The organism is Micromonospora pattaloongensis (genome assembly GCF_900107255.1).
GTDB lineage: Bacteria > Actinomycetota > Actinomycetes > Mycobacteriales > Micromonosporaceae > Micromonospora_I > Micromonospora_I pattaloongensis.
On the sequence record NZ_FNPH01000014.1, the window covers coordinates 1 to 56874 of the forward strand.

At 72.2% G+C, this 56874-nt stretch carries 52 protein-coding genes, 1 tRNA gene and 1 pseudogene; 36 read left to right on the forward strand and 18 right to left on the reverse strand.

The features are described 5' to 3' along the window. Positions 1–96: 96 nt before the first annotated feature. On the reverse strand, positions 97–363 hold the full coding sequence (locus tag BLW47_RS22800) for a helix-turn-helix domain-containing protein (RefSeq protein WP_091562056.1): 267 nt from the start codon (positions 361–363) through the stop codon (positions 97–99). Positions 364–439: 76 nt separating this feature from the next. On the opposite strand from BLW47_RS22800, the gene map reads away from it, so the two are divergent. Both map and BLW47_RS22810 read left to right on the forward strand, forming a co-directional pair. Continuing rightward, a complete protein-coding gene (gene map, locus BLW47_RS22805) occupies positions 440–1258 on the forward strand; it encodes a type I methionyl aminopeptidase (RefSeq protein WP_091562059.1) in 819 nt (272 codons plus the stop codon). A 172-nt stretch (positions 1259–1430) separates the two neighbouring features. Then, a complete protein-coding gene (locus BLW47_RS22810) occupies positions 1431–2081 on the forward strand; it encodes a DUF6518 family protein (RefSeq protein WP_281247300.1) in 651 nt (216 codons plus the stop codon). A gap of 165 nt (positions 2082–2246) precedes the next feature. On the opposite strand, the gene rox is transcribed toward BLW47_RS22810, so the two are convergent. Beyond that, a complete protein-coding gene (gene rox / locus BLW47_RS22815) occupies positions 2247–3674 on the reverse strand; it encodes a rifampin monooxygenase (protein WP_091562065.1) in 1428 nt (475 codons plus the stop codon). Between the two features lie 622 nt (positions 3675–4296). Between rox and BLW47_RS22820 the strand changes: the two genes are divergently transcribed. Continuing rightward, entirely contained in the window at positions 4297–5025 is a 729-nt protein-coding gene (locus BLW47_RS22820) for an LPXTG cell wall anchor domain-containing protein (RefSeq protein ID WP_091562069.1), read from the forward strand. Between the two features lie 68 nt (positions 5026–5093). On the opposite strand, the gene BLW47_RS22825 is transcribed toward BLW47_RS22820, so the two are convergent. After that, a complete protein-coding gene (locus BLW47_RS22825; RefSeq protein WP_091562072.1) occupies positions 5094–5390 on the reverse strand; it encodes a hypothetical protein in 297 nt (98 codons plus the stop codon). Between the two features lie 13 nt (positions 5391–5403). On the opposite strand from BLW47_RS22825, the pseudogene BLW47_RS22830 reads away from it, so the two are divergent. From BLW47_RS22830 to BLW47_RS22865, 8 genes and pseudogenes are all read left to right on the forward strand, one after another. Then, positions 5404–6199: pseudogene (locus BLW47_RS22830) on the forward strand (inositol monophosphatase family protein). Between the two features lie 5 nt (positions 6200–6204). Then, the gene (locus BLW47_RS22835) at positions 6205–6840 is read left to right on the forward strand and encodes a GyrI-like domain-containing protein (RefSeq protein ID WP_091562282.1); all 636 of its coding nucleotides are present in this window, start codon (positions 6205–6207) and stop codon (positions 6838–6840) included. 324 nt (positions 6841–7164) lie between these two features. After that, positions 7165–7806: an ABC transporter ATP-binding protein gene (locus tag BLW47_RS22840; protein WP_245736972.1), complete on the forward strand. Its 642-nt coding sequence runs from the start codon at positions 7165–7167 to the stop codon at positions 7804–7806. A gap of 89 nt (positions 7807–7895) precedes the next feature. Then, complete coding sequence (locus BLW47_RS22845; protein WP_175543768.1) at positions 7896–10100, forward strand: FtsX-like permease family protein; 2205 nt, start codon at positions 7896–7898, stop codon at positions 10098–10100. A 49-nt stretch (positions 10101–10149) separates the two neighbouring features. Then, on the forward strand, positions 10150–10839 hold the full coding sequence (gene lepB, locus BLW47_RS22850) for a signal peptidase I (protein ID WP_175543769.1): 690 nt from the start codon (positions 10150–10152) through the stop codon (positions 10837–10839). Positions 10840–11042: 203 nt separating this feature from the next. Next, the gene (locus BLW47_RS22855) at positions 11043–11567 is read left to right on the forward strand and encodes a PadR family transcriptional regulator (protein WP_091562286.1); all 525 of its coding nucleotides are present in this window, start codon (positions 11043–11045) and stop codon (positions 11565–11567) included. Beyond that, positions 11564–12244 (forward strand): ABC transporter ATP-binding protein, encoded by a 681-nt coding sequence (locus BLW47_RS22860; RefSeq protein ID WP_091562083.1) that lies wholly within the window; start codon positions 11564–11566, stop codon positions 12242–12244. Before BLW47_RS22855 ends, BLW47_RS22860 begins: the two co-directional genes overlap by 4 nt. Continuing rightward, a complete protein-coding gene (locus BLW47_RS22865) occupies positions 12241–14394 on the forward strand; it encodes an FtsX-like permease family protein (RefSeq protein ID WP_091562087.1) in 2154 nt (717 codons plus the stop codon). Before BLW47_RS22860 ends, BLW47_RS22865 begins: the two co-directional genes overlap by 4 nt. A gap of 20 nt (positions 14395–14414) precedes the next feature. Here the strand turns inward: BLW47_RS22865 and BLW47_RS22870 are convergent. Together BLW47_RS22870 and BLW47_RS22875 are read right to left on the reverse strand one after the other, a co-directional pair. Next, a tRNA-Arg gene (locus tag BLW47_RS22870) sits at positions 14415–14487 on the reverse strand. An 84-nt stretch (positions 14488–14571) separates the two neighbouring features. Then, positions 14572–15615 carry an alpha/beta hydrolase gene (locus BLW47_RS22875; RefSeq protein WP_175543770.1) on the reverse strand — a complete coding sequence of 348 codons (1044 nt, stop codon included), beginning with the start codon at positions 15613–15615 and terminating at the stop codon, positions 14572–14574. 96 nt (positions 15616–15711) lie between these two features. On the opposite strand from BLW47_RS22875, the gene BLW47_RS22880 reads away from it, so the two are divergent. From BLW47_RS22880 to BLW47_RS22920, 9 genes are all read left to right on the forward strand, one after another. Continuing rightward, positions 15712–16122, forward strand: a complete 411-nt coding sequence (locus tag BLW47_RS22880) for a PPOX class F420-dependent oxidoreductase (protein WP_091562092.1) — start codon at positions 15712–15714, stop codon at positions 16120–16122. Between the two features lie 155 nt (positions 16123–16277). Beyond that, positions 16278–17099: a single-stranded DNA-binding protein gene (locus tag BLW47_RS22885; protein ID WP_091562095.1), complete on the forward strand. Its 822-nt coding sequence runs from the start codon at positions 16278–16280 to the stop codon at positions 17097–17099. A 127-nt stretch (positions 17100–17226) separates the two neighbouring features. Beyond that, on the forward strand, positions 17227–18207 hold the full coding sequence (locus BLW47_RS22890; RefSeq protein WP_091562293.1) for a cobalamin biosynthesis protein: 981 nt from the start codon (positions 17227–17229) through the stop codon (positions 18205–18207). Next, on the forward strand, positions 18204–19736 hold the full coding sequence (locus tag BLW47_RS22895) for a cobyric acid synthase (RefSeq protein ID WP_091562099.1): 1533 nt from the start codon (positions 18204–18206) through the stop codon (positions 19734–19736). Before BLW47_RS22890 ends, BLW47_RS22895 begins: the two co-directional genes overlap by 4 nt. After that, positions 19733–20371 carry a uridine kinase family protein gene (locus BLW47_RS22900; RefSeq protein ID WP_091562102.1) on the forward strand — a complete coding sequence of 213 codons (639 nt, stop codon included), beginning with the start codon at positions 19733–19735 and terminating at the stop codon, positions 20369–20371. Before BLW47_RS22895 ends, BLW47_RS22900 begins: the two co-directional genes overlap by 4 nt. Positions 20372–20398: 27 nt before the next feature. After that, positions 20399–21550, forward strand: coding sequence for a M48 family metallopeptidase (locus BLW47_RS22905; RefSeq protein WP_091562106.1), 1152 nt, complete (start codon positions 20399–20401; stop codon positions 21548–21550). Between the two features lie 21 nt (positions 21551–21571). Then, complete coding sequence (locus tag BLW47_RS22910) at positions 21572–22939, forward strand: dipeptidase (protein ID WP_091562109.1); 1368 nt, start codon at positions 21572–21574, stop codon at positions 22937–22939. Positions 22940–23063: 124 nt separating this feature from the next. Beyond that, on the forward strand, positions 23064–23270 hold the full coding sequence (locus tag BLW47_RS22915) for a hypothetical protein (protein WP_091562112.1): 207 nt from the start codon (positions 23064–23066) through the stop codon (positions 23268–23270). A 36-nt stretch (positions 23271–23306) separates the two neighbouring features. Continuing rightward, positions 23307–24902 (forward strand): ATP-dependent DNA ligase, encoded by a 1596-nt coding sequence (locus BLW47_RS22920; RefSeq protein ID WP_091562114.1) that lies wholly within the window; start codon positions 23307–23309, stop codon positions 24900–24902. Here the strand turns inward: BLW47_RS22920 and BLW47_RS22925 are convergent. Continuing rightward, a complete protein-coding gene (locus tag BLW47_RS22925) occupies positions 24875–25291 on the reverse strand; it encodes a hypothetical protein (protein WP_245736974.1) in 417 nt (138 codons plus the stop codon). The two genes, BLW47_RS22920 and BLW47_RS22925, sit on opposite strands and share 28 nt — an antisense overlap. A 66-nt stretch (positions 25292–25357) precedes the next feature. Beyond that, positions 25358–26176 (reverse strand): SURF1 family cytochrome oxidase biogenesis protein, encoded by an 819-nt coding sequence (locus BLW47_RS22930; protein ID WP_245736976.1) that lies wholly within the window; start codon positions 26174–26176, stop codon positions 25358–25360. 205 nt (positions 26177–26381) lie between these two features. Here BLW47_RS22930 and BLW47_RS22935 point away from each other — a divergent pair, with 205 nt between their 5' ends. Together BLW47_RS22935 and BLW47_RS22940 are read left to right on the forward strand one after the other, a co-directional pair. Further along, positions 26382–27944, forward strand: coding sequence for a cobyrinic acid a,c-diamide synthase CobB (locus BLW47_RS22935; RefSeq protein ID WP_245736977.1), 1563 nt, complete (start codon positions 26382–26384; stop codon positions 27942–27944). Beyond that, positions 27941–28510, forward strand: a complete 570-nt coding sequence (locus BLW47_RS22940) for a GNAT family N-acetyltransferase (protein ID WP_091562120.1) — start codon at positions 27941–27943, stop codon at positions 28508–28510. Before BLW47_RS22935 ends, BLW47_RS22940 begins: the two co-directional genes overlap by 4 nt. Positions 28511–28522: 12 nt before the next feature. Here the strand turns inward: BLW47_RS22940 and BLW47_RS22945 are convergent, their stop codons facing one another. Then, positions 28523–30691 (reverse strand): transglycosylase domain-containing protein, encoded by a 2169-nt coding sequence (locus BLW47_RS22945; protein ID WP_425435438.1) that lies wholly within the window; start codon positions 30689–30691, stop codon positions 28523–28525. A gap of 120 nt (positions 30692–30811) precedes the next feature. On the opposite strand from BLW47_RS22945, the gene cobC reads away from it, so the two are divergent. From cobC to cobA, 3 genes are read left to right on the forward strand one after another with little or no spacing between them, the layout of a single operon-like run. Next, positions 30812–31888, forward strand: coding sequence for an Rv2231c family histidinol phosphate aminotransferase CobC (gene cobC, locus BLW47_RS22950; RefSeq protein WP_091562124.1), 1077 nt, complete (start codon positions 30812–30814; stop codon positions 31886–31888). A 13-nt stretch (positions 31889–31901) separates the two neighbouring features. Next, complete coding sequence (cobT, locus tag BLW47_RS22955; RefSeq protein WP_091562307.1) at positions 31902–32951, forward strand: nicotinate-nucleotide--dimethylbenzimidazole phosphoribosyltransferase; 1050 nt, start codon at positions 31902–31904, stop codon at positions 32949–32951. Further along, positions 32948–34174, forward strand: coding sequence for a uroporphyrinogen-III C-methyltransferase (gene cobA / locus BLW47_RS22960; protein WP_091562128.1), 1227 nt, complete (start codon positions 32948–32950; stop codon positions 34172–34174). The genes cobT and cobA overlap by 4 nt, the downstream gene beginning before the upstream one ends. 98 nt (positions 34175–34272) lie before the next feature. Here cobA and otsB read toward each other — a convergent pair whose 3' ends face one another. Together otsB and BLW47_RS22970 are read right to left on the reverse strand one after the other, a co-directional pair. Beyond that, positions 34273–36876: a trehalose-phosphatase gene (otsB, locus tag BLW47_RS22965; RefSeq protein WP_091562130.1), complete on the reverse strand. Its 2604-nt coding sequence runs from the start codon at positions 36874–36876 to the stop codon at positions 34273–34275. Next, positions 36873–38273, reverse strand: a complete 1401-nt coding sequence (locus BLW47_RS22970) for an alpha,alpha-trehalose-phosphate synthase (UDP-forming) (protein WP_091562311.1) — start codon at positions 38271–38273, stop codon at positions 36873–36875. Before BLW47_RS22970 ends, otsB begins: the two co-directional genes overlap by 4 nt. A gap of 450 nt (positions 38274–38723) precedes the next feature. Here BLW47_RS22970 and ettA point away from each other — a divergent pair, with 450 nt between their 5' ends. The 4 genes from ettA to BLW47_RS22990 all read left to right on the forward strand — a co-directional run bounded on the left by ettA (position 38724) and on the right by BLW47_RS22990 (position 42321). After that, entirely contained in the window at positions 38724–40400 is a 1677-nt protein-coding gene (ettA, locus tag BLW47_RS22975) for an energy-dependent translational throttle protein EttA (RefSeq protein ID WP_091562133.1), read from the forward strand. A 43-nt stretch (positions 40401–40443) separates the two neighbouring features. Further along, complete coding sequence (locus BLW47_RS22980) at positions 40444–40941, forward strand: acyl-CoA thioesterase (protein ID WP_091562138.1); 498 nt, start codon at positions 40444–40446, stop codon at positions 40939–40941. Beyond that, positions 40938–41606, forward strand: coding sequence for a DUF8185 domain-containing protein (locus BLW47_RS22985; protein ID WP_091562142.1), 669 nt, complete (start codon positions 40938–40940; stop codon positions 41604–41606). Before BLW47_RS22980 ends, BLW47_RS22985 begins: the two co-directional genes overlap by 4 nt. A 130-nt stretch (positions 41607–41736) precedes the next feature. Further along, positions 41737–42321: a type III secretion system chaperone family protein gene (locus BLW47_RS22990; RefSeq protein WP_091562145.1), complete on the forward strand. Its 585-nt coding sequence runs from the start codon at positions 41737–41739 to the stop codon at positions 42319–42321. Positions 42322–42337: 16 nt separating this feature from the next. Here the strand turns inward: BLW47_RS22990 and BLW47_RS22995 are convergent, their stop codons facing one another. The 3 genes from BLW47_RS22995 to BLW47_RS23005 all read right to left on the reverse strand — a co-directional run bounded on the left by BLW47_RS22995 (position 42338) and on the right by BLW47_RS23005 (position 45578). After that, on the reverse strand, positions 42338–42763 hold the full coding sequence (locus BLW47_RS22995) for a globin (RefSeq protein ID WP_091562150.1): 426 nt from the start codon (positions 42761–42763) through the stop codon (positions 42338–42340). 52 nt (positions 42764–42815) lie between these two features. Further along, positions 42816–44279 (reverse strand): MFS transporter, encoded by a 1464-nt coding sequence (locus BLW47_RS23000; protein ID WP_139307421.1) that lies wholly within the window; start codon positions 44277–44279, stop codon positions 42816–42818. 249 nt (positions 44280–44528) lie between these two features. Beyond that, positions 44529–45578, reverse strand: a complete 1050-nt coding sequence (locus BLW47_RS23005) for a mechanosensitive ion channel family protein (protein WP_245736978.1) — start codon at positions 45576–45578, stop codon at positions 44529–44531. A gap of 289 nt (positions 45579–45867) precedes the next feature. Here BLW47_RS23005 and BLW47_RS23010 point away from each other — a divergent pair, with 289 nt between their 5' ends. After that, entirely contained in the window at positions 45868–46401 is a 534-nt protein-coding gene (locus BLW47_RS23010; RefSeq protein WP_091562157.1) for an HNH endonuclease, read from the forward strand. A 35-nt stretch (positions 46402–46436) separates the two neighbouring features. On the opposite strand, the gene BLW47_RS23015 is transcribed toward BLW47_RS23010, so the two are convergent. From BLW47_RS23015 to kynU, 3 genes are all read right to left on the reverse strand, one after another. Beyond that, complete coding sequence (locus tag BLW47_RS23015; protein WP_091562161.1) at positions 46437–47513, reverse strand: class F sortase; 1077 nt, start codon at positions 47511–47513, stop codon at positions 46437–46439. Positions 47514–47570: 57 nt separating this feature from the next. Further along, positions 47571–48149 carry a hypothetical protein gene (locus BLW47_RS23020; RefSeq protein WP_091562165.1) on the reverse strand — a complete coding sequence of 193 codons (579 nt, stop codon included), beginning with the start codon at positions 48147–48149 and terminating at the stop codon, positions 47571–47573. Positions 48150–48253: 104 nt separating this feature from the next. Continuing rightward, on the reverse strand, positions 48254–49510 hold the full coding sequence (gene kynU / locus BLW47_RS23025; RefSeq protein ID WP_245736980.1) for a kynureninase: 1257 nt from the start codon (positions 49508–49510) through the stop codon (positions 48254–48256). Between the two features lie 329 nt (positions 49511–49839). On the opposite strand from kynU, the gene ctaJ reads away from it, so the two are divergent. Together ctaJ and BLW47_RS23035 are read left to right on the forward strand one after the other, a co-directional pair. Beyond that, on the forward strand, positions 49840–50154 hold the full coding sequence (gene ctaJ / locus BLW47_RS23030; protein WP_091562171.1) for an aa3-type cytochrome oxidase subunit CtaJ: 315 nt from the start codon (positions 49840–49842) through the stop codon (positions 50152–50154). Continuing rightward, positions 50141–50557: a DUF5130 family protein gene (locus BLW47_RS23035; protein ID WP_091562174.1), complete on the forward strand. Its 417-nt coding sequence runs from the start codon at positions 50141–50143 to the stop codon at positions 50555–50557. Before ctaJ ends, BLW47_RS23035 begins: the two co-directional genes overlap by 14 nt. A 158-nt stretch (positions 50558–50715) precedes the next feature. Here BLW47_RS23035 and pepN read toward each other — a convergent pair whose 3' ends face one another. After that, positions 50716–53265, reverse strand: coding sequence for an aminopeptidase N (gene pepN, locus BLW47_RS23040; RefSeq protein WP_091562315.1), 2550 nt, complete (start codon positions 53263–53265; stop codon positions 50716–50718). A gap of 198 nt (positions 53266–53463) precedes the next feature. Here pepN and BLW47_RS23045 point away from each other — a divergent pair, with 198 nt between their 5' ends. From BLW47_RS23045 to BLW47_RS23060, 4 genes are all read left to right on the forward strand, one after another. Next, a complete protein-coding gene (locus BLW47_RS23045) occupies positions 53464–54090 on the forward strand; it encodes a mycothiol-dependent nitroreductase Rv2466c family protein (RefSeq protein ID WP_091562179.1) in 627 nt (208 codons plus the stop codon). Between the two features lie 135 nt (positions 54091–54225). After that, positions 54226–54591, forward strand: a complete 366-nt coding sequence (locus BLW47_RS23050) for a hypothetical protein (RefSeq protein ID WP_139307422.1) — start codon at positions 54226–54228, stop codon at positions 54589–54591. Positions 54592–54672: 81 nt separating this feature from the next. Then, on the forward strand, positions 54673–55872 hold the full coding sequence (locus BLW47_RS23055) for a DUF1015 family protein (protein ID WP_091562187.1): 1200 nt from the start codon (positions 54673–54675) through the stop codon (positions 55870–55872). 70 nt (positions 55873–55942) lie between these two features. Further along, a complete protein-coding gene (locus BLW47_RS23060) occupies positions 55943–56410 on the forward strand; it encodes a ribose-5-phosphate isomerase (protein ID WP_091562191.1) in 468 nt (155 codons plus the stop codon). Positions 56411–56414: 4 nt separating this feature from the next. On the opposite strand, the gene BLW47_RS23065 is transcribed toward BLW47_RS23060, so the two are convergent. Next, a complete protein-coding gene (locus BLW47_RS23065) occupies positions 56415–56768 on the reverse strand; it encodes a hypothetical protein (protein WP_091562194.1) in 354 nt (117 codons plus the stop codon). Between the last annotated feature and the right edge of the window lie 106 nt (positions 56769–56874).

Here is a 56874-nt window from a genome sequence, read left to right on the forward strand (position 1 = left end):
CTAGACAGCTCCACTCCACAACCGGAGGCCTTCGTCATCACGTCTATCTACGTCGTGTCGTCACACAACCTCAACCAACCTCCCTGGGCAGTACAGCTAGGACGCCTGGCGGATGGGCATATCGGACAGCCAGACGTCGGCCAGGTCGCTGAGGGGAACGTCGAGGGCCTGGCTGAGGCAGACCACGGTGCCGAAGGCCGGTGCGGGAAGGCGGCCCGCCTCGATCTTGCGCAGCGTCTCGGGGGAGATGCCGGCTGCCAGAGCCACCTCGACGAGGCTGCGGCCGGCCCGCGCGGCCCGGAGGGCGGCTCCGAGGCGCTGGCCCGCTGCGATCTGTTCGGCGGTGAGTGGTTGGCGAACCATTGCCGCAGGATATCCCTCCGGAGCATCCCCAACCTGGCGTGGTATAGAAATACCGCATCCGGAGAGGGAGGCTGTCGTGATCGAGCTGAAGTCCGCCGAGGAGATCGGCCGGATGGCGGTGACCGGGCAGTTCGTCGGCGAGCTGCTCGCCGAGCTGAGCGGTGTCGCCGCGGTCGGCGTCAACCTGATGGACCTCGAACACCACGCCCGCCGCCGCATCGCCGAACGCGGCGCCGAATCCTGCTACTGGGACTACGCCCCTTCGTTCGGCCGCGGCCCGTTCCGCAACGTGCTGTGCCTGTCGGTCAACGACGCGGTGCTGCACGGCCTGCCGCACGACTATGTTCTGCGGGACGGTGACCTGCTCAGCATCGACATGGCGGTCGGCATCGACGGCTGGGTCGCCGACTCCGCGCTCTCCGTCATCGTCGGCACCCCCGACCCGGCCGACCTGAAGCTGATCGAGGCCACCGAGGTCGCACTGGAGGCCGGCATCACCGCCGCCCAGCCCGGCGGCCGCCTCGGCGACATCTCCGCCGCGATCGGCGAGGTCGCCCACTCCTACGGCTACGGCGTCAACGCCGAGTTCGGCGGCCACGGCATCGGCCGCACCATGCACGAGGCCCCGCACGTCTCCAACAACGGCCGCGCCGGCCGCGGCATGAAACTCGACCCCGGCCTCACCATCGCCATCGAGCCCTGGTTCTGCCGCTCCACCGACAAAATCACGTTCGACAAAGACGGCTGGACGATTCGCTCCGCCGACGGCTCCCGCACCGCCCACTCCGAACACACAGTCGCCATCACGGCCTCCGGCCCCCAGGTCCTGACCCGCCGCCCCACTCGCGACGCCACCTCGGCCCATCCCACCAAAAAGTCCGCCACCGCCTCCTGACCCACTGCCCGGTCCCGGCAGGTCAGCACCGGCCCGCGGCGTCCGCGACTCATCGGATGGGCAGGGAGTCCGCGATTTTGCCGGGGCCCTGAATGGACGGCCGGCGCCGCCAAGATATGAAGCCCGTCTTTCGGCGGATGTTCCGGGCAGTGCGGTTTGGCAGTATTGCCGCATGACGACAATCGGCCGCGACGTCCGGCGACGGTATTCAACCCTGACCGTACCGGCCTGCGGGATTGTCCTTGGAGTGGTGGACCTGCTGCTACAGCGCAGTCTGCCGTACCCGTGGGCGAACCTCGCCAACTCCAGCGCCGTCTGGGCACTCGGCGCGTTCGGCATCGGGTGGTGGCTTCGTGCCGGCTGGCGGCGGTCGGCCCTCGCCGGGATCGTGCTGCTCGTCGTCGCCGTGCAGGCCTACTATCTTGCAGCGGTCGTCGTGATGAACGACAACATGCAGACCCTGTGGTCCTCGACGGCGATGATCTGGTCGTTCTTCGGCGTCCTCGCCGGCGCACTCTTCGGAGCGGCCGGCGGACTCAGTCACGACCGGCAACCGTGGCTACGGGTGATCGCCGTGGCCATGCCCGGCGCGGTACTGCTGGCCGAGGCGGCCACGCTCGTCAACCGCAGCGACAACCCTGGCGGCGGACCGCACTACCGGACCGACAGCCTGCAGACCGCCGCGATCGAAGCGACCCTGGGCGTCGTCCTGATCCTGTTCATCGCGCAGACCCACCGGGTACGTCTTCAGACGCTCGCCGCGGCGACGGTGCTCGCGGCCGTGGGCTTCGCCGGATTCACCATCGCAGGCTTCGGCAGTTGAGCCACCGTACAGACGCGACCGCCCGTGGGGCTCGCCGTACGTTGGATCAGAATCCAGGGCCCAGGCAGAGTCGCGGCTCGTCCGCTGCGTCGGGTGGGTCGAGCCGTCCCGCGTCGGCCCTCCGACAGTTCATGGCCGCCCTGCGCAACGCCGCCATCGGCGCGCTCAGTTGACGGCGGCGCCGAACCACCGTGGCAGCTGGCTGAGCAGATCCTGCTGATCGTCACCGACCCACGCGACGTGGCCGTCCGGCCGCAGCAGCACGGCGGGCACGTCCAGTTCGTCGCTGACGTCGACGACGTGGTCGACCCGATCTGCCCAGCCCGCCACCGAGAGCCGGCCGGTCTGGTCGAGCAGCAGTCCGCGCCCGTGGTGCATCAGTTCGTAGAGGCGCCCCCGCTTCAGCCTCACGTCCCGCATCCGCCGGCCGAGCAGTTCGTGGCCCTCACCGAAGTCGTAGCGGACCCCGATCGCGGTGATCTTCTCGACCAGGTACCGCCTCACGTCCTCGAAGTCCATCAGTTCCGCGACCAGCCGACGCACTGCCTGGGCCCCCGGCTCGGTGGACATCAGCTCCATCTGCGCACGGGTGTTGTCCAGCACGTCGGCGGCGACCGGGCGCCGTTCGATGTGGTAGCTGTCCAGCAGCCCCTCCGGCGCCCAGCCGTTGACCTCGGCGGCCAGTTTCCAACCGAGGTTGAACGCGTCCTGGATGCCGAGGTTGAGGCCCTGCCCGCCGGTCGGCGGGTGGATGTGCGCCGCGTCGCCGGCCAGCAGCACGCGGCCGACCCGGTAGTGCTCGGCGAGCCGGGTGGCGTTGCCGAAGCGGGACAGCCAGCGCGGCGAGTGCACGCCGAAGTCGGTGCCGGCGAACACCCGCAGCTGCTGCTTGAACTCCTCGAGGGTCGGCGGGACCGAACGGTCCCCGGCCACCCCCTCGGCGGGCACGACGACGCGGTACACCCCGTCCCCGAGTGGCCCGAGCCCGAACCGCTTCTGGGTCTTGCGGACTTCGGCCACCACGGTGGCCACCGTCTCCGGCGGCACGGCCACCTCCATCTCACCCAGCAGCGTGTCGACGCTGGACGGCTCACCGGGAAAGCCGACGCCGAGCAGGTTGCGCACCGTGCTGCGACCACCGTCGCAGCCGACCAGGTAGCGCGAGCGCAACTGCGTGCCGTCGGCCAGCTCCGCGGTCACCCCCAGGTCGTCCTGGCTCAGCCCCGCCAGCTCGCAGCCGCGCCGGATCTCGGCACCGACCTCGGTCGCGTGCTCGGCCAGCAGACGATCGATGGTGGTCTGCGGGATGCCGAGGACGTAGCCATGTGCGGTGTCCAGCCGGTCGGGCGAAGGCTTTTCGATGCCGGCGAAGAAACCGCCGACCGGGTACTGCCGGCCGAGCGCGAGGAACCGGTCCAGCAGACCGCGCTGGTCCATCACCTCGATGCTGCGCACGTGCAGGCCGAGCGCGCGGACATACGCGGCCGGTTCCGCCTCCTTCTCCAGCACGACCACGGGCACGCCGTGCAGCCGCAACTCGCTGGCCAGCATCAAGCCGGTCGGCCCGCCGCCGGCAACGATGACGTCAATCATGGAATCCCCATTCAACAACGGTGCATTTTCGGTCGGCTGCGAAGAACACGTACTCGCGAAATCCCTGGCATCCGCAGCTTCTGGCTTCGCGGAGATTCTGCGGCGCGACCCGGGTCTTGCCGCAAGGCCCCCAGTGCGCTATATGTTGAGAGTGGCAAGGAGTGAATAACCCTCCTTGCCTTTACTTTTGAAATGCCGGGCCGCTCACGGTCGGACTTCGCCGCGGTGATCTGCTCGGGCCGGACTGGCCCGACATCGACTTCGACGCCGGCAGCTGACCGTTCGGCAAAGCGGTGCAGCGCGCGGACGGGCGGCTCCCACTCGCCGAGCCGAAGACGGCCGGGTCGCGCCGTACTGTCCCGGTCCCGTCGGCCCAGCCTGCTACGAGTACCAAAATGGTCTAGGTGGTGCGTTTTTCATCCCTTATGGAGGCACTTGAGCGCCGACCGCTCGTCGCACAGGCGCTCATTGCGCAGGCCAGGCGGTCAGCCATCCTCGGGCGTCAAGGCCTGCTCTGGTCGGATGCCCTGGGCGCTCTCGACCACACAAACTCCTTCTTGCTTTCCCGCCCACTGTCGGTAACATCTTCATGTTTTGGCCTGCAGCGGGGAGGAAGATCCACATGCGATGGAAGACGCCGGCCGGCGTGCTAATGGCGCTGGCCTTTCTGATTCCGGCGGCACCGGCGGTGGCTCAAACCGAATCGCCCGGGCTGAACGAGGCCTGCCAAACGGTCGAGCGCAAGGTGTACAAGGATATCCGCGAGCTTGTCACCATCGACCTGGATACCGCCACCGATGTAGAGGTGCGGGTGTTGGCCAACCAGATTTTGGCCGCAGCAAAAGCCGACTCGTTGCCCGTTTTGCCCGACGCAATACAGGAGCGGCTGGACGGCACCGCGGATGATCTGCGCGCATTCCTCAAGGCGGGCGTGCAGAACGCCTGGTCACTGGCTCTGCGGGTCACGGTGGTCCGGACGTTGACGGGCGCTGGTGCCAACGTGAAGGCGGCCGCGCAAAAGGTGCTCGACGACCCAGGCATTGATGTCTACCTGGATTACCTGAACAACGGACTGTACGCCGCACGTGCGCTTGACTGCGCGTCTCAGCCCACACCGACACCGAGCGCCACGCCCAGTGCGACGCCCAGTGCCACGCCCAGCGCCACGACGACCGTTGCACCGACCCCTGCTCCCTCCTCCAGCCTTGGGTCCCCCGGCGGCGAGGGCGGTGGGCTGCCCGTGACCGGTGCCGACACCGCGACCGTGGCCGGCATCGGCGGTGCGCTTCTGCTCCTCGGCGGCGCTGGCTACCTGATCGGACGCCGACGCCGTTCCCCCTTCGTGGCATAGCTCGCTCGACGCGCCCGGCTCGATGCTTCGTCGGGCTGGACGCGTTTCAGCGCTGTGCTTGGCGAGGTTCAGCGCCGCCCAGAGGCGCGCTGCCAGTTCCGGAAGCAAGTTGCAGAGGCGGATCCGCCGACGGTGCCGTTGACGGCGACCACCGTGCCGGCCATCGGCGCCTTCAAGGTGGTACCGGCGACGGCGTCCTCGGCCTCGTCGACGTCGAGTTCGGCCCGGTCCACCTGCGCCTCGGCCTCGGAGGTGTCGCCGTCGGCGTCCTGCGCCCGGTCGAGCGCGGCCGACCGACTGCGAACGCCCGGACAGCGGCAGATCCGGATACGCGATCGAGGCCCGCAATGTAGCCAGGACGGCATCTATCGTGCGTGCATGTCGATTGCCGACCGAGATCTGGCCATCCAAGCCGCGGAAGCCGGCGCAGCGATCGTGCGCTCGCACTACGGGTCATCGCTGACACGCTTCGAGAAGTCTGCCGGAGACTTCGCCACGACGGCCGACATTGAAGCAGAGCGGGCCATCCTCGACGTCTTGCACGCTGTCCGGCCGGACGACCTCGTGGTGGGAGAGGAAAGCGGACGTACGGGGACCGGCGGGAACGGGCGCATGTGGCTAGTCGACCCGTTGTGCGGGACGCTGAACTACGCCGTACACAACATGCTGGTCTCGGTCAACGTAGCTCTGCGAATTGGAACGCAGGTCGGCGTGGCGGCCTCGGCGGACCCGTTCACCGATGAGGTGTTCTGGACCGACGGTGCTGGGGCACACGTGCGTCACGGCGGCGCGGACGAGCGACTTGCCCCGTCGGCCGCGTCGAGGCTGGTGGACGTCAATCTCGATCCACCGTTCCCCAATGAGCGCGTCTTCCGGGCCGCGCGGTTACTTGCCGATCAAGGGTTCATCCAGCAGTTCCGCCCACGCGTCGTCTCCACCACCCTGGCGGTGGGCTTGGGTCGCTGCCGGCCGACGAGCCGCTTACGTAACCGATGGCCACCTGAGCGACAGTGTGCACTTCGCGGCCGGCATCGCCCTCTGCCAGGCAGCCGGCTGTGTGGTGACCGGGATCGACGGCCAACCTCTTCACACCGGCGCGGGCGGTCTCGTCGTGGCGGCCGACGAGCAAACACACGCAGCCCTGTTGACCCTGGTAGGAAACCAGCGTGCATGAGCCCGATGACGAACAAAACTGACTTCAAGACAACCGTCGACGCCTACCAGGCACAACGGGGCCGGTTCCGGGTTGTGGACGTGCCCGACATGCAATATCTCATGATCGACGGCCACGGCGACCCCAACACCTCGCCCGCCTTCACCGAGGCGGTCGAAGCGCTCTATCCGGTGGCGTACAAACTGAAGTTCGCGAGCAAGCGAGACCTCGGGCGCGACTATGTCGTCCCGCCTCTGGAAGGCCTGTGGTGGGCCGAGGACATGGCCTCCTTCACAGCGGCACGGGACAAATCGCGGTGGAACTGGACGCTGATGCTCATGGTCCCGGACTGGATCAACCAGGCCATGTTCATCACCGCTGTCGAGCAAGCCCGGGCGAAGAACCAGCCGGCGCGTCTGGATGACATCCGTCTGGAGAAGCTGTCCGAGGGGCGGTGCGTGCAGACGCTGCACGTCGGTCCCTTCGACGACGAAGCAGACGTGCTGTCGCAACTGCATCACGAGGTCATCCCCGACCAAGGGTTTCGCATGGTCGGCACTCACCACGAGATCTATCTCAGCGACTTCCGCAGGGTCGCACCCGAGAAGCAGCGCACCATCCTCCGACAGCCGGTCACCACCGAGGCCGCACCCGGTGCGTAGGAGCACCCATGCATGGCCGACCGGGAATCTCGTTCCGACCCCCGCCACGTCTTCGGGACAGACCACGTCGGCGCAGAGCTCGGCGATATCGGGTGCGCGATCATCCGCAGATCCCGACGCCGCCGGCGGTCCCGCTCAGTGGCGGTAGCGCGGGTCTGCAGAGGCCATGTCCCGCGCACTGTTCGGGCAGTGAGGGCACCGTGGCTGCCAGCGTGGCGTGGATGACGTGGGGTCGGACACCTGCGGCGTCTCTCAGTGGTACTGCCGGTAGTCTTATCGGTCATCGTCGATCGAAAGTGGTATGTTGTGCTTAGTGCCCGCGACGTGGGGCTGGCTTACGGCAAGACGGTCGCACTGGCGGGAGCCAGTGTCACCGTCGCCGAAGGATCGGTTGTCGCCCTCATCGGGGCCAGTGGCTCCGGGAAGTCCTCGCTGCTGTACTGCCTGGCCGGCTTGCTGACCCCGGACACCGGCGAGATCCGTTTCGACGGGGTCCTCCTCAACGGTCTGTCGGAGGACGATCGGTCCGACCTCCGACGTAAGGATTTCGGCTTCGTCTTCCAGTTCGCCGAGCTGGTACCCGAACTGACGCTGCGGCAGAACATCGCGCTTCCGCTGGAACTCAACCGCTGGCGCCGTTCCGCTCGCAAGCAGCGTGTCGACGAACTGTTGGAGCAACTGGACATCCACCAGCAGGCCGATCGGCGACCCGTGCAGGTGTCCGGTGGGCAGGCGCAGCGAGCTGCCGTGGCCCGCGCCATCGCGCACCGGCCGCGGATGCTCTTCGCTGATGAGCCGACCGGCGCGTTGGACTCGGTCAACGGTGCGATCGTGCTGGAGTCGCTGCTCCAGTTGGCCAAGGTGAACCGAACGTCAGTCGTACTCGTCACGCACGACAGGGCGATCGCCCGTCGAGCGGACGAGGTCGTCGAGATGCGGGACGGACGCATGGTCGGTTCCGAATGACGTTGAGACTCGCCTTTCGCCTCGTCCGCGGCGGCGGTGTCGCGGGCTTCCTGCGCCTGGCTCTCGTCGTCTTCGGCATCGCGATCGGAATGACGGCCGGCACCCTCGTGGCCGTCATGCCCGGCGTCCTCCACGGTCGGGCGGAGGTCATGAACGCCCGCATGCCGAGCCCTCCCGTTGAGAACGGACACGCCAACTTCGCGTTCTCCACCTCCACGGACGTCTGGGACGGTCAACGGTTAGGGCGTACCTTCCTCGCCGATGTGCGGTCGTCCACCGTGACTGCGCCGGGCGTCACCCGCCTTCCGAACGCTGGCGAGGTCGTCGTCTCTCCGGCGCTGGCGGCGCGACTGCCGCACGAGCCGGACCTCGCCGTCCTCGTGCCCGGTCGCGTCGTCGGCACGGTTCAGCCGGCCGGCCTGCTCAGCCCAGACGAACTGTTCGCCTACGTCGGCGTGGAGCGCGACCGGATGGCGGACGCGCACAACGGTGCCTCCTTCGGCAGTCGCGACAGCCTCGCGCTGGAGAAACAACAGGCCGGGCTGACCCAGAGCCTCGCGTTGCTGGTGTTGCCGCCTGTGGTCATCTACCTGGTCGTCTGTGGCCGGCTGGCGGCGGCGACCCGGCTTCGCCGCTACGCCGCCCTCCGGCTGCTCGGCATGCGGCGCGGGCTGGTTTTACGCACCGCATTCCTGGAGTCGTCCGTCGCCGGTCTGATCGGCGGTTTTATCGGCATCGTGCTGTTTCGGCTGGCCCATCCGGCGCTGGCGTCCAGTGGCCTGCTCGGCTTCTCGTGGTATCCGGACAAGTCCGGCTTCACTCCGGTCTCCATCGGCTTCCTGACCGTCTTCGTGGGTATCGCCTCGGGCTTCGTCGGCGCGGCGGGTCTCCGGCGTAGCCTGGACCGGCCCATTGACGCGCGCAAGGACACCTCCGAGGTCCGCCCGCGCCCGTGGCTCCTGCTGCCACTCGTCTTCGGCCTCGGCAGCACGACGTACCTGCTCCTCGCCGTGCGGCGGCCGGCCGGCGCCGGCGTCCACTACGCGATGCCGGGCACGATGACGTGGGTGGCGATCGGCTCCGTCGTCATCACTGTCCTCGGCGTGCTCGTCAGCCTCAAGCCGATCCTCGCCGCCGTGGCCCAGATGATGGCTCGTCCGTCGTTCCCGCTGCCGGTACGGATGGCGGGTGCGCGACTGGCGCTGCAGACCGGTGTGACGCTTCGCCTGCTCGTGGGGTTGGCGCTGCTGGTCCTCGTGGCCGGGGTCAGCGCCGGCGTACTGCGTGACCTCGAGCTGAGATCCAGCCCGAGTGGCACGAACTACAGCGTCGACATCGAGGGCTCCAGTGCGCCGAATCCGGTCGTACGGCAGGAGGTCTTTGAGCTACCGGCCCGGTTCCGGTGGACCGTGCAGAGCAGCGTGCTGCCCGAGCCCGGCGCGGTTCAGACAACCGACGTGGTAGAGCAGGCCAAGGTATCGGGCTACCGGTTGGTGAGTATGAGTTGTTCCGGGCTGCGTAAGCTGTTCCGGCAGGCGTACCCGGACTGCCGGGACGGCCGCTGGTACCGCATGGCGTCGCGGTCGATCGCGAACACCGCGTACGAGGTCCCGGCCGGCGCCGCATTCAACTACGACCGTGGCGACGGAACGCAGCAGTCGGTCACCGTTCCGGCCGAGCGCCTCGTCGTACCCGACGATTCGCCGTTCCCGGTGCAGGCGTACGGCGGGCTGTTCTACGCGCACGAGGGACCGGCGTGGGCATGGACCACGGACTCGTACTCGAGTTTTCTGATCGATCCCGACCCGGCGGAGCTCTCGCGGTTCAAGGTGCGGGTCGCTGCCTTGTCCCCGGCCACCCAGGTTCGTGTGTGGGGGGAAGATCTCGACCTTCTCGAGTTGGCGCGGAACCAACGCGGCGTCATCGGGTTCGGTGTCCTCATCGGATTTCTGGTGGCGATCCTGGCATTCGGCATCGCGACGGTCGACAACGCCGTCGAGCGACGGCGCGACGTCGCCGTCCTGCTCGTGGTCGGGATGCGCAAGAGGCTGATCCGGCTCACGCAGATCATGCAGCTTCTCGCCGCACTCGTCGTCGTTCTGCTGGTCGCCGCGGCCGCGGGTTATCTGGCCGGAAACGTCGCCCTTCGCCTGAACGACGTCAACCGTCCCTGGTATGCCGGGACGCTCGACGCCATGATGCCGCTCGCCGGTGCCTCCGTGATCGTGGCTGTCTGTGCCGGAAGCTTCGTTGCGGTGCGCAGGTTGCGCTCCGAGGACCTGAAGAGAGAGTGATCCGATGGCACCAATCAACACGGTCGACAAATCTGCCACGCGTCGCTACGTGACCATCGCCGTGGTGAGCCTGGTTCTGTTGCTCGCCGGCTCAGTGCTGCTTGCCCTGCGTTATGACCTCTATCCGGTCCAGACCACGGTCATGGACCCCGCCGTCGGACGCGGTCAACAGGTCCTGGTGGCGTCACAGACGAACGGCGCGCAGCTTCGTACGGGCGACGTGGTTGTGGTGGCGAGCGACGGTTGGGCCGACGAACCCGCAGGCATGGACTACATCCTGCGCGTCGGGGCTGTCGCCGGGGACACCATCCTGTGCTGTACGGACGCGGGCAAGGTGACGGTCGACGGTGCCGTGAAGGAGCCGCCCACCATCACCGGTGACGCACCCGGCGCGCCGGCGTTCAACGTCAAGGTTCCGGATGGGCGGGTGTTCCTGCTCGGTGACAGGCGGGACATCGCGCGGGACTCGCGGGCGCACCTTGGGCTGGACGGGGGGACCGTACCCCTGTCGGCAGTCAAGGGACGGGTTGTCGCCAAGCTCGCGCCGCCCGGCTCGGTGTCAGGGCTCGACTCCGGCACCGGCGTCTCGGTCAACCCGCTCGACCCCGACGGCACCTACCTGTACGCGGCCGTACTGGTCCTGCTGGGTCTGATCGGCCTGGTCTATGCACTCGTCCGGGCGCTCAAGGCGCGTCCGCGGCGACCCGGCGAGTCGGCCGTACCCGTGGCCACGGGCTGACCCGCTGCCGCTCCTCGACCCGGTGCACGGCCTCGGCAGTCAAAGCAGATGGCTCCTTCCCTGCGTTTCTGCAGGTAAGGGGCCATCTGCGGGTGGAGCCGCCTGTCGGAGATCGTTCGCTGCGCGCGCAACTCGACGGCACGGGTTGCCGTATACGCCGGAGGCATATACTCGGTGTATACACCGGGTGTATGGTGCTCGGCATGAGCGTTTCTTTGACCCTCCTCGGGCTGCTTGACCGTGAACCCAGCCACGGCTACGACCTCAAGCGGGCGTATGACACCTACTTCGGGCGGGGCAAGCCGCTGCCCTTCGGGCAGGTGTATTCGACGCTGAGCCGGCTCACTCGCGACGGCAAGGTGGTGATGAGCGAGGTGGGCCGCGGTGTTGGGCCCGACCGCAAGCAGTACGTCATCACCGAGCTCGGTGCGACCGAGGTCGACCAGTGGCTGACCCAGCCGGTCGAGCCGGAGCCGCATCTGCAGAGCCTGCTGTTCACTAAGGTCGCGCTCGCGCTGATGCTCGAGCGGCCCGCCGAGGACTACCTCGACACCCAGCGTCGCGCCCACTTGCAGCGGATGCGTGAACTGACGGAGATCAAGCGGACCGGCGGGCTCGTCGACGTCATGCTCGCCGACCACGGCATCTATCACCTGGAGGCCGATCTGCGCTGGATCGATGCGACCAGCGCCCGGCTCGACGCTCTGCGCAGGGTGGTGCGGCCGTGACGACCGCGCTGGAGGCACGGGACGTGGTGTTCTCGTTCAAGACGACGCCCGCGCTTCGGCAGGCGAGCATCGCCGTTGAGGCGGGCGAGATTCTCGCCATCATGGGGCCCAGCGGCTCGGGCAAGTCGACGTTGTTGCACTGTCTGGCCGGGATTCTCGTCCCCGACTCGGGTGAGGTCTGGTTCGACGGCACCAGGGTGGACACCCTGACCGAGGAGAAGCGCAGCGCCCTGCGGCGGGAGAAGTTCGGTTTCGTGTTCCAGTTCGGGCAGTTGGTGCCGGAGCTCACCGTGGTCGAGAATGTCGCGTTGCCGCTGCTGCTCGGCGGTGTGAGGCGGGCCGAAGCGCTTCGGCGGGCGGGCGGCTGGTTCCCGCGGCTCGGCCTGGAGGGCATGGAACAGCGCCGGTCCGGTGAGCTGTCCGGCGGGCAGGCGCAGCGGGTCGCGCTGGCGCGTGGGCTGGTGGCCGGGCCGCGCGTGCTGTTCGCCGACGAGCCGACCGGTGCGCTCGACTCGCTGACCGGCGAGCAGGTGATGGACCTTCTCGTGAGCAGCGCCCGCGAGCAGGGCACCTCGGTCGTCCTGGTCACCCACGAGCCCCGGGTGGCCGCGTACGCCGATCGCGAGGTCATGGTGCGCGACGGCAAGGTCATCGCGGCCGACCGGATCGCGTCGTGATCCGCTTCGGGTTCCGGCTCGCCTTCTCCGGCGGACGGGAGGCGATCACCCGGCTGATCGTCATCGCGCTCGCCGTCGCCGTGGGCGCAGGCCTGTTGCTGGTCACGCTGGCCGGCGTCAACGCGGTCAACGCGCAGCTCACCCGGTACGCCTCGCTTTACCCGACACAATCGACGACCGATGTCGCAGAACCCCTGCTGTGGTCAACGCGCGAGGACTTCTTCGACGGCCGGCAGATCACGCGGGTGGACGTCGCGGCCACCGGCCCGGGGTCACCGACACCGGTCGGCATCCCGACGACGCCGGGGCCCGGTCAGTTCTACACCTCACCCGCATTCGCCAAGGTGCTGGCCGCGGCACCGCCCGAGCAACTCGGCGACCGTTATCCCGGAAAGAACCTCGGCGCTATCGGCGCCGAGGCGTTGCCGTCACCGGATTCGCTGCTCGTCATCGTCGGCGGCGTCCCCGATGAGGTGGCCGAACTGCCGCAGGCGCGGCGGCTGGCGACCACCGGCGACGAAGCCCCTGCACTGCCCGAGGCTGTTGTGCACCTGATCCTCGGTGTCATCGCCGCCGGCCTGCTGTTCCCCGTACTCATCTTCATCGGCACCGCCACCCGGCTCGGCGCCGCACGTCGGGAGCAGCGCTTCGCCGCGCTGCGCATGGTCGGCGCCACCCCGAGGCAGATCTCGGTGATCGCCGCGACCGAGGCGGCCGTGGCCGCGGTCGCCGGAGCGGCACTGGGCTTGGCGCTGTTCTACGCGTTCCGCGGTCAGCTCGCGAGCATCCCGTTCACCGGCATGCCGTTCTTCCCCGGCGACATGTTCCTGCGCGTGCCCGACATTCTGGTCGTCGCGATCGGCGTTCCAGCCGGAGCTGCGCTCGCGGCCTGGATCTCGCTGTCCCGGGTACGCATCTCGCCGCTCGGCGTCACGCGGCGGGTCACACCGGGCCCGCCCCGGGCGTACCGTCTGATCCCGCTTGTTCTCGGGGTCGGCGTGCTGACCTTCGCGATCGGCCATCGCCCGGAGACGTCGGGTGGTCAGACCGCGATCTTCCTGCCGGGGATCCTGCTCATCATGGCGGGCCTGGTGCTGGCCGGGCCTTGGCTCACCATGGCCGGCGCCCGTCTGATGGCACGTCGCGCACGGCACCCGGCCACGCTGATCGCCGCGCGCCGCCTGGCCGACAACCCGAAGGCCGGCTTCCGCGCGATCAGCGGCATCATGCTGGCCCTCTTCGTGACGAGCGTGGCGGTCGGCGTCATCACCACGATCGTCGCTCAACGTGGCCCGGCCAAGCTCGGCACGATCGACGCGGCCACCCTGTCCACAGCTCTGTCCGAGGATGCGCCCTCGGTGCCCGACAGCCTGCTGGGCGAGCTCCGTGCGATCCCCGGCGTGCGAACCGTCACGGCTATCCACGCGAACCCGGTCGACGGCGGCGAGGCCGGTGTCATCGGGTGCGGCGACATCCCTGCGGTGTATGGCCGTTGCGCCGCCGGGGCCGACGCGGCGATCGTGGCGAGGAACTTCATACCCTGGCGCGAATCGGTGTCCCCGACACGCGTCTGGCCCGTCGCGCCGCTGACCAGGGCGGAGGTGGCCAGGCTGCCGATCGCGTCCATTGTGGTCGGCACGGACGGCTCGACCGCGGCGCGTGAGCGGACACGCACGGTGCTTGCGATCGCCTATCCGAACTTCTGGGTCGCCGCGAACGCGCCCGGAGAGTTGGAGTCGACCTTCACCGATCAGCTGCGCGGCTGGGAGCAACTGGCCAACCTCATCATCATCGCCAGCCTCGCCCTCGCTGGATGCAGTCTCGCGGTGAGTGTGGCCGGCGGCCTGACCGAGCGGAAACGCCCGTTCAGCCTGCTCCGCCTCAGCGGCGCACCGGTTCGCCTCCTCCGCCGGGTGGTGGCGCTGGAGAGCGTGGTCCCCATGCTGACGATCGCGGTGGTGGCGATCGGAATGGGCTTGCTGGCGGCTCAGCTCTTCCTGCAGGCACAGATGGAGTACACGCTGACCCCGCCCGGGCCGTTGTACTACCTCATCGTGGTGGTCGGTCTGGCCGTCTGCCTGGGCATCACCGCTTCCACTCTGCCTCTGTTGGAACGCATTACCGGTCCGGAAACCGCCCGCAGCGAATAGAGGCGGATGGTGATCAGGTGCGCGCCCGGCAGGATTCGAACCTGCGGCCTTGGGATTAGAAGTCCCCTGCTCTATCCGCTGAGCTACGGGCGCGTGTGCGACAAGAGGGTACCGCCGACTCCCGCCGGTTCACCGCAACGGGGGACGACGGCTTTGCCGCGGCCGGTCGTCCGGCCGTCAGCTCGCCTCCGCCGCGCCCACCGCGGTCGCCGATCCGGCGGGCGGCGGGGAGACCGGCGCGGACTCCGTGGCCGGCCCGGGCCCGGCGGATGCGGTGACGTCGAGGTAGCCGCCGATCCAGCGGTCCAGCTCCGTGAAGACCCGTTCGCGTACGGCGGGGCCGGAAAGCGTCAGGTCGTGCTTGCCGCCGTCGAACCGGGCAACGGTGACGTGCTGCCCGAGCCGGGGCGCCCAGCGGACGATGTGCTCGACGTCGAGGACGGCGTCGGCGACGGTGGCGTCGTCGTGCCACTTGGCGCTCCGGTAGGTGCGGGTCGAGCACGCGACCAGCACCGGGGCGGGGATCTGGAGGCCGGAGCGGAGCTGTCGCTGGGCGCGCGCGATCGCCGCGAGCCACCCGGACCGCACCCCGAACCCGCCGAGCGGCTTCCAGGTCAGGTCGTACGTCCACTCGCCGCGGTGCTCGGCGTGGATGCTCTGGCCGTACACCGAATTGAGGCCCAGCGGCAGGACCCGGTAGGGCTTCCGGCGGTGCAGCCGGGTGACGGCGGCGACGAGCGGCCGGCGTACGAACCAGGGCGCGTTGAGGTCGAAAAACGGGCTGTTCATGAACAGCCCGTCGACGATGCCGGCGTCGCGGCGGGCGTGCGCCCAGAGCGCGGTGATCAGGCCACCGGTCGAGTGGGCGTTGACCAGCATCGTCGTGTTGCCGTCGCGCTCCCGGATGATCTGCGCGGCCGCGTCGAGCTCCGGGAAGTACTCGCTGAGGTCGAGGCAGAAGTTCGGCGTCTGGTGTGGGAGCAGGCTGCGGCCGTATTTGCGCAGGTCAAGCGCGTAAAAGTCCCAGCCGCGTTCGACGAAGTGGTCGGCCAGGTGGGTCTGGAAGAAATAGTCGCAGTAGCCGTGCACGTAGAGCACGGCCCGGCCGGTGGGCCGCTCGGCCCGGCGGCGGACCAGGGTGGCGACGACAGGGCCCTCGTCGTCGCGGCCCAGGTCGATCGTCTCGCGCTCGTAGGGCGCTCCGAGGATGTCCGGTTCCACGTCCTCGACGGTACGCCGAACTGGTTACCCGTGGGTAGATGCCGCGCGGTTGCGCCGGGGGGCGCGCGGCGGACGGCGGCGGCGCAGAATCGGCGCATGGATATCGAGCGCGCCCGCGAATTCGTACGCCACCACCACCGCGCCGTGCTGGCCACCCGGCACGGGGACGGCCGCCTGCAGATGTCGCCGGTGACCGTCGGCCTGGACGACGAGGGGCGGGTGATCGTGAGTACGCGGGAGACCGCCGCGAAGACGCGCAACGTGCTGCGGGACCCGCGCGTGACGATCTGTGTCACGACCGACCGGTTCTTCGGCGACTGGGTGCAGATCGAGGGGGAGGCGGAGATCGTGCACCTGCCGGAGGCGATGGAGCTGCTCGTCGACTACTACCGGCGGATCTCCGGGGAGCACCCGGACTGGGACGACTACCGCGCGGCGATGGAGCGCGACCGTCGCGTGGTCATGCGCATCGCGATCACGCGCGCCGGCCCCGACGTGCACGGCTGACGCCGTAGCACGTTTTCGCTTGATCAGGTGTTTTTCCACAGGGCGCCCCGCCGTCCACAGCGTGCGTGGTCGGCGGTCGCGCGGGGCGGGTCGCCCGGCCAGGCTGGGTCGCGAGTCGACTCGGACCGATGCCCCTGACGCTGTGGAGACAGACGATGTTCGACACCAACGTAACAATTGTCGGGAACGTGCTCACCGCCCCGGAATGGCGGCGCACCAGCCAGACCAACACCCTGGTCGCCAACTTCAAGGTCGCGTCCACGTCGCGCCGCCTGGACCGGGAGAACGGGCGGTGGGTGGACGGCAACAGCCTGCGCGTGCGCGTGAACTGTTGGCGGAAGCTCGCCGAGGGCGTGGCGTCGTCGGTGATGGTCGGCGACCCGGTCGTGGTGGTTGGCCGCCTCTACACGCGGGACTGGATCGACGGCGAGGGTAACCAGCGCACGCTGTACGAGCTGGAGGCCGTCGCCGTCGGCCATGACCTGTCGCGCGGGCGGGGCAGGTTCGTCCGCAACCGCCCCGCGATGGCCACCAGTGCGGTCGAGGACGCCGAGGCCGAGACGCGGGTGCACGGCGAGGTCACCGCGGCGGTGCCGGACGAGGAGGCGCCGGCGCGCGCCGACGAGCACCTCTTCGACGACGACGGCGACCCGGACTTCGCCGTGCCGTCCGCCGGCCCGTCCGTCGCTCCGTTGGTCGGGTACGACCCGCTGGCGGAGCTGCGCGGCGGTGGCGGCTTCGACGACGGTGGCGCCGAGGTGTTGGCGCAGGCCGAACCGGTGCCGGATCAGCCGGCCGAGAAGCTGCCGGAACAGCCGGCCGAGGAGACGGAGACCGCCGGGGACCCGCCCGCGCTGCCGGGCGGGCCCGAGACGCCCGCGGATCCGGGCGAACTCGACCCGCCCGCGGAGGAGCCCGACGGCGCTGCCGGCGGGCGCGGGCGGCGGGGACGGGCGCGGACGCCCGTGCCGGCCTGAACGGTCTAGGCCCGCCGGCAGGGCAGACCCGGGACCCGCACGTGCCGACCGTCGGAGGCGGGGCGGTGGTGGCTAGGCTGCGGCACGGAGGTGATCAGCTGTGCGGGCGGACGGGCAGCGACGCGGCGTGCGACTGAGCTCCGGGGTGGCCACGGCCGCCGGGCTGGTCGCCGGGTACGCGCTCGACGCGGCGCTCGGTGACCCCCGGCGGTTCCACCCGGTCGCCGGCTTCGGGCGGGCCGCCGGCGCGCTGGAACGACGCCTGTACCACCCTGGTCACGGCGCGGGCGCCGCGTTCACGGCGATCGCCGTCGGGACGCCGGTGCTCGCCGCCGCGGCCGCGACCGCGGCCACCCGGCGCCGTCCGCTGGCCCGCGCGGCGCTCGTCGCCGCCGGGACCTGGACGGTGCTCGGTGGGCGCACGCTGCGCACCGAGGCGAAGGTGATGGCCAAAGCGCTGAAGCGCGGCGACGTGCCGGCGGCGCGGGCCCGGCTCAACCACCTCTGTGGCCGCGACCCGTCGACGCTCGACGAGCCCGAGCTGGCGCGCGCCACGGTCGAGTCGGTCGCCGAGAACACCTCCGACGCGGTCGTCGCGCCGCTGTTCTGGGGCGCCGTCGCCGGGCTGCCCGGGCTGGTCGGCTACCGGGCCGCCAACACCCTCGACGCGATGGTCGGGCACCGGTCGCGGCGGTACGCCCGGTTCGGCACGCCCGCGGCCCGGCTGGACGACCTGCTCAACCTGGTGCCGTCCCGGCTGACCGGGCTGCTCGCCGTCGCCGCCGCGCCGGTCGTGCACGGCGAGCGCGCGGAGACCTGGCGGGTGTGGCGGCGCGACCGGAACGACCACCCGAGCCCGAACGCGGGGCAGTGCGAGTCGGCGTTCGCCGGCGCGCTGCGGGTCCGGCTCGGCGGTCGCAACATCTACTTCGGACGGTCCGAGACCCGCCCCTTCCTCGGCGACGGCCCGCGCCCCACCGCCCGCCACATCACGCGCGCCGCCAGGCTCTCCGCCACCGTCGGTCTCGCCGCCCTCGCCATCTCCGCCCTCATCGCCGCCACCCCCCGCCCGACACCCGTGCGGCTCTTCCGAAGGGGCGCGCGGTGAGTGGGGGGTTGTTGGTCGCCGGGACGACCTCGGATGCGGGCAAGAGCGTGCTCACCGCGGGGATCTGCCGGTGGCTGCACCGGCGCGGGGTGAAGGTGGCGCCGTTCAAGGCGCAGAACATGTCCAACAACTCGGCGGTGGTGCTCGACGCGGGCGGCCGGGCCGGCGAGATCGGACGGGCCCAGGCGATGCAGGCCGCCGCCTGCGGGCTCACCCCCGAGGTGCGCTTCAACCCCGTACTCCTCAAGCCCGGCAGCGACCACTCCAGCCAGGTGGTCGTCCTCGGCGAGGCCGTGACCACCGTCAGCGCGGCCAATTACCGCTCGCTGCGGTCCCGGCTCGCCGACACCGTCTTCGGCGCCCTCGCCGAGCTGCGCGCCGAGTACGACGTGGTGGTCTGCGAGGGCGCCGGCAGCCCCGCCGAGATCAACCTGCGCCCCGGCGACTTCGTCAACATGGGGCTGGCCCGCGCCGCCCACCTGCCCACGATCGTGGTCGGCGACATCGACCGCGGCGGGGTGTTCGCCGCGCTCTTCGGCACGGTGGCGCTGCTGTCGCCCGAGGACCAGGCGCTGATCGCCGGCTTCGTCATCAACAAGTTCCGCGGCGACCTCGGACTGCTCCGCCCCGGCCTGGACATGCTGGCGTCCGCCACCGGACGTCCGACGTACGGGGTGCTGCCGTGGCACCGCGACCTGTGGCTGGACGCGGAGGACTCGCTCGCCTACGGGCAGGTGCTCGGGCGGCCCGCGTCGCCGCGCGGCACCGAGTGGCTGCGGGTGGCGGCCGTCCGGCTGCCCCGGATCTCCAACGCCACCGACGTCGAGGCGCTCGCCACCGAGCCCGGCGTGCAGGTGCGGCTGACCGTCGAGCCGGCCGAGATCGCCGGCGCCGACCTGGTGGTGCTGCCCGGCAGCAAGTCCACCGTGGCCGACCTCGCCTGGCTGCGCGAGACCGGCCTCGCCGACGCGGTGCTGGCGCACGCCGCCGCCGGCAAGCCGCTGCTCGGCGTCTGCGGCGGCTTCCAGATGCTCTCCCGGGTGATCCACGACGAGGTGGAGAGCGGGCGCGGCAGCGTCCCCGGACTGGGGCTGCTCCCCATCGAGATCACGTTCGCGGCGCGGAAGACCCTGGCGCGTCCCGCCGGCACGGCGTTCGGGTCGGTCCCGGTTGCGGGCTACGAGATCCACCACGGGTACGTGTCGCGGGGCGAGGCGGCGCCGTTGCTGACCCACGCCGACGGGCGGGGTGAGGGCGCGGCCGCCGGCAACGTCTTCGGCACCCACTGGCACGGGGCGTTCGAGTGCGACGAGTTCCGGCGCCGGTTCCTCGCCGAGTCGGCGCGGCTGGCCGGCCGGCACGGGTTCACGGTCGCCCCGGACACCTCGTTCGCGGCCGCCCGGGAGCGTGGCCTCGACCTGCTCGGCGATCTGGTCGAGGAGCACCTCGACACCGATGCCCTCTGGCGGCTCATCGAGGCCGGTCCGACGCCGGGCCTGCCGTTCATTCCGCCCGGCGCCCCCGGGTGACCGTCGAGCGGTACGCCGACCTGGCTCGGCAGGTGCTGGCCCGGCCACCGCGGCTCGGGCGTACCCGCCTGGTGGCGGTCGACGGGCCGAGCGGCGCCGGCAAGACCGTCTTCGCCACCCGTCTCGTGGCGGCGCTGGACGGCGCGCCGGTGGTGCACAGCGATGACCTGCTCGCCGGCTGGGACGACCAGTTCACGTTCTGGTCACGCCTGGCGGAGTGGGTGCTCGGGCCGCTGCGCGCCGGGGGGCTCGCCCGCTATCGGCGCTACGACTGGCACCGGCGCGAGTTCGGTCCGCAGTGGACGGAACTGCCGCCCGCGCCGGTGGTGCTCCTGGAGGGGGTGAGCGTGGCGCGTGCCGAGATCCGACCGGAGCTGACCCTCGCCGTCCTGGTGACCGCGCCGTCCGGACTGCGGCTGGCCCGGGCGCTCGCCCGCGACGGCGTGACGATCCGGCCGTACCTCGAGAACTGGCGGCGCGGCGAGGACCTGCACTTCCGCGCGGACGCCACCGCCGAGCACGCCGATCTGCTCGTCGACGGCGCGCCGGAGACGCCGCACGATCCGGCCGTGGAATACGTGCGCATCGATCCGGCATGGACGTCGCGCGGAGGCTGCGGCAGGATCGGCGGGTAACCGCAGCGCGAGTCCGGGGAGTGCGCGATGGCCAGAGACGACGACGGTCCGGCGCCCACTCGGCGCCGGGTCGCGCTGACCGGAATCAGCTCCCGCGCGTGGGAGCATCCGGCCGACCGCGGGGCGTTGACCGCGTTGCGGGAGCTGCGCGGTTTCGACGACGTGGTCAGGGCGTTCTTCGGGATGTGGAACGAGCGCGGCTTCCGGCTCTCCTATCTCGCCGCCGCGATCCGCGTCGACCACCGGCAGTACCCGCGCGTGCACCAACGCTTCGTCGAGGCCGCCACCGCGCTGGACGTCCCCGAGCTGCCCGAGCTGTACGTCACCCAGTCGCCCTGGCTCGACGCCGAGTCGATCGGCCTGGAGCGGCCGTTCATCGTGCTGAGCACCGCCTGCGTGCAGCAGCTCGACGACGACGAGCTGCGCGCGCTGCTCGGCCACGAGCTCGGGCACGTCCGCAGCGGCCATGCCGTCTACAAGACGATCCTGTCGATCCTGACGCGCTGGGCCGCCAACCTCAGCTGGCTGCCGGTCGGGGCCATGGCGCTGCGGGCCATCATGGCGGCGATGCTGGAGTGGTGGCGCAAGGCCGAACTCTCCGCCGACCGTGCCGGGCTGCTCGCCGGGCAGGACCCGGCGGCGTCGCTGCGGCTGCTGATGAAGCTGGCCGGCGGCGGCGACCTGAGCCAGATCGACACGGCGGCGTTCCTGGAGCAGGCCGCCGAGTACGACGGCGGCGGCGACCTCCGGGACAGCCTGCACAAGATCCGCATGACGGCGTGGAGCCGGTATCCCGTGCCCGTCGCCCGCGCCGCCGACCTGCGGCGGTGGATCGACGACGGCGGCTACGGCCGGGTGCTCGGCGGGGACTACCCGCGGCGCGATGACGACGGCGCGGCGTCGGCGTCGGAGGAGATCAAGGCGGCGGCGGATTCCTACCGGGAGTCGTTCGGCCGGTCGCAGGACCCGCTGGTCGGGCTGCTGCGCCGGCTCGGTGACGGCGCCACCGACCTGGGGGAGTGGGTGGGCGGCCACGCGGGGCGGGCGCGCGCCTGGATGGGCGCGGCGCAGGAGGCGGCCGCGCGCGCGGCCGGCGAGGCCGCCGCGCGCGCCCGGCGTACGGGGACCGGCGGCGGCGACGGGGCTGGCCGGGAGGGATCCGGCGACGGCGGTCGGTAAGGCCGGCTTACGATCGCGGTCATGACCGCACCCACCTTCACCGAGTCCGAGCTGCGCGCCGCCGTCGAGCGCGAGCTGCCCGGCGTCCGCGCCGATCTGGAGCGCCTGGTCCGGATTCCCGGCATCGCCTTCGACGGTTTCGATCACTCGCACGTGGAGCGTTCCGCCGAGGCCGTCGCCGAGCTGCTGCGCGGCTGCGGCCTCGACGTGCAGATCACGCGCTCCGGCGGGCAGCCCGCGGTGATCGGGCGCAGGGCGGCGCCGGACGGAGCGCCGACCGTGCTGCTCTACGCCCACCACGACGTTCAGCCGGTCGGCGACCTCACGCTCTGGTTGAGCGACCCGTTCGAGCCGGTGGAGCGGGACGGGCGGCTCTACGGGCGCGGCGCGGCCGACGACAAGGCCGGGGTGATGGCGCACATCGCCGCGCTGCGGGCGTTCGGCGACGCGCTGCCGGTCGGGGTGGTGCTGTTCATCGAGGGCGAGGAGGAGTTCGGCTCCGACTCCCTGGAGCGGCTGCTGGAGCAGCACCGCGACGAGATCGCGTCCGACGTCATCGTCATCGCCGACTCGGCGAACTGGGACGTGGGCGTCCCGGCGCTGACCACCTCGCTGCGCGGGCTCATCAACTGCTTCGTCGAGGTGCGCGTGCTGGACCACGCCGTGCACAGCGGCATGTTCGGCGGCCCCGTGCCCGACGCGCTGACCGCGCTCTCCCGGCTGCTCGCCACGCTGCACGACGACGCCGGCGACGTCGCGGTCGACGGGCTGTACGGCCGGACCGGGGCGACCGTCGACTACCCGGAACAGCGGCTGCGCGCCGAGGCGGGCCTGGCCGACGGCGTCTCCTTCATCGGCACCGGCCGGCTGACCGACCGGATCTGGACCAAGCCGGCGCTCGCCGTGCTCGGCATCGACGCGCCGCGCACCGCCGAGGCCCCGAACGCGCTGGTGCCCGCGGCCAAGGCGAAGCTGAGCCTGCGGCTGGCCCCCGGCGACGACCCCAAGCGGGCGTACGCGGCGCTGGTCGCGCACCTGGAGAAGCACGCCCCCTGGGGCGCCAAGGTCGAGGTGACCTTCGAGCACGACGGCTGGCCGTGCGTGATCGACGCGACCGGCCCGATGTACGACGCCGCGCGCGCCGCCTTCCGCGCCGCCTGGGACGGCGTGGACGCCGTGGACATGGGCGTCGGCGGCTCGATCCCGTTCATCGCCACCTTCCAGGAGATGTTCCCGCAGGCGGCGATCCTGGTCACCGGTGTGGAGGACCCGCACTCGCGGGCGCACGGGCCGAACGAGAGCCTGCACCTGGGGGAGTTCGCACGGGTGTGCCTGGCCGAGGCGCTGCTGCTCGCCAAGGTCGCCGAGGTCGGCAAGCCGGCGTCCTGACCCCCTCGATGAGGCAACAGCCCCGTCACCGGCGCGGAAGTCCCTGATCGACACGCCGGAAACATGGCGCGGACACGCCGGAAAGCTGCCGGGGCTGTCGGAGGTTTGCGATATGGTTTCGAACATGAGTACGAATGAAGCCATCGTGCGGCTGGGAGCCGCCGTCAGTGCTCTGGGGGACGTCGACGTCTCCGCGTGGTCCGACGACGCGCTCCGGGACCAGCTCGGCGAGCTCTCGCGGGCGCTCTGCGCGCTCGACGCGCTGCTGTCCCGCGTCGCCGACGACGTGCGCGCCCGCGGCCTGCGGATCGAGGAGCCGGTCGCGGCGTAACGACCGCGCTGTCGGGGGTGGCTGTCAGGATGGGGCGTGCGCTTCATCGACCTGGCGGCCACCTCGGCCGCGGTAGCGGCGACCTCCGGCCGGCGGGCCAAGGTCGAGCTGCTCGCCGCGGCCCTGCGGGGCCTCGCGCCCGACGAGATCTCCGCCGGCTCGGCGTACCTCGCCGGAGAGCTGCCCCAGCGGCAGACCGGCGTCGGCTACGCCAGCCTGCGCGACCTGCCGGCGCCGGCCGTCGAGCCGTCGCTCACCGTGGCCGCCGTCGACGCGGCGATCGCCGAGCTGTCGGCGGTCAGCGGCCACGGTTCGCAGGCCCGGCGGCGGCAGCTGCTCGGCGCGCTCCTCGCCGCGGCGACCGCCGACGAGCAACGTCTCCTCGTCGGGCTCTTCAGCGGCGAGCTGCGGCAGGGCGCCCAGGCGGGGCTGCTCGCCGACGCGATCGCGCGGGCCGCCGACGTCCCGGTCGCGACGGTACGCCGCGCGCTGCTGCTCGCCGGCGACCTGAAGGCCGTCGCGGTGGCGGCGCTGAGCGGCGACCCGGCCGCGCTCGGGGCGTTCGCGCTGCAGGTCGGTCGCCCGCTCGCGCCGATGCTCGCGCAGAGCGCGGCGTCGGTCGACGAGGCGCTGGCCGCGACCGGGACGCCGGCGGCCGTCGACGTGAAGCTCGACGGCGTCCGCATCCAGGTGCACCGTTCCGGCGACGACGTCGCCGTCTTCACCCGCAGCCTCGACGAGATCACCCCGCGGCTGCCGGCGGTGGTCGCCGCGGTCCGGGCGCTGCCGGCACGCGAGCTCGTCCTCGACGGCGAGGCGCTCGCGCTGGACGCGACCGGACGCCCCCGCCCGTTCCAGGAGACCTCCAGCCTGGCGGCGACCCGCGGCGCCCGCCGCCGCGTCGCCGCCGAGCTGTCCCGCGCCGCCGCCCCGGGTGCGCCGGGGGCCGCGCTCACCCCGTACTTCTTCGATCTGCTGCACCTCGACGGCGTCGACCTGCTCGACGCGCCCGGCCGGGAGCGCTGGGCCGCCCTCGCCGACGCCCTCCCGACCGGGCTGCTCGTCGGCCGGGTCTTCGTCGACGGCGTCGACGCGGCGGCGGACGCCTTCGCCGCGGCGATCGACGCCGGTCACGAGGGGGTGGTGGTGAAGTCCCCCGACGCGCCGTACGACGCCGGCCGGCGCGGCGCCGCCTGGGTGAAGGTGAAGCCGCGGCACACCCTCGACCTGGTCGTGCTCGCCGTGGAGTGGGGCAGCGGGCGGCGCCGCGGTTGGCTCTCCAACCTGCACCTGGGCGCCCGCGACCCGGCGACCGGCGGCTTCGTGATGCTGGGCAAGACGTTCAAGGGACTCACCGACGAGCTGCTGCGCTGGCAGACCGAGCGGTTCCTGGAGCTGGCGGTGGAACGGGGGGAGTACGTCGTCCGGGTGCGGCCGGTGCAGGTGGTGGAGATCGCCTTCGACGGGGTGCAGAGCAGCCCGCGCTATCCGGGCGGCCTGGCGCTGCGGTTCGCGCGGGTGGTGCGGTACCGCGACGACAAGACCGCGGCGGAGGCGGACACGATCGACGCGGTCCGCGCGATCCACGCGGGCCGCGCGCCCGGTCAGAGCGCGGCCAGCGACCGCGCGTAGTTGACCTGCTGGTGCAGCTGCCGCATCCGGGCCTGCCCGTTCACCGGGACGCGTGCGACGTACTGCCGCGGCCCGTTGGTCACCACCACCTGCGCGGTGCCGCGGTAGACCGTGGTGCGCACCTTCAGGAAGAGCAGGCTCAGCACCGGCAGCACGCAGAAGCCGACGATGGCGGCCACCACCGCCCAGGTGGGGGTGCGCTGCTCCGGCTGCCACTCCTCGGTGACGTGCCAGGTCGAGCCGGCCAGCGGAAGGTCCCCGGCGGGCGTCCGCACCAGCGTCGAGGTGACCGCGATCTCGCCGATCTGCGCGACCACCAGCGCGCCGGGGGCGTCGGCGCTCGGAGGCGGTAGGGCGGGGCCCGGAGTCGGCGGGGGATCGACGCTCATGCCGGGCACCCTAACCCGGGACGCGCGCCGGGCAGCGACGCCGCCGCCGCGCCAACGGTCACCCGGTCAGGGCGCGGCCGGGGCGACCGGCTCGGCGGCCCGGTCGAGCGGCTTGTCCCGGCCCGGCGCGCCGCCGTGCGCCTCGCGCCGCGCCACCCAGCCGAAACCGACCAGCGCCATCACCGCGAACAGCCACCACTGCACCACGTAGGCGGCGTTCAGCACGTTGTTCTCCCGCGTCACCGGCACCGGCACGAAGCCCGGATCGGCCGGCGGGTCCTGGGTGTCCAGCAGGAGGTAGGCCCCGTAGACCGGGTAGGGCAGCTCGCGGGCGAGCTTGGGCACGGACACCCGCCGCGTCTCCAGCTTCCCGTCGCGGCGCTCGACCGGGTACGAACCGCTCTCCGACAGGTGCACCCGGCCCACCACCGTCACGTCGCCGGCCGGCGCGGCCGGCACCTCCGGCTGCGTCATCGCGCTGCCGCCGGGCGTGGGCGGCACCCAACCGCGGTCGACGAGGACGGCGGAGCCGTCGGCGAGCACCAGCGGGGTCAGCACCTCGAACCCGGCCCGGCCCTCGACGCTGCGGTTGCGGACCAGCACGATGTTCGCGGTGTCGTACCGACCGGTCGCGGTGACCCGCTGCCAGGCGGTCTCCGCCGCCGGCGGCGGCCCGGCCCTGCCCGCGCCGCCGCCCGGGGCCGGCAGGATTCGTCCCAGCTCGGCCGGGGCGCCGCGGCTGCCGGCGTCGATGCGGTCGTTGATCGCGGTGCGGTCCCGGTAGCGATCCAGCTGCCAGTTGCCGAGCAGGACCATCACCATGGCTGCCGCCACGGTCAGCGCGAGATAGCCGAGCCAGCGGGGGGTCAGCAGGAACCGGTACACACCAGCGAGGTTACCGCTGTGCCGGCGGCCACCCGCGCGGTGGCCGCCGGCCGCGGCCGTTGCGCGGTCGCGGTAACGGGTATCGTCGCCCCCGCGACGGATCGACCACCGTTGGGCCGTCGTGCTGGCCCGCCCCGGACCACACCCGTCCGGCCACCCTCTCGCCCCCCGGAGGCCGCCGATGACCGCCGTGCCGCGCGTAGTCGTGAGCGCACCGTCGTCCGGGCACGGCAAGACGGCGGTCGCCGTGGGCCTGCTCGCCGCCGCCGCCGCGCGCGGCGTACCCGTGGCCGGCTTCAAGATCGGTCCTGACTACGCCGACGCGGCGTACCTCGGGCTCGCCGCCGGACGGCCGGGGCGCAATCTCGACCCGCAGCTGGTCGGCGCGGACCGGATCGGGCCGCTGTTCGCGTACGGGTCGGCCGGGGCCGAACTCGCCGTGATCAAGGGAACGATGGGGCTGTTCGACAGCCTCGCCGGGCGCGCCGAGACCGAGTCGACCGCCACGATCGCCGCCGCGCTGCGCGCGCCGGTGATCCTCGTGCTCGACGTCTCCGCGATGGGGCAGTCGGTTGCCGCCCTGGTGCACGGGTTCCGCGCCTACGACGAGGTGCTGCGGTTCGGCGGCGTGATCCTCAACCGGGTGGCGTCCGAGCGGCACGAGCAGCTGCTGCGCGAGGCGCTCGGCGAGCTCGGGGTGCCGGTGCTCGGCGCGCTGCGCCGCCGCGACCTGCCCGCCGTGCTGCCCGGACGGCAGCACGGGCTGGTGCCGGTCGCGCACCGCAGTATCGAGGCCACCCGGGCGGTGCGCCGGCTCGGCGAGGCGGTCGCCGCCGCGGTCGACCTCGACCGGGTCCTCGCCCTGGCCCGCTCCGCGCCGCGGCTGCCGGTCCAGCCGTGGTCGCCGGCCGACGGCGGCCCGGCCGAGGCGGACGGGCGTCCGGTGATCGCGGTCGCCGGCGGGCCGGGCGCCCCCTACACGTACGCCGAGACGGCCGAACTGCTCACCGCGGCCGGTGCGACCGTGGCCCCGGTCGATCCGCTGCGCGACGAGGCGCTGCCGGAGGGGACCGCGGCGCTCGTCGTCGGCGCCGGGCTGCCCGAGTCGTACGCGGAGGAGCTCTCCGCCAACCGCCGGCTCTGCGGCGCGGTCGCGGAGCTGGCCCGCGCCGGCGCGCCGGTGCTCGCCGAGGGCGCCGGGCTGTTGTGGCTGGCGCGCGAGTTCGACGGCCGGCCGATGTGCGGGGTGCTCGACGCGACCGGGGTGAGCATGGAGCAGACCGTGATCGGCTACCGCGAGGCGACCGCGCGGGCGGCGACCGCGGTGGCGCAGCCCGGCGCCCGGTTGACCGGCTACAAGCAGCACCGCGGGGTGTTGATCCCGCGCGCCGGCCAGACCCCCGCCTGGAGCTGGGGCAACGGCGCTGCCGAGGGCTTCGTGTGGCGGCGCGTGCACGCCTCACAGCTCGCGCTGCACTGGGCCGGCGTGCCGGGGTTGGCCCGCCGGCTCGTCGCCGCCGCGGCCGTGCCGCTCGAAAAGCGCGGCCCGTCGCCGCGGGTCGCGCTGCCGACGGCGCGCTCCGCGTCGTCACCGTCCGAACCGACCCCGACCCCGACCGCGGCGGCGGGCGGTCGGGTGCCGGCCGCGGCTGAGCCGGTTTCCCCGTCGGCCGGTCGGGTGCCGCGCCCCGCGCAACCGATGCCGGCGGAGGAACAGCCAGAGGCCACGGCGGAGAGCGGCGCCGCGGGTACCGGAGGTGACGCGTGAGCGGGCACGTCGCGGTGCCGCGGTTCCCGACGCTGACCGTGTCCACGCCGCGGGTGCACGTGCGCCCGCTGGAGGCGTCCGACGCCGACGCCGTCGACGCGATCTTCGCGGACAAGCAGACGCAGCGCTGGCTGCCGTTACCGCAGGAGTACGGCCAGATCGAGGGCCTCGCCTGGTGCACGGAGATGGCCGAGGAGCGCCGGGACAGCGGCGTCGGCGACCACTACGGCGTGGTGCGGCGCGAGGACGACCGGCTGGTCGGCTGCCTCTGGACCAAGCGCACCGACTGGGTGGGGCGGGTGACCGAGGTGGCGTACGCGATCGCCCCCGACGCCCGCGGGTTCGGTGTCGCCGCCGAGGCCGTCGACGCGCTGGCGGTGGCGCTGATCCTGGAGCACGGTTTCCAGCGCATCGAGCTGCGGGTGGCGCCCGGCAACACCGCCTCCCGTCGGGTCGCCGAGAAGGCCGGGTTCACGTACGAGGGGCTGCTGCGCAACGCCGGTCACGTGCACTCGGGTCGGGTCGACCTGGAGGTGTGGTCGTTCGTCGCGGCGGACCTGAAGTGAGCACGGGTGGGCTCATTCGCCGCCGCCGACGATCCGGGCGCTGGGCGGGGCGAACTGGCGCACGGGTTTGCCCTTGAGCGCGTCCTTCAACGTCCCCGCCACCGCGTCGACCGGGATCTTCGACTGGCCGTCGCCGACCGCGTTGAACGGGTTGTCCGGGTCGGCCGCGAAGCTGGCGGCGGCGTACTCCGGGGTGTAGCCGACGAACCACGCCGACCGGGTGCTGTCGGTCGTGCCCGTCTTGCCGGCCACCGGGCGGCCGACCGTGCCGCGCACGCTGTCGGCGGTCGACCAGCCGCCGCAGCCGCCGGCGGCCGGGCTGTCCCCGGTCGGGCAGCGGGCGGCGTCGGTGGCCGCCCGGGCGACGTCGGCGGAGAAGACCTGCCTGCAGTGCGGCTCGGCGATCGGGATCGTGGTGCCGTCCTGCATTCGGTACATCGCGGGGCTGCCGTCCGGGTTGGTGATCGAGATGACCGGTGAGGGGTCGCAGTAGCGGCCCTCGGCGGCGATCGCCGCGTACGCGTTCGACATCTCCAGTGGCGTGACGTCCGAGGTGCCGAGCGTGAAGGCTCCCCAGTTGTTGGCGTTGGCGGGCAGTGCGTTCCACTTGTCGACGTGGGTGCGCCACTCCAGGCCGAGCCGTTCGGCCATCCGCACCACGTTGGCCGCGCCGACCTTCTCCTCCAGCTGCACGAAGTAGGTGTTGACCGACTTGCCGAAGCCGGACCACATGGCGTGCCGGCCGGTCATCGCGCCGCTGGCGTTCGTCGGGCACCAGCGGTTGCCGCAGATGTTCCCCTCACCGCCGTCGTAGATCGACTTGTACCGGAACGGGGAGTCGAGGTACGTCGAGAGCGGCATGCCCTTGTCGAGCGCGGTGAGCATCGTGAACATCTTGAACGTCGAACCCGCCTGGTAACCCGCCAGGTCCCCGCCGCCGAGCAGCGGCACCACCGTGTTCGGGTAGTTGCCCTTCATCTTCTTCTTCCGCAGCTCCTTGATCGAGTGCAGCGGGTTCTCGCTCTGGTCCAGCGAGTACGTCCGGTTGACCGCCATCGCCTTGACCCGCCCGGTGCCCGCCTCGCTCAGCACGATCCCGTACGCGAACGGGCTGCCCAGCGCGGCCTGCGCCCCGACGTTGTTCTCGGCCGCCTCCTGGAGCTTCGGGTCGATCGACGTGACGACCCGGTAGCCGCCGCGGCGCAGCTTGTCCTCGCGTTCCAACGCGTTGCTGCCGAACGCCGGCTGGCTGGTCCACCAGTTCTTGAAGTAGTCGCAGAAAAAGCCCCAGCTGTTCAGCTTCTTCGGCAGCGAGACGCAGTCGCTGGGCGGGGTGTGCAGCTTCAACTTGATCGGTTGTTGCTTGGCGTGCTCGGCCGCGTCCGGCTGCAGGTAGCTGAGTCCGACCATCCGGTCGATGACGTAGTTGCGCCGCTCCGTCGCGGCCTTGCGGTCCGAGGTCGCCGGGTCGTACTCGGACGGCGACTTCACCAGGCCGGCGAGGGTGGCCGCCTCGGTGATGGTCAGGTCCTTGGGGTGCTTGGAGAAGAAGACCTCGGCGGCGGCGAAGATGCCGTACGCGTTGTGCCCGAAGTACGCCGAGTTGAGGTAGCGCTCCAGGATCTGCTGCTTCGACATCCGCGTCTCCAGCTGCGTCGACAGCCGCATCTCGCGGACCTTCCGGACGGTGGTCTGCTCGGTGGCGCGTTGCGCCTCGATCGGGGTGTCGGCGCCGTCGCGCAGGGCCATCCGCACGTACTGCATGGTCAGCGTCGAGCCGCCCTGCGACACCCCGCCGGCCTGCTGGTTGGCGACGAACGCGCGTCCGATGCCCTTGGCGTCGACGCCCTTGTGCGTATAGAAGCGCGAGTCCTCGGAGGCGACGATCGCCTGCTGGATGTACGGCGACATCTCGTCGAGCGTGGCGTAGCGGCGGTGCTCCTCGTAGAACATCGCCAGCAGCGTCTTGCCGTCCGCCGCGTAGACGTAGCTCGTCTGCGCCGGGGTGAAGGTCTGCAGTTCGGCGGGCCACGGGTCGACCGGGCCGGTGGTGGCCTTGGTGGTGAGGCCGCCCGCCGCCGCGAGCGGAAAGGTCGCGCCGGCGATGACGACGCCGGCGATGAGTCCGGCCCGGAGCAGCGGAATGAGGCGACCGATGGCGACGCGAGTTCGCTTCATCACACCGTAAAGCTATGACATAACGGCTTTTAAGCGGATCGGAATGGCCGAGCGGTACTCACGTTCTGGCCTCCGGAGGACCCGCCCTCGGTCGCTTTCGGCCCAGCCGGGGATGATCGCCCCATGCAGGGGTACGCGGGGGACGGGCACTACGACGACGACGCGCTCGGCCACCACGGGGATGCCGAGGTCGCGCCCGGGCTCGTGGACCTCGCGGTCAACGTCCGGCGCGCCCCGATGCCGCCCTGGCTGTCCGGGCCGATCGCCGCGACCCTCGACCGGCTCGCCGACTACCCCGACCCGGTGCCCGCCCGCGCCGCCGTGGCCGCCCGGCACGCCCGCCCGGTCGACGAGGTGCTGCTCACCGCCGGCGCCGCCGAGGGGTTCGTGCTGCTCGCCCGGGCACTGTCCGGCGCGCGCCGCCCGGTCGTGGTGCACCCCCAGTTCACCGAGCCCGAGGCGGCGCTGCGGCACGCCGGTCACCGCGTCGAGCGGGTGCTGCTGCGGCCCGAGGACGGGTTCGCGCTCGACCCCGAGCGGGTCCCGGCCGACGCAGACCTCGTGGTCGTCGGCAACCCCACCAACCCGACCTCGGTGCTGCACCCCGCCGCCACGCTCGCCGCGCTCGCCCGCCCCGGCCGGGTGCTGGTGGTCGACGAGGCGTTCGCCGACACCACGTACGCGCCGGGGGTGGCGGGGGAGCCGGAGTCGCTCGCCGCCCGGCGGGACCTGCCCGGCCTGGTGGTCGTGCGCAGCCTCACCAAGACCTGGGGGCTCGCCGGGCTGCGGATCGGCTACCTGCTCGGGCCGGCCGAGCTGATCGGGCGGCTCGCGGCCGTACAGCCGCTGTGGGCCGTCTCCACCCCCGCGCTGGCCGCCGCGGTCGCCTGCGCGGGCCCGGCCGCCGTGGCGGCCGAGCGGGAGATCGCCGTCGCGCTCGCCGCGGACCGCGCCCACCTGGTCGCCCGGCTGCGCGCGCTGCCCGGCGTCACGGTCGCGGCCGACCCGGCCAGCGCGTTCGTGCTGGTCCGGATCGACGGCGCCGACCGGCTGCGCCTGGCGTTGCGGCAGCAGGGGTACGCGGTGCGGCGCGGTGACACGTTCCCCGGGCTGGGCGCCGACTGGCTCCGGGTGGCGGTACGCGACACTGCCACCACCGACGCGTTCACCGCGGTGCTGACGAAGCTTCTGGAGGCGTGATTTGGACACGACGCTGCTGTCCGCGACGCTCGCGGCGATCCGGCCGCTCGACGGCGCGGCCATGGCCGCGGCGCGGTCGCTGCAGGACCGGCTGACCAAGCCGGCCGGGTCGCTCGGGGTGCTGGAGGAGTTGTCGGTACGGCTGGCCGGGCTGGCCGGCGCCTGCCCGCCGCCGGTGCCGCAGCCGGCGACGGTGGCGGTCTTCGCCGGCGACCACGGCGTGCACGCCCAGGGCGTCACGCCGTGGCCGCAGGAGGTCACCGCGCAGATGGTCGCGAACTTTCTCGACGGCGGCGCGGTGATCAACGCCTTCGCCCGGCAGACCGGCGCCTCGCTGACCGTCGTCGACGTCGGGGTCGCGACGCCGCTGAAGCCGGTGCGCGGTCTGGTCGCCAAGAACGTCCGGCGCGGCACGCGGGACTTCACCGTCGAGCCGGCGCTCACCCGCGCCGAGGCCGTCGCGGCCGTCGAGGTGGGGATCGGGGTCGCCGGCGACCTCGTGGACCGGGGCGAGAACCTGCTGGTCACGGGGGACATGGGCATCGCCAACACCACCCCGGCGGCGGCGCTGATCGCCGCGTTCACCGGCGCGGACCCGGCGGAGGCGACCGGCCGGGGCACCGGGGTGGACGACGACACGTACGCACACAAGACCTCCGTGGTCCGGGCCGGGCTCGACCTGCACCGCCCGGACCCCGCCGACCCGCTCGGCGTGCTCGCCGCGGTCGGCGGCCTGGAGCACGCGGCCCTGACCGGGCTGATCCTCGGTGCCGCCGCCGCCCGGGTGCCGGTGCTCCTCGACGGGGTGATCGCGGTCTCCGCGGCCCTGGTCGCCGCCGCGCTCGCGCCCGACGCGATCGGCGCGATGATCGCCGGACACCGCTCGGTCGAGCCCGGCGCCAGCGCCGGGCTGCGGCACCTCGGGCTCGAACCGCTGCTCGACCTCGGGCTTCGCCTCGGCGAGGGCACCGGCGCGATGCTGGCCGTGCCGATCGTCGCGGGCGCGGTGCGGGTGCTGCACGATGTGGCGACGTTCGACTCGGCGGGAGTGTCGGAGAAGTGAACCTGTATCCGTTGGGGTTGCGGCTGGACGGCCGCGGCGTGCTCGTCGTCGGCGGCGGCGCGGTGGCGACCCGCAGGGTGCCGGCGCTGCTGGAGGCCGGCGCCCGCGTCGTGCTCGTCGCGCCGCGGCTCACCCCGGCGTTGCAGGCGCTCGCGGACGCGGGCCGGCTCCGCTGGGAGCCGCGCCGCTTCGAGCCCTCGGACGTGGACGACGTGTGGCTGGTGCACGTCGCGGTCGACGATCCGGTGGCCGCGGCGCAGGTGAGCGCCGCGGCCGACGAGCGGCGGGTGTTCTGCGTCCGCGCCGACGACCGCAGCCGGGCCACCGCGTGGACCCCGGCGGTCACCCGGCACGGGCCGGTCACGGTGGCGGTGCTCGGCGGCGGCGATCCCCGCCGGGCCATGGGGCTCCGGGACGCCATCCGCGACGGCCTGGTCGCCGGCACCCTGGCCGCGCCGTCGCCGTCCGCGCCCCCGGCCGCCGACGCGCCGACCGGCGGCCACGTCGCGCTGGTCGGCGCCGGTCCGGGTGACCCGGAGCTGATCACCGTCAAGGGGCGCCGACTGCTCGCCCGGGCGGATGTGGTGGTCGCCGACCGGCTGGTGCCCGGGCTGCTCCTGGACGAGCTCCGCCCCGAGGTCGAGCTGGTCGACGCCTCCAAGATCCCGTACGGGCCGGCGAAGACGCAGGAGGAGATCAACCGGATCCTCGTCGACCGCGCCCGCGCGGGACGCTTCGTCGTGCGGCTCAAGGGCGGTGACCCGTACGTCTTCGGGCGCGGCGGCGAGGAGGCGATCGCCTGCGCCGAGGCCGGCGTGCCGGTGACCGTGGTCTCCGGCGTGACCAGCTCGATCGCCGCGCCCGCCGCCGCGGGCATCCCGGTGACGCACCGCGGTGTCGCCCACGAGTTCACCGTCGTCTCCGGGCACGTCGCGCCGGACGACCCGGCCTCGCTGGTGGACTGGCCGGCGCTGGCCCGGATGCGCGGCACGCTGGTGGTGCTCATGGGCCTGAAGAACCTGCCGGCGATCGCCGCGACGCTGCTGGCGCACGGACGCGCGGCGGCGACACCGGTCGCGGTGGTCCAGGAGGGCACCACGGGTGAGCAGCGCGCACTGCGCACCACGCTGGCCGACCTCGTCCCTCAGGTAGGGGCGGCCGGAATCCGCCCGCCCGCGGTAGTCGTCCTCGGCGACGTGGTCACCGCGCTACCCCGCCCCTGACCCCCGCGATCTTGCAGTTGTGGCCCGCCCGAACTAGTACGAAACCGGGCAAATCAACGGCCACAACTGCAAGATCGCGGGTCGGGTCTGGGGCGCGGTCAGTCTTTGAGCATGTCGTCTAGGAGGAGGGCGCAGCGGATCAGGCCTAGGTGGCTGTAGGCCTGGGGGTGGTTGCCGAGGCCTCGTTCGCCGAGCGGGTCGTACTGCTCGGGGAGCAGCCCGGTCGGGCCGGCGGTGTCGACCATCTGCATGAACAGCTCCTCGGCGTCGCCACGCCGCCCGGTGCGCAGGTACGCCTCGATGAGCCAGGCGGTGCAGATGTGGAAGCCGCCCTCCCGGCCCGGCAGCCCGTCGTCCCACCGGTAGCGGTAGACCACCGGACCGCTGCGCAGGTCGGCCTCGACCTTGAGCACGGTGGCCAGGAAGCGGGGGTCGTCGTCGGGGAGCAGCCCGGACAGGCCGATCCAGAGGGAGGAGGCGTCCATCTCCTCGTCGCCGTACGCGACGGTGTACGCCCCGGCGCCGGGGTGCCAGCCGTGTTCGAGCACGTTGTGCCCGATCCGGTCGCGCAGCGCCACCCACTCCGGCCGGTCCTGCCCGCCGTGCCGGCGCACCACGTGCAGCGCCCGGTCCACGGTCATCCAGCACATCACCTTGGAGTAGACGTGGTGCCGGGGCGCGAGCCGCGCCTCCCACAGGCCGTGGTCCGGCTCGTGCCAGCGTCGCTCGACGGCCTGCACCATCGACTCCAGCACCCTCCACTCCTGCTCGCGCACCGAGCCACGGGCGTCGGCGACCGCGGCGAGCAGATCGGCGATCGGCCCGAAGACGTCGAGCTGGAGCTGGTGGTTGGCGAGGTTGCCGACCCGGACCGGCCGGGAGCCGGCGTAGCCGGGCAGGGTGTCGATGACCGCCTCGGCGCCGAGCTCGTAGCCCTCCACGGTGTAGAGCGGGTGCAGCCGCTCCGGGTGCCCGCCGGTGCGCTCCACGCAGCCGTCCACCCAGCGCAGGAACGCCTCGGCCTCGGTCAGCGAGCCGAGGTCCACCAGGGCGCGCGCGGTCATCGCCGCGTCGCGCAGCCAGCAGTAGCGGTAGTCCCAGTTGCGGACCCCGCCGATCTCCTCGGGCAGCGAGGTGGTCGCCGCGGCGAGGATCGAGCCGGTGGCCTCGTGGCAGAGCCCGCGCAGCGTCAGGGCGCTGCGCGCGACCAGCTCGCGGGCGGTGCTGGGCAGCCGGAGCCCGGACAGCCAGGACCGCCACGGCGTCTCGGCGATGCCCTGGCGCTCCTGCAGCGGCGTGGTGTGGTGCTCGAGGCTGTGCGACCCGAAGCGCAGCTCCAGCGTGACGGAGCCGCCGGCGGCGGGGAGGTCGACCACGGCGCGCGCGTTCTCGTGCCCGCCGTCCTGGACGATCTCCCACTCCACGCCGGGGGAGTAGAGCGCGAACGGCTCGTTGGAGCCGAGCACCAGCAACCCGTCGCCGAGCGGTTGCAGCTGCACCGAGACCTGGCCGAACTCCGGCCGCGGGGCGAACTCGATCCGGGCCCGCCCGGTCCCGCTGAGCACCCGTACCAGCGTGGAGTCCCCGGTGTCTCCGGTGTCCCCACCGGCGATGTCGGCCGGCCGGTGGTCGAGCCAGTCGGTGACGGTCAGGCCGGACCAGCGCGTCTCGACGGTCATGGTGCCCGGCCGGTACCGCTGGCCGAGGGGGAGGCCGCCGCGGTCCGGGGTGACCGTGAAGTGCCCGGCCGGTCCGCCGCCGAGCAGGTCGGCGAAGACCGCGGGGGAGTCGGGCTTGGGGTGGCTGAGCCAGGTGACCTTGGCCTCGGGCGTCAGCAGCGCGACGGTACGGCCGTTGGCGAGCATGGAGTGACGTTCGATCGGCACCGCGCGCTCGCCGAACAGCCAGTGCCGGCGGGTCTCCAGCAGCAGGCCGAGCACGCGGGCCGCGTCGATCGGCTCACCGACCCGGTATTCGGCGCGGGTCTCGCCCGGCCCGATCTTGATGCCCATGTCCGGGCCGTGCAGGTGGGCGAAGGCGTTCTCGTCGGTGATGTCGTCGCCGATGAACAGCACGGCGCTCGCCGACATCTGGGTGCGGATCTGGTCGACGGCGGTGCCCTTGTGGGTCGGGACAACCGACAGCTCCACGACCTCCTTGCCGTGGGTGACGGTCACCTCGGGCCAGGTGGCGGGGCCGGATCGAACCGCTTCGACGACCTCCGCGGTGACGCCCGGGTCCGCACCGCGCGTGTGCACCGCCACGCTCGCCGGCTTGATCTCCAACCGGACCCCGGCGTGGCCGTGCGTGATCTGCCGCAGTTCGGCCTTGAGGCGGCTGCGGACCGCGACGAGTTCGGGGGCGAGTCGCTCGACGAAGCCGATGTCGAACTCGGAGCCGTGGCTGCCGACCAGGTGCACCTCGCTGGGGAGGCGGGACAGCGCGGCGAGATCGCGCAGCGCGCGCCCGGAGACCACCGCGACGGTGGTCTGCGGCAGCGCGGCCAGCGCCCGGATGGCGGCGACCGACTCCGGCAGCGGCACGGCCTTGGTCGGGTCCTCGACGATCGGTGCGAGCGTGCCGTCGTAGTCGCAGGCGACCAGCAGCAACGGCACCCGGGCGATCCGCCCGATGGCAGCGCTCAGCTCCGGGGTGATCCCGTCGATGCCGTGCGCGTGCCCGTCCGTGACGGGCGGTGTCATGCCGCCTCCGTCTCGGGGACGCCGAGCTCGTTGAGGAAGGACCGCGCCCAGTGCCCGACGTCGTGGGTGCGCAGGTGGCGCTGCATGATGCGCATGCGGCGCCGCGCCTCGCCCTCGTCGACGTGCACGGCGCGCAGCAGCGCGTCCTTCACCCCGTCGGGATCGTGCGGGTTACAGAGGAAGGCCTGGCGCAGCTCGGTAGCGGCGCCGGCGAACTCGCTGAGCACGAGCGCGCCACCGTGGTCGGCGCGCGCTGCGACGTACTCCTTGGCCACCAGATTCATTCCGTCTCGCAGCGGGGTCACCATCATCACGTCCGCCGCGCAGTAGAGCGCGGCGAGTTCACTGCGACTGTACGACTGGTGGAGGTAATGCACTGCCGGCACCCCGACTCGGCCGAATTCGCCATTAATCCGGCCAACTTCGCGCTCGACCTTGACCCGTAGCGCCTGGTAGTGCTCGACCCGCTCGCGACTCGGCGTGGCGACCTGCACCATAACCGCATCGGGAACTGTCAACTTTCCGTCAGCAAGAAGCTCGCGGAACGCCTTGAGGCGCAGCTCGATCCCCTTCGTGTAGTCGAGCCGGTCCACGCCGAGGATCACGGTCTTCGGGTCGCCCAGCTCGGCCCGGATCTGCTTCGCCCGCGCCTGCACCATCGGGTCGTTGGCCATCCGCTCCATCTCCGCCACGTCGATGGAGATGGGGAAGGCGCCGGATTTGACCCGGCGCCCGTCGACCTCGATGGTCTGGCCTTCGTAGCGCAGCCCGAGCAGGTGGCGCGCCAGCCGGACGAAGTTCTGCGCGGCCAGCCGCTGCTGGAAGCCGACCAGGTCGGCGCCGAGCAGCCCGCGCAGGATCTCGGCGCGCAGCGGCATCTGCATGAAGAGCTCGATCGGCGGGAAGGGAATGTGCAGGAAGAAGCCGATCCGCAGGTCGGGCCGGAGCTCCCGGAGCATCGCCGGCACCAGCTGCAGCTGGTAGTCCTGCACCCAGACCGTCGCGCCCTCGGCGGCGACCTCCGCCGCGGCCTCGGCGAACCGGGCGTTGACCACCCGGTACGCCTCGCGCCAGCGGCGCTTGAAGGCCGGTGTCTCGACGGCGTCGTGGTAGAGCGGCCAGATGGTGGCGTTGGACTGCCCCTCGTAGTAGCGCTCCAGCTCCTCGGAGCTGAGCGGGACGGGGTGCAGTCGGATGCCCTCCAGCTCGAACGGCTCGGGGGCGGCGCCGACGCCGCCGGCCCAGCCGACCCAGGTCCCCTGGTGTTCGGCGAGCACCGGATGCAGCGCGGTCACCAGACCACCGGGGCTGCGCCGCCACTGCTTCCCCTCGGGCGTGTTCACCTGGTCCACGGGCAGGCGGTTGGCTACGACAACAAACGAACTGCGAACCGTCACGTTCCGCACACCTCCGGTGATTACGGGACCGACCCTGAGCGTACTAAGCGCCGCCGAGGCAAAGCGTCCCCGCCCGCTCTTTACTGCCCCGTCCGTTTCGGCCGCGAAACATCGAGTTGATCACCATCACACCGCCCTTCCGGCCGCGCCGCAACCCGGCGAGCGTGGCGGCGCGCCGGAAGGAAAACGCCGCCCCCGGCGTTGCGTCCCGTGGAGCGTCCATCGGCGATCCCGATGGGCGACGATCGGCGGTCCCGCGCCGTACCGGCATCAGCGGGGCGATGTGCGCGCACCGCGCCCCACCTGTCAGGATTGACGGCGGCGTCCGCCGAATCGGTCTCCGTACGCGACCCGCCTGCGCCCCGCGGCGGTCGTCGACGGGCGACTCCGGCCGCGACAGCGCCCGGAGCGCACACGAGTCTGACGAGAACTCTGGAGGTAGGCCGCACCGTGGCCCAGTTCATCTACGTCCTGGAAAAGGCGCGCAAGGCGCACGGCGACAAGGTCGTGCTCGACAACGTGACGCTGAACTTCCTGCCGGGCGCCAAGATCGGTGTGGTCGGGCCGAACGGCGCCGGTAAGTCCAGCCTTCTCAAGATCATGGCCGGCCTGGACCGTCCGAGCAACGGCGAGGCCCGGCTGATGCCCGGCTACACCGTCGGGATGCTCGCCCAGGAGCCGCCGCTCAACGAGTCGAAGACCGTCCTCGGCAACATCGAGGAGGCGGTCGCCGACACGAAGGCCAAGCTGGAGCGGTTCAACTCCATCGCCGAGCAGATGGCCACCGACTACTCCGACGAGCTGATGGAGGAGATGGGCAAGCTCCAGGAGGAGCTCGACCACGCCGACGCGTGGGACATCGACTCGAAGCTCGAGCTGGCGATGGACGCGCTGCGCTGCCCGCCGCCGGACGCCGACGTCACCGCGCTCTCCGGGGGTGAGCGCCGCCGGGTGGCGCTGTGCAAGCTGCTGTTGGAGGCGCCGGACCTGCTGCTGCTCGACGAGCCCACCAACCATCTGGACGCGGAGAGCGTGCACTGGCTGGAGCAGCACCTGGCCAAGTACGCCGGCACGGTCATCGCCATCACCCACGACCGGTACTTCCTCGACAACGTGGCCAACTGGATCCTGGAGCTGGACCGAGGCCACACCTACCCGTACGAGGGCAACTACTCCACCTACCTCGACAAGAAGGCCGCCCGGCTGGCCGTGCAGGGGCGCAAGGACGCCAAGCTGCAGAAGCGGCTCACCGACGAACTCGAGTGGGTGCGCTCCAACGCCAAGGCGCGGCAGACCAAGTCCAAGGCGCGGCTGGAGCGCTACGAGGAGATGGCGAGCGAGGCGGAGAAGACCCGCAAGCTCGACTTCGAGGAGATCCAGATCCCGCCGGGTCCGCGGCTGGGCAACACGGTCATCGAGGCCCGCAACCTGATCAAGGGCTTCGGGGACCGGACCCTGATCGACGACCTGAGCTTCTCGCTGCCGCGCAACGGCATCGTCGGCGTCATCGGTCCGAACGGCGTCGGCAAGACCACGCTGTTCAAGACCATCGTCGGCCTGGAGGAGGCGGACAAGGGCGAGGTCAAGGTCGGCGAGACGGTGCAGCTGTCGTACGTCGACCAGAACCGCGCCGGCCTGGACGGCGACAAGACCGTCTGGGAGGTCGTCTCCGACGGGTTGGACCACCTGATGGTGGGCAAGGTCGAGATGCCGTCGCGCGCCTACGTCGCGGCGTTCGGCTTCAAGGGGCCGGACCAGCAGAAGCCGGTGAAGGTGCTCTCCGGTGGTGAGCGCAACCGACTGAACCTGGCGCTGACCCTGAAGATCGGCGGCAACGTGATCCTGCTCGACGAGCCGACCAACGACCTGGACGTCGAGACGCTGTCGAGCCTGGAGAACGCGCTGCTGGAGTTCCCCGGCTGCGCCGTGGTGATCTCCCACGACCGGATGTTCCTGGACAAGGTGGCGACGCACATCCTGGCCTGGGAGGGCGACGACGAGAACCCCGCCAAGTGGTTCTGGTTCGAGGGCAACTTCGAGGCGTACGAGAAGAACAAGGTCGAGCGGCTCGGCGCGGAGGCCGCGCGGCCGCACCGCGTCACCTACCGCAAGCTCACGCGTGACTGAGATCGCGGACGCGCGTGCCGGGGGCGATGCTCCCGGCACGCGCGTGGCTGACCACCGGTACGTCTACCACTGCGCGCTGCGGTGGTCGGACCTCGACGCGTACGGGCACGTCAACAACGCGCGCTTCCTCACTCTCTACGAGGAGGCGCGGGTGGCGCTGATGTTCGTCGGCGGGCGGGCGTGGGGCGTGGGGTCGTTCTCCGACGGCGTGGTGATCGCGCGGCACGAGATCGACTATCTGCGGCCGGTCGACTACGCGCTCGGCCGGGCCACCGCCGAGACGCCGCCGCAGGTGCGCATCGAGATGTGGGTCGAACAGATCCGGGCCTCCCGGTTCACCATCGGCTACGAGCTCTTCGACGGCGACGTGCTGGCGAGCCGGGCGCGCTCGGTGCTGGTCCCGTTCGACCTGGAGCAGCAGCGGCCGCGGCGGCTGACCGGGGACGAGCGGACCTTCCTGGCCCGGTACGCGGCGCCGGCCGAAGGCGCCGCCGATAGCGCGGCGGGAGAACCGCTGCCGGCCGAGGTCCGGTCGCGATGACCGAGCCGCACGGGCTGACCGGCGTGCCGGACGTCGGAGCCTTCCTGGCCCGGCTGACCCGGCTCGATCCGGGCGCCGTGGTACGGCTGCGCGCCGTCGGAGCGGACCGGACCGTCCTCTGGGGGCGGCTGCCCTGGGCGGTGCTGGTCGGTCGGGCGGTCGCGGGGGCGGGCCCGGCCGACGCGACGGTGGGCGCGGCGGAGCTGCTGGCCGAGGTGGCCCGGGGCGGGGCGGCGCTGCCGGCGCGGCGGGATCAGCAGTGGCGGTGGCCGTTGCCGCCGCCGGCGGGCCCGGTGGTGGAGACGGTGAGCGCCGCGGAGGTGCGGCAGGTCGCCGAGGCGGCGGCGGGGACGTTGCGGACGGCCGCGACCGAGGGGGTCGGCGGGCGGGCCGTGGGGCAGCGGATGCTCCGGGACGCGCTGCTCGACCACGTCGCCGTCGTGGTGACCGGGCCCGGGGTGGGCCGGATCGAGGTGCCGCAGCGGCTGGTCCAGGCGATCGTCCGGATGGGTTTCCTCGGCCCGGCCGAGGAGGCGGGGGAGGTCCCGGTCCATGTCCGGATCGCCGGTCGCTGGATCGGGCTTTCTGCACCCTACGGAGTCGCGTGGCTACCGCCCGTAAGTACCTTGGCGGTGCGAATGGCGGGTACTCGTCCGAACGGATGAGGTGAAATGGTCTGTCCGGTTTGGTGCGACCGTTGGGGGGATGCCTGCGGGCGGCTGTCCGGGTACCGTCGTGCCTCGGGTCCAACGCAACGTAAACGTATGGATCCGCTGGGGAGCGAGGTGCGCGAGGATGCCGTGGTGGTCGTGGCGCCCCGGTCACGCCGGTGGCGTTGAGCCGGAATCTCGAAAGGCGATGGCCGGGGGCGGCAGCGTCCGGCTCGGAGTGCCGACGCCGCGAGAGCCGGAGAAGCCCTGCCCGTCCGGCGACATATCCACGATGGACACGGTCTCCGCGCCGGCCGCGCCGGTCACGTTGAGCCGGGTCGGCGAGGCGCTCGACCTGCTCGACATCCGTTACCTGGCCGACGGCGACGGCAGCCTGCTGGCGATGTGGGAGCGCCACGCGGTGCTGTTCACGCTGGAGGGCCCGGACGACGAGATCCTCGTCGTACGCGCCCGTCCACACTCGACAGTTCCCCCGGACTGGGCCGACCGGGCCTACCGCGTGGTCAACGAGTGGAACCATACCCGCCGGTTCTGCAAGGCGTACGTCGGTGACCCCACCGAGCGGGGGCAGTTGCCCATCTACGCGGAGCTGCAGGTGCCGCTCGGCGCGGGCGCGCACGACGCGCTCCTCGTCGAGATGCTCGACTGCGGCGCCGCGGTGGCGACCACGTTCGTCGACTGGCTGCACGACGAGGGCGCGCTGCTCTGAGCCGCCGTCGGCGCCATCACTCCGGGGCGTTCACCATGAAGTGCGCGGCCCGCTCCAGGTAGTCCCAGAGCATCGCGTGCTGGTCCGCCGGCAGCCCGAGGCTGTCGACCGCGTGCCGCATGTGGCGCAGCCACGCGTCGCGTTCGGCCACGCCGATCCGGAACGGCGCGTGTCGCATGCGCAGCCGCGGGTGACCGCGCTGCGCGGAGTACGTGTTCGGTCCGCCCCAGTACTGCATGAGGAAGAGCGTCATCCGCTCGGTCGCGGGGCCGAGGTCGGCCTCGGGGTACATCGGCCGCAACAGCGGATCGTCCGAGATCCCGGAGTAGAACACCTCGACCAACCGTCGGAAGGTCGGCTCGCCGCCGACCGCCTCGAAGAAGGTCGCCGGGGTAGCCCCGTCCGGCCGTCCGGTCTCCGCCTGCTCGCCTGCAGAATTCACGATTCCATCCTGCCAGCCGCCGCGAGGCGGCCGGGAACGTGTGGGGCGTGGCTCACAGCGCGTTGAGGCCGGCCGGCGGCGCGGACCGGTGCGCGGGCGAGTCGGGGGTGGCGGCGCCGGCCGGCGCCGACGGGGCCGCGGTGGCGGCCGGGTCGGTCGTGGCGCCCGAGTTCGTCGTGGCGGCGGCGGTGCCCGCAGCGGTGGCCCCCGGCGTCGGCTGGGACGGCACGGACGGTGCGCCGCGGCGGCTCGCCTCCGCGATGGCGGCGTTGAAGCGCTCGGCGCTGGGCCACTGGGCCGCCGTCACCAGCATGGTCAGCACCCCGGCCACGCTCCAGACCCCGACCACGGTGGGGATGGAGAAGCGGTCGGCCAGCAGCCCGGTGGCGAGCACGGCCGCGCCCTGCATCACCTGTGTGCCGGTGGCCATCACCCCGAACGCGCGGGCCCGGTAGCCGTGCGGCAGGGCCTGCACGAACAGGCCGTTGGCGACGGGCATCAGCCCGGCGACCGCGAAGCCGCAGATCGCGGCCAGCGCGGCGACCACCGCGGGCGGCGGATCGAGCAGCGCGGGGACGAGCGCGAGCGGCGCGAGCACCGCGAACGGGCGGATCAGCGTCCGACGTACGTCCGGTCGGACCGTCCGCCCGATGATCAGGCCGCCCAGGATGAAGCCGACCGGGCTCGCTGCCATGATCAACGCCTGGGCGAGCCCCCGCTCGGCCTCGTCGCCGGCGTGCTCCGCCGCCCACGCCGCCGCCAGCCCCTCGGGCACGATCGCGAAGAGCATCGCGGTGAAGACCAGCACCGCGGTGGCGCGCAGCACCGGCGTGCCGAAGACGAACCGGAAGCCCTCGCCGGTCTCCCGCAGCAGGTGGGTGCGGTGCTCGCGGGCCATCGCCGGTGGCCGCTCCCGCACGCCGAACCGGATGATCGCCGCGGAGACCGCGAAGGTCGCGGCGTCGATGAAGAGCGCGAGGCGGGGACTGACCGCCGCGACGCCGGCCCCGGCCACGTATCCGGCGACCTGCGCCGCCTGCCCGGCACTGGTGTTGACCGAGAGACCGACCACGAGCCGGTCGCCGGTAAGGATGATCGGCATCAGCGCGGACTTCGCCGCCTGGCTCGGGGGGTTGGCCAGCGTGGTGGCGAAGAGCAGCAAGAGCATGACCCAGACCGGCAGGCCGGGCACGGCGACCAGGGCGATCAGCACCATCCGGACGAGATCGCAGGCGATCATCACGCGCCGGTACGAGCTGCGCTCCGCGACCGTGGCGAGCAGCGGCCCGCCGACCAGCCACGGCAGGTAGCTGACCGCGAACGCGGCCGCCGACATCCCGACCGACTCGGTCTCCTGGTAGACCATCACGGTGACCGCGGCCTTGGCCATGTAGTCACCGATCCACGACAGCACGGCCGCGTTGAACAGGGCCCGGAACTCACGCTGCCCGAACACCTCGCGGAAGGTGGCGGGCCGTGCGGCCGGTTGTGCCTCGTCGGACACCGGTGCCTCCATCGTTCTCGGCCGCTCACCTCGGTGTCGGGGCTGCCGGCGAACGTTGTCAGACGTGCGGATGAGCAATATCGCAGTTACTCTCCGAGATTCTGTTTCCCGGATTCTGCCCGATCGTCTGACACCTGGCTAGTGCGAACGGACGGTCAATCGCATCTCCGACTGAACGAACGGACGATACCTGACCGTCCATGCGGCGCGCGACCCGCGCATCGTCGATCATCGACTTCTCGTTCCGGCGCACCCGCCGGCTCAGGTCGCGCCGCCCTGGCCGGTTCCGCCCTGGTCCGGCGGCGCGGCGGGCCGGGGGAACACCCGGGCAGCGGCGATCCGGCCCGCGATCCCGGAGTTCTCCAGCGCCTCGACAAGCCGCCGACGCAGGGCGCGACTGATCGCGAACTGCCCCTCGGCGGTGGTCTTCGCGACCGTACGGATCACCGCGCCGTCGACCGTGAGCTGCTCGACGCCCAGCACCTCGGGATGCTCCACGAACTCCGACGCCAGCTCCGGGTCCTCCGCGACGCGCTCGGCGGCCTCCCGCATCACCCGCGTGGCCTCCTCGGTGCTCGCGAAGCCGATCGGCACGTCGACGATCACCATCGCCCAGCCCTGGCTCTTGTTCCCGACCCGGACGATCTCGCCGTTGCGGATGTACCAGAGCACCCCGCGACCGTCGCGCACGGTCGTGATCCGCAGCCCGACCGCCTCCACGACACCGGTCGCCTCGCCGAGGTCGACGGTGTCACCCACGCCGTACTGGTCCTCCAGCAGCATGAAGAGCCCGGCGAGCAGGTCCTTCACCAGGCTCTGCGCGCCGAAGCCGAGCGCGACGCCGGCGATGCCGGCGCTGGCCAGCAGCGGCGCCAGGTCGAAGCCGAGCTCCTTGAGGATCATCAGCGCCGCGATCGAGAAGACGAACGCGGTGACCAGGCTGCGCAGCACCGACCCGATCGCCTCGGCCCGCTGCCGGCGCCGCTCGGGGTAGATCGCGGCCGGATCGGTCGTCGGCGCCGTGGGGATGCGCTCGCGCAGCGGCCTGAGGATGGTCGGCACCGAGGTCTGGGAGGTGGTGCGGACCAGCCGGGCGATCGTGCGATTGAGCAGGTACCGCGCCAGCATCGCGATCAGCAGGATCATGATGATCCGCAGCGGCTTGATCAGCACCCAGAAGCTGCTCTCCGCGAACCACGACGACCTGGTCCAGTCCCAGACCAGGTTGCACAGCGTGTCGTCGAGGCAGCTAGGGCTGGGGGACGAGGACGGGTCCGACTCGGCGGCGAGGATCAGGTCTGCGGGGGTCACGGTGAATGTCGTACCGCACGAACCTGTGGCGCCTGCGCCCACCCCGCCACCGTCGGGAGGTCGTCACCCCGGAGCGCCGGCGCAATGGGACGGAACGGGCGATGTCGCCGGTCGGTCGGGAAGGTTCACCGGGAGAGCCCGGAATAGTACGTGCAATTGGGTCATCTATCGGGGACGATTGGCGGACGGACGCCGGTGCAGTGCCGGCGTCGGTCGCGGTCTGCGAAGCAGGCCGGGCGGCACAGGCTGTGACAGGAGCGGGCGAGATACGACCGAGAGGGTGAGCGCGATGCCTGACATACGACCCACGGTGGGCTCCGGTTCGTTGGTGCTCAACGCAACGTATGAGCCGCTGTGTGTCGTTTCAGTGCGTCGGGCCACGATTCTCGTGCTCTCCGCGAAGGCCGTCTGCGTAGCCGACGGCGACGGCGTCCTGCACAGCGCCCGGCACTCGCTGCCGGTGCCGTCGGTCGTGCGGCTGACCCGGTTCGTCCGGGTGCCGTACCGCACCCACATCGGCCTCTCGCGGCGGGCCATCTTCGCCCGCGACGGGTGGCGCTGCGCCTACTGCCGCGGCCCGGCCGAGACGATCGACCACGTCTTCCCGCGCAGCCGCGGCGGGCGGCACGCCTGGGACAACGTCGTGGCCGCCTGCGCGAAATGCAACCACAGTAAGGGCGACAAGACCCCGGGCGAGCTCGGCTGGCGGCTGCACGCGGCCCCGACCGCGCCCAAGGGCATCGCCTGGCGGGTGCTGGGACACCGCCCGCCGGATCCGCGCTGGGCGGACTGGTTGGACCTGCGCGACGTCGAGGCGGCCTGACCACCGGCGGGTGGGGCGGAGCCCGCGCGACCCGGTCAGCGGTCGCGGGCGGTGGAGACCAGTGACGCGAACACGATCACGTTGTCCGCGTACCCGGTCTCCCCGCCGACCCACTGCCCACCGCAGGTGATCAGCCGCAGGTTGGCCGCGCTGAAGTCGCCGTAGACGCGGTCGTTGGGCAGGGCGCGCTTGTTGAACCGTTCCACCGATTCGACCCGGAACACCGCCCGCGACCGGTCCTGCCGGTTGACCTCGATCCTCGCCCCCGGCTGGAGCCGGCGCAGGTTGTAGAAGACAGAGGGTCCGTCCCGGCTGTCCACGTGCCCCAGGATCACCGAGGGGCCCATCTCGCCCGGGGTCGGGCTCTGGTTGAACCAGGCCGCCTCGTGGTGCCGCTCCAGCGCCGGCACCTCGATCGCGCCGTCCGGGGTGAGCCCGACGCTGTGCACGGGGGCACGCAGCTCGAGGTCCGGGATCGCGATGGTGGTCGGCTGGCTCGGCTGCAGCGCCGCGACCTTGCGCGGCGGCTGCCGGTAGCCCCCGCTGAGGAAGTTGGTGTTCGACCCGGTGAGGTGCTGCAGGCCCAGCCCGGTGGCGAAGACCCCGACCAGGACGATCAGCACCGCGAACGGGCCGACCGGGATCCGCCGGAAGCGCGCCGGCACGGCGGTGGCCACCGGCCGCCGCGGCTCGTCGGGCGGGCGGCCGCCGGGCCGCACGGTGGCCCTCGCGCGCGCCACCACGGCGGCGCAGCCGCGCGCCGTCACGCCCTCGGAGATCACGGTCCGCTCCCGGCCACCCGTCGGTCCCGGCCGGGCGTGGCGGGGGGAGCGGGCGCCGAGCGCGTGCCCGAGCAGGCCGCGGCGCGCCCGTTCCTTGCGGGCCCGCCGGCGTACGGCGCGGTGCCGGGCCGCCGGCGGAACGGGGCCGGTCGGGGTGCCGTACGTCCGGGTGGGGGCCGCCGGCACGTGCGCGGTGGTGCCGGCGAGCGCGGCCTGGTTGGCCGCCGCCACCAGCCAGTGCCGGGCCGCGGGCTCCGCCCCGGAGACGTCGGTCGTGCGCTCGGCGTCGTCCGGCTCGGGCTCGGGCGCCGGCGGGTCGGGCTCCGCCATCCGCGCCCACCACGGCGGCGCCGGCCGCTCAGGCGGCTCCGATCCCGCCATCGGCGCTTACCTCACCCGCCCGGGCGACCGGCGCGGCACCGCGGTCTCGGGACGCCGCCGGAGCAGCGCGAACAGGCCGAGCGCGATGCCGACCCCGATCGTGGTGAGGCCGCCGGTCAGGACGAGGCGATCGCTGCCGTCCTCGTCGGCCGTGCCGCCGCCGCCGGTGTTCGGGCCCTGCGGCGGCGGACTCATGGTCGGCGCCGGCGTCTGGGCGGGCGTCAGGTTGGTGACGGTCAGCGTGGTGTCGGCGGTGCGGTTGTTCTGGCACTGCAGGTGCACGTTGTAACGCCCCGGCCGTTTGCTCGACGGAACGGTGACGTTGCCGGTGACCATGCCGTCCCGCGGCATCAGCACGACCCGACCGAACGCGTCGGAGGTCGCCGTCGCGGTGACGGTGTTGCCGTCGCCGCAACTGCCGCTCAGGGCGACCCGGCTGCCGGCGCGCGCCGGGTTCGGCGTGACCTGGATGAACGTATCCTGTGCGCGGGCCGGGGCGGCGCCGAGCAGCACCGCCATGCCGGTCAGTAGAACGGCCACGATGCTGGCGAAGGCGGCCCGACCCGTTGATCCGAGTCCCCGCATGATTCCCCTCCCCGGTGGAACAGGACCGGTGGGTGTGTCAACAGAGACACTTTCCCACTGAGGGAAGGGGTAAAGATAAAAATCAGAAAAGCCGGTAACGCTATTTACGTGACCCTTGAGCGTTCCGCCGGAAATGCCTTATAAGAACCAGATTCCACGATCTCCCGCAGCCGCTCGAATCCGAGGCACACCTCGGCGAAGCTCGTGTACAGCGGGGCGAATCCGAGGCGCAGCCGGTCCGGCGTGCGGAAGTCGGGAATCACGTTCGCCGCGCGCAGCGCCTGACTGATCTGCCACGCCTGCGGATGGTGCAGCGTCACGTGCGCCCCGCGGCGGGCGTCGTCGCGCGGCGAGGCGAGGGCGAAGCCGTGCGGCGCGAGCCACGCGTCGAACAGCTCGATGGCGTACGCGCCGAGGGCGCGCCCCTTGGCCGCGATCGCGTCGATGCCGGCCTCCGCGGTGATCCGCGCCCCCTCCAGCGCCGCGTACCCGCCGAGCACGGGCGGCGTGCCGACCAGGAACCGTTCCACCGACTCCACCGGGTCGTACCCGCCGGCCATGTCGAACTGCCCGCGCTGGCCGAACCACCCCCAGATCGGCTGCCGCAGCGTGCTCTGCAGCTCCGCGCGCACGTACAGGAACGCGGGGGCGCCCGGCCCGCCGTTGAGGTGCTTGTAGGTGCAGCCGACGGCGAGGTCGACGCCGGCGGACCGCAGCGGCACCGGGACCGAGCCGGCGGAGTGGCACAGGTCCCACAACGCCAGCGCCCCCACCGCGTGCGCCGCCGCGGTGATGCCCGGCAGGTCCGCCACCGCGCCCGAGCGGTACGCCACGTGCGAGAGCGACACCAGCGCGACGTCGCTGTCCAGCGCCGCGATTACCTCCCGCGCGGACACCCCCGCGTCGAGATCGCTGCGGACCACCCGCAGTTCCATCCCGCGGGCCGCCGCCAGCCCCTGCAGGATGTACTGGTCGGTGGGGAAGTTGTCGTCGTCGGTGACGATCACGCGGCGCCCCGGCCGGGCGTCGCACGCCGCGGCCGCGAGCTTGTAGAGGTTGACGCTGGTGGAGTCGGAGAGCACCACCTCGCCGGGGAGCGCCTCCAGCACCCCGCCGGCGAGCACGTCGCCGACCTCGCGCGCCAGGCTCATCCAGCGGTCCCAGCCGCGGATCAGCTCCGCGCCCCACTCCCGGTCGACGACCTCGCGCAGCCGGTCACGGGTCGCCTTCGGCAGCCGCCCCAGCGAGTTGCCGTCCAGGTAGACGACGTCGGGATCGGTGATCACGAAGCGCTCCCGGAACGCCGCGAGCGGGTCGGCGGCGTCCAGCCCGCGGGCACGAACGAGAAGATGATCGGTCACCCGCGACACCGTAGCGGCTGCCGGTCCCGGCCGGTACGACCGGCGCCGCCGACCACTCCGGCGGGCGATCCGCGCCGGGTGCCCCCGGGTGGCGCTGTTCGGCCCTCGCGGGTCGTGCCGCGCCGCTAGGCTGAGGCACCGGGGCCGGCCGGTCAACCCGCCCGCGGCCCGTCGCGCAGCTCGCGGAGGTGTGTGACACCACCCCGAGATCAGGTGGTTCATGTCCTCCGCTACCGTGAAGGGTGTCTGAGTCTGGGTAGATCGGCGGTGCGGCCTTTCCGCCCTCGCCGGACGCCCTGGTCCCTATCTGACGCCTGGGGGCGTTGAGGTTGTCTGTTACCAACACGCTGCTCTACTTCGTGGGCATACCGGTCCTGATCGTGCTCGTGATCGGCGGCCTGGTCATGCTCACCAGCCGCAGCGGTCACGCCGGCGGCGGCGACAAGCGCTACCGGCCCGGCCGCCCGTTCGACTTCACCCCTGTCTGGTTCCTCTCCTCGCCGGAGCAGGTGGCCCAGCCGGAGACGCTCGGCCGCAAGGTGCTTCCGGGCGGGGTTCCCGCGCCCGCGGTGCGGGCCGGCGGCGAGACCGATGCCGCGCGTACGCGGGCCGGTGTGACGGGAGGCGCAAGTGACCGTTGGTGAGATCGGCCAGAAGGAACACCGGCCGTCCAGTCACCCCGAGGTGCTCGACGGGCCGTTCTCGACCCGGCAGCTGCTCCGCCTCGACGAGGCGCTGCGGATCGCCGACGAGTCGACGGGGCTGCGGTTCAGCGTCTACGTCGGCCCGCTGGACGAGCCGGTGCGCGCGCACGCCGAGAAGCTGCACGCCGAGCTCGTCGACGCCGACAAGGCGGTGCTGGTCGCGGTCTCGCCGAACCAGCGGGTTCTGGAGGTCGTGACCGGCGCCGAGGCGCGCCGGCGCATCACCGACCGCGACGCGAAGCTGGCCGCCCTGTCCATGGTGGCCGCGTTCACGAACGGCGACCTGGCCGGCGGCATCATCAGCGGCCTGGACCAACTCTCCACCCACGCCGGCCGCGCCTGAGCTCCGATGCTCCACCCGCGTGATCAGGGACCAGCTCCCGCGCGTCGCCGGCGCGCCGCGCGCAGAAGTTCCTGATTACGCGGATCTGATGTTCGACTGGTTCCGCAACGACGAGGGCCTGTTCACCGCACGGTGAACAGGCCCTCGTGCAACAGCCGTCAGCTGTCCGAGCCGGCGTCCTTCGCCCGGGCCTTCAGTGCGCGCAGCACGCCGTCCTTGCCCTCCGCGACCAGCCGGCGCAGCGCCGCGGGGCGCCCCTCCTGGCCCAGCCAGGCGTCGGTCGCGACCACGGTGTCGTCGTTCACCTGGTACGCCGGGTAGCCCAGCACCACGAACTCCTGCGCCGGCTCGCTGTCCCGGGTCGCCCAGATCCGGCTGACCTCGGCGAAGAACCGCCCCGCGTACGGCGCGGTCAGCTCCACCTGGGTCGGGTGCTGGAAGCCCTGCAACAGCGACCGGTGCCGCCAGTTCGGCAGCGCCTCGTCGCCGGTGAGCTGCCGCCAGACCTCCGCCTTCGCCTCCGGTGTCGGCACCAGCGCCCGCGCCAGCGCCGCCTCCCGCTCGCCGCTGGCCGTCCGGTCCCGGGCCAGCTCGGCGTCGATCTCCGCCGCGTCCGCCGCGCCCTTGGCCACCAGCGACTGCAGCACCGACCAGCGCAGCTCGGTGTCGACGGTCAGGCCGTTCGGCACCTCCGCGCCGTCGAGCCAGCCCCGCAGCGTGGCCAGGTCCTCGTCGCCGCGCGCCGCCGAGACGTACGCCCGGGCCCAGGCGAGCTGGAAGCCGCTGCCCGGCTCGGCGGCCTGCATCGCGGTCCGGGCGGTCCGGGCCAGCTCCGCCCAGCCGGTCGGCGCCCAGTCGGGATCGGCGTAGAAGGCCAGCGTGGTGGAGGCCTGGCGCAGCGTGGCGGTCACCAGGTTGATGTCCTGCTTGGTCGGCAGGCCGGCGAGCACCAGGGCGAGGTAGTCCCGCGCGGCCAGCTCCGCGTCCCGCACCATGTCCCAGGCCGCCGCCCAGCACAGCGCCCGGGCCAGCGACGACTCGAAGCCGCCGATGTGCTGGACCACCGTCGCCATCGACCCCTCGTCCAGGCGGAGCTTGGCGTAGGTCAGGTCGTCGTCGTTGAGCAGCAGGACGTCCGGGGCGCGCACCCCGGCCAACTGCGGGATCTCGGTGGCGTCGCCGGTCACGTCGATTTCGAGGCGGTCACGCCGCTTGAGCGCGCCGTCCACCAGGTCGTACAGGCCCACGCCGATCCGGTGGGTGCGCAGCGTCGGGTAGCTCGCAGGCGCCTCCTGGCGGACCACCACCCGCTCGTAGCTGCCGTCCGCGCCGATCGACACCTCGGGACGCAGCGTGTTGACCTGGGCGGTCTCCAGCCACTGCGCCGCGAACTTGCGCAGCTCGCGCCCGGACGCCGCCTCCAGCTCCGACAGCAGGTCGTCGAAGGTGGCGTTGCCCCACGCGTGCTTGGCGAAGTAGCTGCGCAGCCCCGCCACGAACGGGTCCATCCCCACGTACGCGACGAGCTGCTTGAGCACGCTGGCGCCCTTGGCGTACGTGATGCCGTCGAAGTTGACCTCCACCGCCTCCAGGTCCGGCATCTCGCAGTAGACCGGGTGGGTGGAGGAGAGCTGGTCCTGGCGGTATCCCCAGTTCTTGCGGACCGAGAGGAACGTCGTCCACGCGTCCTTGAACCGCGTCGCGTTGGTGTTGCACCAGTGGCTGGCCCATTCCGCGAACGACTCGTTCAGCCACAGGTCGTTCCACCAGCGCATCGTGACCAGGTCGCCGAACCACATGTGCGCGAGCTCGTGCAGGATCGTGTTCGCCCGCTGCTCGTACTCGAAGTCCGTGACCTGCGACCGGAAGATGTAGTGCGACTCGGCGTGGGTGACGCAGCCGAAGTTCTCCATCGCGCCGGCGTTGAAGTCCGGCACCCAGAGCTGGTCGTACTTGGGCAGCGGGTAGCGGACGCCGAACTGCTCGTGGAAGAAGTCGAAGCCCTGCTTCGTGATCAGGAAGAGGTCGTCGGCGTCGAGGTGCTGCGCCATCGAGGCGCGGCAGAAGACGCCGAGGTCGATCCCGTCGTGGCTGTCCCGCACCTCGTGGTACGGCCCCGCGCAGAGCGCGGTGATGTAGGTGCTCATCCGCTCGGAGCGAGCGAAGTGGACGGTCTTCGTCTCCTCGTCGTGCGTCTCCTCGCGCTCCACCGGCATGTTGGAGACGACGCGCCAGTGCGCCGGCACGGTGGCGTGCCAGGTGTAGACGCTCTTGAGGTCGGGCTGGTCGAAGGCGGCGAAGACGCGCTGCGCGTCGGCCGTCTCGAACTGGCTGTACAGGTAGGTCTCGCCGTCGACCGGGTCGACGCTGCGGTGCAGGCCCTGGCCGCTGTTGGAGTAGAGGAAGTCGCCGTCCACGACCAGCGTGTTCTCGGCGGCGAGCCCGGTCAGAGTGAGCCCGCGCTCCGCCGACCACTCGCTGATGTCGACCGGCGCGCCGTTGAGGGTCGCCGACCGGACACTCTCCGCGGCGACCTCGATGAAGGTGCTCGCGCCCGGCTCGCTGCAACGGAAGCTGACCTCGGTGACGGATCGGAACGTCCGGGTGGCCGCGCTGCCCCCGGTGGACAGGTCCAGGCGGATGTCATATCCGGTCACATCGAGCAGGCGGGCTCGCTCCGCCGCCTCGACCTGCGTCAGGTTGCGCACTCCGGCCACGTGTGTGTCTCCATCCGAATCGACGCGCCGTCCCCGTCGACGCCGCGGAAGCCCATATCAAGGGACTCTCGGGCACAAGTCTTCCATGTCACCGGAGATCGGCGGGGGCACCCCGGCTCACCCGGTAGGCGGCGATCGTCTGGGGGTATAACTCAGGTTCACGTACCGAAATGGCGAAAGGAACCGGCGGTGGCCGAGCGCGAAACCGTGGACATGTGGTTCGACCCGATCTGCCCGTGGGCATGGCTCACCTCGCGGTGGCTGCTCGAGGTGGAGAAGGTGCGTCCACTCGACATCCGATTCCACGTGATGAGTCTGTCGGTGCTCAACGAGGGACGGGAACTGCCCGAGCAGTACGTCGAGCTGATGCAGAAGGGCTGGGGCCCGGTGCGGATGTGCATCGCGGCCGAGCAGAAGTACGGCAACCAGGTGCTGCGTGACCTCTACACGGCGCTGGGCACCCGCATCCACCTCGGCAAGCAGGAGCTCGGCCCGGAGCTGTACGCCGCGGCGCTCACCGACGCGGGGCTGGATCCGGCGCTGGCCGCGGCCGCCGACTCGACCGACCACGACGACGCGCTGCGGGTCAGCCACAACGCCGGGATGAAGCCGGTCGGCACCGACGTCGGTACCCCGGTCATCCATGCCCCCGGCCCGCGGTCCGGCGAGCAGATCGCGTTCTTCGGCCCGGTGGTCACCCCCGCGCCGAAAGGTGAGGCCGCGGGGCGGCTCTGGGACGGCGTGGTGCTGGTCGCCGGTACGCCCGGCTTCTACGAGCTGAAGCGCTCGCGCGACGAGGACCCGCGCTTCGACTGACCACCCGTGCTCCCTCCGGTGTGACGGTGCCGGCGCGTCGCACACCGTGTACGTGTCCGGCCCCGGCGACGGTCGTTGCGCAGGATGTCCAGCCGGCGACCGCCGCGTCGCCCCCGTCGCACCGGAGGGATGATCATGGCTGAACACGACTCCACGTCCTGGGACGACCTGCCCGTGCTGCGCGACGCGATCGCCGCCAGCCTCGGCGCGGTGTACTGGACGGTGCACGACGGCGGCTGGCCGGAGGACCAGGCGACCCCTCCGGACGGCGTCGGCGACCTGCTGGCGACGCCGGTCGTGGTCGGCGCGGCGCCGTTCGGCCCCGAGGAGCGCCCGCTCGCCCCGATCGTCGAGTCCGGCGCCGATCCGCTGACGCTCATCGTGCGCGACGTGCAGATCCCGGCGCCGGCACCGGCGCCGCCGACGCTGGCCCCCGCCCCGCCGCTGGCGCCGGCTCCCGCGCGCCCCGGTCGGCACCGGCGGGTCGCCCGGGTCGCCTGATCCGGGCCCCGGCTGTCCAGCCGGTGGACACGGCGGGGTATCCGACGCCGGTGCCGGGACGCGACGGTACCGTCACTGACCATGACGGTTGTCCACCCGATCACCCGAGCCTGGATCACCACCGGCGAGACCGGCGCGCAGAACTACGACGAGTTCGCCAACGACGCGGAGATCACCGCGATCATCGAGGCGAACCCGCGCAGCGCGCTCGCCATCGAGATGCCCCACCGGGCGCCCGCGAGCGTCGGCCGGTCGTTCCTGGAGTGCCTGCCGGACGCGGCGGTCCGGCTCGCCGAGGCGAAGGCCGACGGCAGCTACACCCCGGCCGAGCGGGTGGTCGTCCTCTACCGGATCACCGAGCCGGCGAGCGACGCCGCCGCGTACGGGATGTTCGGGCTGGTCGACACGGACCAGATCTCGACCAGCGCGGACGAGCCCGGCCTGGTGATCCGCAACGAGGACGTCTTCATCGAGAAGGTCCGGGAGCGGGTGGCGCTGGCCGAGGCGGTCGGGCACCTGCTCTCGCCCGTACTGCTGCTGCAGACCGCGCGCGGCGCGGAGCTGCACGCGGCGCTGGCCGCGGCGTGCGAGGGCGCCGGCGCCCCGGCGGCGACCGACATCGACCAGGCCGGCCGCACCCACGCGATCTGGCTGCTCGGGCCGGGCGCCGCCCAGGACGAGCTCTGCGCGCTCGCCGGCGGTGGTGAGCTGGTGGTCGCCGACGGCAATCACCGCAGCCTCGCGGCCCAGATCGGCGAGCTGCCGCGCTTCCTCGCGGTGATCACGACGCCGGACTCGGTCGCGATCCAGCCCTACAACCGGCTGGTCAGCGAGCTGACCACCACGCCGGCCGAGCTGGTCGCCCGGCTGGAGGCGGCGGGCGCCGTCGTCGAGCCGCTCGCGGGCCCGTCGACCGTGCCGGCGACGGGCGGGACGGTGCACCTGTACACCGGGGGCCGGGCCTACGCGGTGACGCTGCCGGCCGGGCCGGGCAGCGTGGTGGAGAACCTCGACCACGCGGTCGTCGAGCGGGTGCTGCTGCGCGACGCGCTCGGACTAGACCCCGGCGACAAGCGGATCACCTACGTCGGTGGGGACTACCCGGCGTCCTGGCTGGCCGCCGAGGTCGACGCCGGCCGGGCGGAGCTGGCGATCCTGATCGCGCCGGTCACCGTCGACGACTTCGTCGCGGTGAACCTGGCCCGCCAGAAGATGCCGCGCAAGAGCACCTGGTTCACCCCGAAGGCGCGCGGCGGGCTCGTTCTGGCCCAGCTCGGCTGAGGCGTCCGCATTCCGGCGGCGGGCGTCCCCGCGCACGCCGCCGGGATCCGGGGCTGACAGACTGCGCGGTATGCGCGTCTACCTGGGAGCCGACCACGCCGGCTACGAGCTGAAGGTGCACCTCGTCAACCACCTGGGCAAGCAGGGGTACGAGGTGGTCGACGTCGGGCCGCACGTCTTCGACCCGGACGACGACTACCCGGTGTTCTGCTTCCACGCCGGCACCCGGGTGGTCGCGGACGCCGGCAGTCTCGGCGTGGTCATCGGCGGCTCGGGCAACGGCGAGCAGATCGCCGCGAACAAGGTCCGGGGCGTTCGGGCGGCGCTGGCCTGGAGCGTGGAGACCGCGCAACTGGCGCGCGAGCACAACGACGCCAACGTGGTCGCCATCGGGGCGCGGCAGCACACCCTCGACGAGGCGACCGCAATCGTGGAGGCGTTCCTGACCACCCCGTTCTCCGGCGGCGAGCGGCACAGCCGACGCATCTCGCAGGTCGGCGCGTACGAGGAGTCGGGCGAGCTGCCCGAGCTTCCGTAACGGGTCAGCGCCCGCTGCGGGGCAGCTCCTCGCGGGGCACCCAGTTGCGGCGCACGACCACGAGCCGCTGCTCGGCCTCGGCCAGGTCGGCGTCGCTCGGCCGGGCGGCGTCCCGGGCCCGCAGCGCCGCAGTGACGCTCACCTGGGACGCCCCCGAGCCCACCAGGCCGCGCAGCCCGCGCTCGGCCTCGCGCTCCTCGGCCGACGCCCCGGCCGCGCCGCCGCCCCGTCGCGACCGGCCGGCCGTCGGCTCCGGGTCGTTCACGTCGGCCGTGGTCGCGAAGCGGTCGCCCGCGTCGTCGACGCCGCCCGGGGGAGAGTGCCGCAGGCGGCGTCGCCGCCGCTCGGGATCCGCCATGTGCCGACCGTACCGCGCCGGCCGACCGCGGTCGCGACACCTTCCGTCGCGTTCAACGCCAACGGCGCGGGTTCGGCGACCGTTTTGTCGGGTCGCTTCTGTCAAG

Bases quoted from the DNA above. Each gene is read 5' to 3' on its own strand.
- BLW47_RS22800 (WP_091562056.1), bottom strand. From the start codon at position 363: ATGGTTCGCCAACCACTCACCGCCGAACAGATCGCAGCGGGCCAGCGC.
- BLW47_RS22810 (WP_281247300.1), top strand. From the start codon at position 1,431: ATGACGACAATCGGCCGCGACGTCCGGCGACGGTATTCAACCCTGACC.
- rox (WP_091562065.1), bottom strand. From the start codon at position 3,674: ATGATTGACGTCATCGTTGCCGGCGGCGGGCCGACCGGCTTGATGCTG.
- BLW47_RS22820 (WP_091562069.1), top strand. From the start codon at position 4,297: ATGCGATGGAAGACGCCGGCCGGCGTGCTAATGGCGCTGGCCTTTCTG.
- BLW47_RS22825 (WP_091562072.1), bottom strand. From the start codon at position 5,390: ATGCCGTCCTGGCTACATTGCGGGCCTCGATCGCGTATCCGGATCTGC.
- BLW47_RS22835 (WP_091562282.1), top strand. From the start codon at position 6,205: ATGACGAACAAAACTGACTTCAAGACAACCGTCGACGCCTACCAGGCA.
- BLW47_RS22845 (WP_175543768.1), top strand. From the start codon at position 7,896: ATGACGGCCGGCACCCTCGTGGCCGTCATGCCCGGCGTCCTCCACGGT.
- BLW47_RS22855 (WP_091562286.1), top strand. From the start codon at position 11,043: ATGAGCGTTTCTTTGACCCTCCTCGGGCTGCTTGACCGTGAACCCAGC.
- BLW47_RS22880 (WP_091562092.1), top strand. From the start codon at position 15,712: ATGGATATCGAGCGCGCCCGCGAATTCGTACGCCACCACCACCGCGCC.
- BLW47_RS22885 (WP_091562095.1), top strand. From the start codon at position 16,278: ATGTTCGACACCAACGTAACAATTGTCGGGAACGTGCTCACCGCCCCG.
- BLW47_RS22905 (WP_091562106.1), top strand. From the start codon at position 20,399: ATGGCCAGAGACGACGACGGTCCGGCGCCCACTCGGCGCCGGGTCGCG.
- BLW47_RS22910 (WP_091562109.1), top strand. From the start codon at position 21,572: ATGACCGCACCCACCTTCACCGAGTCCGAGCTGCGCGCCGCCGTCGAG.
- BLW47_RS22915 (WP_091562112.1), top strand. From the start codon at position 23,064: ATGAGTACGAATGAAGCCATCGTGCGGCTGGGAGCCGCCGTCAGTGCT.
- BLW47_RS22925 (WP_245736974.1), bottom strand. From the start codon at position 25,291: ATGAGCGTCGATCCCCCGCCGACTCCGGGCCCCGCCCTACCGCCTCCG.
- cobC (WP_091562124.1), top strand. From the start codon at position 30,812: ATGCAGGGGTACGCGGGGGACGGGCACTACGACGACGACGCGCTCGGC.
- otsB (WP_091562130.1), bottom strand. From the start codon at position 36,876: ATGACACCGCCCGTCACGGACGGGCACGCGCACGGCATCGACGGGATC.
- BLW47_RS22985 (WP_091562142.1), top strand. From the start codon at position 40,938: ATGACCGAGCCGCACGGGCTGACCGGCGTGCCGGACGTCGGAGCCTTC.
- BLW47_RS22990 (WP_091562145.1), top strand. From the start codon at position 41,737: ATGCCGTGGTGGTCGTGGCGCCCCGGTCACGCCGGTGGCGTTGAGCCG.
- BLW47_RS23000 (WP_139307421.1), bottom strand. From the start codon at position 44,279: ATGGAGGCACCGGTGTCCGACGAGGCACAACCGGCCGCACGGCCCGCC.
- BLW47_RS23010 (WP_091562157.1), top strand. From the start codon at position 45,868: ATGCCTGACATACGACCCACGGTGGGCTCCGGTTCGTTGGTGCTCAAC.
- BLW47_RS23015 (WP_091562161.1), bottom strand. From the start codon at position 47,513: ATGGCGGAGCCCGACCCGCCGGCGCCCGAGCCCGAGCCGGACGACGCC.
- BLW47_RS23020 (WP_091562165.1), bottom strand. From the start codon at position 48,149: ATGCGGGGACTCGGATCAACGGGTCGGGCCGCCTTCGCCAGCATCGTG.
- BLW47_RS23050 (WP_139307422.1), top strand. From the start codon at position 54,226: ATGGCTGAACACGACTCCACGTCCTGGGACGACCTGCCCGTGCTGCGC.
- BLW47_RS23055 (WP_091562187.1), top strand. From the start codon at position 54,673: ATGACGGTTGTCCACCCGATCACCCGAGCCTGGATCACCACCGGCGAG.
- BLW47_RS23060 (WP_091562191.1), top strand. From the start codon at position 55,943: ATGCGCGTCTACCTGGGAGCCGACCACGCCGGCTACGAGCTGAAGGTG.
- BLW47_RS23065 (WP_091562194.1), bottom strand. From the start codon at position 56,768: ATGGCGGATCCCGAGCGGCGGCGACGCCGCCTGCGGCACTCTCCCCCG.